The following is a 50,501-nucleotide window of genomic DNA, read 5'->3' as shown; positions in this document are numbered from 1 at the left end:
AACTCAATTGACTTAAAGCTCTTGGCTGAACGTCTGCAAGAAATGGACTCATCCATCCCCAGCAGGCGCCCGCACAAATTTCCTGCGCACACTGTCAAAGATCGTCAAACCCGGCGGCCTTCCGGCCTGCCATCCCAGGGCGTTTCGCTCAAGGGAGCCGCACATTATACGAGAGTTTCGGAGAACGTCAACACCTTCGCGCCGACTTTTTTCCGCCCCCGCCGCCGTGCCGGCCGTCGAGGGCCGCGAACTATAACGACCTATCTCAGGATTGGGAAGAGGGGGTGAAAAAGAAGCCCGCTCCGTTTAGCGGGCGGTCGGCTTGACACCCCCACGACCTTCCCCGAACGTCCCTGTCCATCCCACCGGAGCCACCCATGCGCCTTCCCAGTCTCGCCCTGTTCCTCGCCGCCCTGCTGCCGTTGGCCGGCTGCGCCACCGGCGGTCAGGCCTGGGTGGAGCTCAACGGCCAGCGCTTCACGGTGGAAGTGGCCGACGACGACGCCGAACGCAACCGCGGCCTGATGTTCCGCGAGTCACTCGCCGACGGCACCGGCATGTTGTTCGTGCACGACTCGGAGCGCCCGCTGGCCTACTGGATGAAGAACACGAAGATCCCGCTCGACATCTTCTACTTCGATGCTTCGCGGAAACTGGTGTCGGTGTCGCGCGGCGTGCCGCCGTGCTCGCTTGGCGACCGCTGCCCGCCGTATCCAAGTAGCGGCCCGGCGCTGTACGTGCTCGAGCTCAACGCCGGCCAGGCCAATGCGCTGGGAACGCAGCGCGGCGACAGCATCACCTTCAGCCCGGGCATCCCGCTGCGCGGCCAGCCTTGATTCGTCGCTCCCGCGGGGCCACATTGCAGGCATGGACGCCCCGAACAAACTGCCGGACTGGAATACGCTCGCTGCGCTCGGCGACGATGAACTGCCGCTGCTCGACACCGCGCTGCTGATCGCCCGCGACGAATATCCCGACCTCGATCCCGCCGGTTACACCGCGCAGGTGGACACCTACGCCGATGCGCTGCGCCCGCAGCTCGACGGCGACATCGACCTGCCGGCGCGCCTGACGGCGATCAACCGGTACCTGTTCGAGGAGCTGGGCTTCGCCGGCAACAACCTGCAGTACGACGACCCGCGCAACAGCTACCTCAACGAGGTCGTCGACCGGAAGCTGGGCATTCCGATTTCGCTGGCGGTGATCCAGATCGAAGTGAGCCGGCGCCTCGGCATGCCGCTCGACGGCGTGTCTTTCCCGGGTCATTTCCTGGTGCGGCTGCCGGTGGACGACGGCATCCTGGTGCTCGATCCCTTCAACAAGGGAAGGCCGGTGAGCGCCGACGAACTGCGCGAGCGCGCCTCGCCCCACCTCGGCGGGCACCCGCCCGACGACCAGCAGCTGATGCAGATCCTGGCGCCGGCCTCGCACCGCGCGATCCTGATGCGCATGCTGCGCAACCTGAAAGGCCTGTACCTCGAGCAGCGCGACTGGGAGCGCGTGGCGCGCACCGCCGACCGCCTGCTCAAGCTCTCGCCCGGCACCGCCGAAGCGGTGCGCGACCGCGGCCTGGCCTATCGTGAGCTGGGTTACGCGAAGGGCGCGCGGGAAGACCTGGCGCGCTACCTGCAGATGCTGCCGGAAGCCGACGACGTCGACAGCGTGCGCGCCGCGCTGGTGGACCTGAGCGGCCAGCCCGCGCGACTGAACTGAAGCGCTGGCTTCAGGCCGGCACCATCTCGAAATCGTCCTTGGTGACGCCGCAATCGGGGCAGACCCAGGTATCGGGCACGTCTTCCCAGCGGGTGCCGGGTGCGATGCCCTCTTCCGGCAGGCCGTCGGCTTCGCTGTAGATGAAGCCACAGACGACGCACATCCAGGTGCGGAAAGTGGTGGCGGTGGCGCTGGGCGTAGTCATTGCGGGTCCGGTTCGGCGTTAACGGCTAACATTCTCGCATCTTGACGGTCATGCCGAAATGAACCCCAGCCCATCCGCCAGGCGCCGCGGCGTCTACCTGCTGACGCCCGACGAGGCCGACACCGGCCGCCTGCTGGCGCGGGTCGAGCCCCTGCTGGTGGAGGGCCCCGCCCTGCTCCAGTACCGGAACAAGGCCGCCGGCCCGGCGCTGCGCCGCGAACAGGCGGACGCCCTGGCCCGCGCCTGTGCCGAAGCCGGCGTGCCCTTGATCGTCAACGACGACTGGCGCCTGGCGCTGGAGATCGGCGCGATCGGCGCCCACCTGGGGGAACACGACGGCGACCTGCACCAGGCCCGGCGCGACGCCCCCGGCCTCTGGCTCGGCGCCTCCTGTTACGACGACATGGGGCGCGCCCGCGAGGCCGTCGCCGCCGGCGCCGACTACGTCGCTTTCGGTGCCTTTTTCCCCTCGGGAACCAAACCCGGCGCGCGCCGCGCCGACCCGGCCCTGCTCCGCGACAGCGCCGCGCTGGGCTGCACGCGGGTGGCGATTGGCGGCATCACCCCGGACAATGCCGCATCGCTTGTCACCGCCGGCGCCGACCTGCTGGCCGTGATCGGCGGCGTTTTCGACGCTCCCGACCCGGTCGCGGCCCTGCAGGCCTTCCGCCGCGCCTTTGAACCAAACATCACCGAGACCACCCAGCCATGAACACCGCCACCAGCCACGAACTCTTCACCCGCGCCCTCGACCTGATGCCGGGCGGCGTCAATTCGCCGGTGCGCGCCTTCAAGTCGGTGGGCGGCGAGCCGTTCTTCGCGGCCAGCGCCGAAGGCGCCTACCTCGTGGACGTGGACGGCAACCGCTACGTGGATTACATCGGCAGCTGGGGCCCGATGATCGCCGGCCATGCCCACCCGAAGGTGCTCGACGCGGTCACCAGCACGATGCGCAAGGGCCTGAGCTTCGGCGTGCCCAATGCGCTGGAAGTGACCATGGCCGAAACCGTGCGCAAGCTGGTGCCGTCCATGCAGATGATGCGCATGGTCAACTCCGGCACCGAAGCCACGCTGTCGGCGATCCGCCTGGCCCGCGGCGCCACCGGCCGCACCCGCATCGTGAAGTTCGAGGGCTGCTATCACGGCCACGGCGACAGCTTCCTGGTCAAGGCCGGCTCGGGCGCGCTGACCTTCGGCCTGCCCAATTCGCCGGGCGTGCCCAAGGCCCTGGCCGACCTCACGCTCACCCTGCCCTACAACGATTTCAAAGCCGCGACGAAACTCTTCGCCGAGGTGGGCGAAGAAATCGCCGGCGTCATCGTCGAACCGATCGTCGGCAACGCCAACTGCATCCTGCCGCGCGACGGCTACCTGCAGCACCTGCGCGAGCTGTGCACGCAGTCGGGCGCGATCCTGATCTTCGACGAAGTGATGACCGGCTTCCGCGTCGCGCTCGGCGGCGCCCAGGCCCGTTACGGCGTGACGCCCGACCTGAGCACCTTCGGCAAGATCATCGGCGGCGGCATGCCGGTGGGCGCCTACGGCGGCCGCGCCGACCTGATGCAGCAGGTGGCGCCGGCCGGCCCGGTCTACCAGGCCGGTACGCTGAGCGGCAACCCGGTGGCGATGGCTGCGGGCGTGGCGACGCTGGGCATCATCCAGGGCCCGGGTTTCTATGAACGCCTGGAATCGGCTACCCACGTGCTGTGCGACGGCCTGGAATCGGCCGCCCGCGACGCCGGCGTGCCGGTCACCACCACCCGCAGCTGCGCCATGTTCGGCCTGTTCTTCACCGACAAGAAGGTGGAAACCTTCGCCGACGCGGTGGCCTGCGACACGGCCGCCTTCAACCGCTTTTTCCACGCCATGCTGCGCAGGGGCGTTTATTTCGCGCCCTCGGCCTTCGAGGCCGGCTTCCTGTCCAGCGCCCACGGCGAAGAAGAGCTGGCGTTCACGATCCAGGCGGCGCGCGAAGCGTTCAAAGAGGTCGCCGCCGGGTGAGGCGCCCGGCGCTGGTGCTGTTCGACCTCGACGGCGTGCTCGTGCACTACGAGCACGCCCCGCGGGTCCGGGTGCTGGCCGAACGCTGCGGCGCCCGACCGGAGTCGGTGTCGGCGGCGCTGTTCGATTCCGGCCTCGAGCGCGAGGCCGACCTGGGCCGCATCGACACCGACGGCTTGCTGGCGACCCTGTCCGCGGCGCTTGGCGTGCCGGTGACCTTGGAAGACTGCCTCGCCGCCCGCGCCGCAGCCATGTTACCCATGCCCGGCACGACGGCCCTGCTTGAACAGCTCGCCGGCTCGGTGCAGCTGGCGGTGCTGACCAACAACGGCCTGATGCTGCGCGACCACTTCGCCGCCATCTGTCCGGCGATGGCGCCGTTTTTCGAAGGCCGGGTGTTCTGCTCCGCGCAATTCGCGCTGGCCAAGCCGCAGCCGGACATCTACCGGCGCTGCCTGGCGGAACTGGACGTCGCACCCGCCGACGCCCTTTTCTTCGACGACAAACCCGACAACGCTAAGGGCGCGCGCCGCGCCGGCCTGATGGCGCACACTTACCGCAGCCCGGCCGGACTGCGCGCGCACCTGGCCGACCACCACCTGCTGGAGCCCACGGCATGACCCGCATCGAAACCCTGGCCGTGCACGCCGGCGGCGAACCGGACGAAAGCACCGGCGCCGTTTCACCGCCGATCCACATGGCCACAACCTTCCGGCACGGCCCGGCCGGCGAGCGCCAGGCCGGCTTCGAATACCAGCGCGAAGCCAACCCGACCCAGGACCGCCTGGAAACGGCGCTGGCGGCAATGGAAGGCGGCCAGGCCGCCCTGTGTTTCGGCTCGGGCATGGCGGCGATGGCTGCGGCGCTAGAATCGCTGCCCGCCGGCGCCCACGTGCTGATCCCGTCCGACTGCTACACCGGACTGCGCGTGCTGGGCGCCGAGTTCCTGCCCCAGCGCGGCATCACCACCACGGCCGTGGACATGTCCGACCTTGGCGCCGTGCGCGCCGCGCTGCGTCCCGAGACCCGGATGATCTGGGCCGAAACGCCGTCGAACCCGCGCCTGTGCGTGGCCGACATCGCCGCGCTGGCCGGACTGGCGCACGGCAACGACGCCCTGCTGGCCTGCGACAACACCTTCGCCACGCCGGTGCTGCAGCGGCCGCTGGCCCTGGGCGCCGACCTGGTGATGCATTCGACCACCAAGTACATCGGCGGCCACAGCGACGTGATGGGCGGCGCCCTGGCATTCGCCCGGCGCGATGCCTTCCACGATGCGGTTTTCCACCGCCGCCATCTCACCGGCGGCATCCTCGCGCCCTTCAGCGCCTGGCTGATCCTGCGTGGCCTGCGCTCGCTGCCGGCGCGGATGGCCTGGCACTGCCGGAACGCCGCGACGCTGGCGCAGTTCCTCGCGGGGCACGAAGCGGTCGAAGCCGTGCACTACCCGGGCCTGGCCACGCATCCCGGCCACGACGTCGCCGCGAAACAGATGAGCGACTTCGGCGGCATGCTCAGCCTGCGCATCAAGGGCGGCCGCGACGCCGCCCTGCGCGTGGCGGGCGCGCTGGAGCTGGCGATCAACGCCACCTCGCTGGGCGGTCCGGAAACCCTGGTCGAACACCGCGCCTCGATCGAGGGCGCGAATGCCATCAGCCCGGACAACCTGCTGCGGGTGTCGGTGGGCCTGGAACATCCGGACGACCTGCTGGCCGACTTCGGCCGCGCCCTCGGGGTGGCCCGCGCATGAGCGAGCCGCGCATCGCCGCCGGCAAATTCGAAGCCGCGACCACCGAAGGCTGGCGCGCGCGCTGGTTCGAGATCATCTTCCGGCACGACCCGGGCGCGCCGCGGCGCTTCGACCTGCTGCTGATCGCGGCGATCATCATCAGCGTGGTGGTGGTGATCCTCGACAGCGAAGCCGACCTGCACGAACGCTGGGGCCATTGGTTCTACCTGGCCGAATGGGGTTTCACCCTGCTCTTCACCGCCGAATACATCGTGCGGCTGGCGGTGGTCAGGCGTCCGCTGCGCTACGCCACCAGCTTCTACGGCGTGATCGACCTCCTGTCGGTCCTGCCCACCTACCTGTCGCTCATCCTGCCCGGCAGCCAGGCCCTGCTGGTGGTGCGCGTACTGCGCATCCTGCGCATCTTCCGCGTGCTCAAGCTGATGGAATACACCGAGGCCGGCGGCGTGCTGGTCGGCGCGCTCTACCGTTCACGGCGCAAGATCCTGGTGTTCCTGGTGGCGGTGCTGACGATCGCGGTGATCTTCGGCGCGGCGCTTTACGTCATCGAGGGCCCGGAGAACGGCTACACCAGCATTCCCATTGGCATGTACTGGGCAATTGGCACCATGGCCACCGTGGGATATGGCGACATTACGCCGGTCACGCCCATCGGCCGCTTCGTCGCCTCGGTGCTGATCCTGATCGGCTACGGCATCATCGCCGTACCCACCGGCATCTACACCGCCGAACTGGCGATGGGCCTGCGCGAACGCAGGCAGGACGCCTGCCCGGGCTGCAAGCTGGCCGAACACGACACCGACGCGGACTACTGCCGCCGCTGCGGCACCGCCCTACCGGAACGCTGACTCACCAGGCCCCGGTGTTCGGCATCGAAAGCCAGGGTTCGGCCGGTGCCAGCGCCTCGCCTTTCTGCAGCAGCTCGATCGAAATCGCATCGGGCGACCGCACGAAGGCCATGCGGCCGTCGCGCGGCGGGCGGTTGATCACCACGCCGTGCGCCTGCAGGCGTTCACAGGCGGCGTAGATGTCGTCGACCTCGAAGGCCAGGTGGCCGAAGTTGCGGGCCGAGCCATAGTCCTCGTCGTCGTAGTTGAAGGTGAGCTCGACCTCCGCCTCTGGATTCGCCGGGGCCGCCAGGTACACCAGCGTGAACCGCCCCTGCGGGTAGTCGCGGCGCCGCGTTTCGACCAGGCCCAGGGCATCGCGGAAGAAGTGCAGCGACGCGTCCAGGTCGCGGACACGCACCATCGCATGCAGGTATTTCATCGGCCCAGGGCCTCCTCGAGTTCGGGGTCATCCAGGAACAGGTCCGGCAGCAGGGGCTGCGACGGATCCACGGCGTACTGGCTGAAGTCGGTCACGCCCTTTTCGCGCAGCACCGTCTCGTCGATCAGGAAATTGCCGCTGAAGTGCCAGGAATCGCGCGACAGCACGGCATGCGCGGCGTCGGCCATGATCTCCGGCGTGCGGCACTTCGACGGTTCGGTGCCCGGGATCATCTTCAGCGCGTCGGTGGCGATCACCGTGCGCGGCCACAGCGCGTTCACCGCCACGCCGCGCGGGCCGAATTCAGCCGCCAGGCCCAGCGTGACGAAGCTCATGCCCATCTTGGCCAGTGTGTAGCCGGTGTGCGGACCCCACCACTTGGGATCGAGGTTGGGCGGCGGCGCCAGGGTCAGGATGTGCGGGTTGGCGGAATCAAGCAGGTGCGGCAGGCAGGCCTGGCTGCACAGGAAGGTGCCGCGGGCGTTGACCTGCTGCATCAGGTCGAAACGCTTCATCGGCGTATCGAGCGCACCGCGCAGCCAGATCGCGCTGGCGTTGTTGACCAGGATGTCGATGCCGCCGAAACGCTCGACGGTGGCCGCGACGGCCGCCTTCACCTGGTCCTCCTCGCGGATGTCGCACTGCAGGGCCAGGCCCTTGCCACCCGCGGCGTCCACCTCCGCGGCCGCGCTGTGGATGGTGCCCGGCAGCTTGGGATTGGGCACCGAGGACTTCGCGGCGATGGCCACGTTGGCGCCGTCGCGGGCGGCGCGCAGGGCGATCGCCAGGCCGATGCCGCGCGAGGCGCCGGTGATGAACAGGGTCTTGCCACGAAGGTCGGACATGCATCTCTCCTGAACTTTGGTCGCAGTGTAAACCGGGCCCTGCCACGGCCGGCCTATAATTCCGCCCCATGGATTCAGCCCGCCTGGAGGCCCTCGTCGCGTGGATCGGTGAAAACCCGACCCTGGCGGGCCTCGTCATCTTCCTCATCGCCTTCGGCGACGCCCTGGTCATCGTGGGCGTGGCCATCCCGGCCGTGCCGCTGCTGTTCGCGGTGGGCACGCTGGTGGGCCTGGGCCACGTGGACGGCGCCTACGCGCTGGCCTGCGCCACCCTCGGCGCCTTCGCCGGCGACGGCATCAGCTACTGGGTCGGCCACCGCTTCGGGCCGCAGCTGCGCCAGCGCTGGCCGTTCTACAAGCACCCGCAGTGGCTGGAACGCGGGGAGACCACCTTCCGCCGCCACGGCATGAAGTCGATCATCATGGCCCGCTACATCGGCGCCATCCGGCCCTTCGTGCCCGCGATCGCCGGCATGCTGAAGATGCGGCTGCGCCAGTACGTGCCGGCCAGCGGCATTGCCGCGCTGGTCTGGTCGGCCACTTTCCTGGCACCGGGCTGGCTGTTCGGTACCTCGCTGGACCTGGTGGCGGCGGTGGCCGGCCGCCTGGCGATCGTGCTGGCGGTCGTGCTGGTGCTGGTGGCCGGGATCTGGGCGGCCGTGTTCTACCTCTGGCGCTGGCTCGGCGCGCACACCACCGGCATGCTCGAGCGCGCCCTGGCCTGGTCGCACAAACACCCGGTGCTGGGCCGCTATTCCGAAGCCCTGATCGACCCGAACCGGCCCGAATCGGCCTCCCTGCTGCTGCTGGCCGCGGTGCTGGGCGCGGCCGGCTGGGGCTTCTTCACGATCCTGATCTCGGTCGGCGGCGGCACGGCGCCGTCCGAGCTGGACCTGACTGTGCACCACCTGATGTTCGGCCTGCGCAACCCGCTGGCCGACGTGCCGATGGCCTTCCTTGCCACGCTGGGCGATGCCGTGGTGCTGGCGCCGCCCGTGGTCGGCGTGTTCGCCTGGCTGCTGTGGCGGCGCCGCCACATCGCCGCCTGGCACTGGCTGGCGGCACCGGCCTTCGCGCTGCTGCTGACCTGGTTGCTGGGCTACTTGCTGCACATGCCCAAGCCGCCGGCCTCGACCGCCGTGCCCGGTTTCAGCTTCCCGTCGGCGACGGTGACCCTGGCGACCGTGGTGTACGGCTTCTTCGCCGTGCTGATCGCGCGTGAACTGCCCGGCCGCAACCGCGCCTGGCCCTACGTGGTGGCGGCGCTGATGGTCGGGCTGCTCGGTTTCGCGCGCCTCTACCTGGGTGCGCACTGGCTCAGCGACGTGCTGGCCGGCATCCTGCTGGGCCTGCTCTGGGTCGCCGCGCTGGGCATTGCCTACCGGCGCCGCGTGGTGCGCTCGTTCTGGGTGCGGCCGATCGCCACCGTGTTCTTCGTCGCGGTGCTGGGCGTGGCGGCCTGGCACGGCAGCCGAAAGGCCGACGACATGCTGGTGAAGTTCGACCCGCCGCATGCCCCGGCCGCGCTGGCCGCGGACGCCTGGTGGCGCGGCGAACAGCAGGCCGAGCTGCCTTCGCGGCGCAATGAACTGCATGGCCGCGACGCCTGGCCGCTCAACGTGCAAGTGGCCGGACCGCTGGCCGCGCTGCGCACGCGCCTGGCACTGGCCGGCTGGCAGGATTATTCGGTCGGCGGCTGGTACGGCCTGCTGCAAACGCTGGACAAGGACGCGACGCCGCTGGACCTGCCGGTGCTTCCGGCCACCCACAACGGCCGCGCGGAAGTGCTGGTGATGGTGCGGCGCGAACCGGGCGGCGGCCGCATGCAGGTGCTGCGCCTGTGGACCAGCCCGGTGGTGCTGCAGCCCGGCGACCAGCCGCTGTGGATCGGCACCGTGCACGCGCTCGAGTTCACCCGCCGGCTGGACTTCTTCAGCTACTGGCGCGCGCTGCCCGGCGAGGACGCCCTGCTGGGCCCGCTGCGCGAGGACGCCGGCGACATGGAATCGGCCCTGGACGTGCGCCGCGACGACGGCCTGCCGGTGCTGCGCCTGCGGCCACCCGCAAGGGGCTGAACTATTCGGCCTGGAAGTCCGGCAGGCGCAGGACCAGCTGCTGCAGGCGCTCGTGCGGGTCGGCCAGCTGCAGCAGCGCCAGGCGTTCGGTGGCTTCCAGCGGCAGCCATTCGGCCAGCCGCCAGCCCACCCAGGCGGCGTCGGCCAGGTCGCCCTTGCCGGGGCCTTCGTGTTCAAGGCCGGCCTTGTCCATGATGCGGGCGAGCAGCACCGACAGCAGCGCGTGTTCGTCGCGCAGGGTTTCCGGCGGCGGCTCTTCCAGCCACAGCACGTCGCCCAGCAGCAGGCCGTCGTCGCGCACGCGGGTGCGTTCGACGTGGAAGCGCCGGCGGCCTTCGACGGTGAGCCCGAGCAGGCCGTCGTCGGTCATCGAGAAGTCGACGATCACCGCCTCGGTGCCGTGGGCCGCCGGCGTGGCGGGATCTCCCACCTCGCGCCCGTCGAGGATCAGGCAGATGCCGAAGCCTTCGCCGCTGCGGCCGCAGCGTTTCACCAGGTCGAGGTAGCGCGGCTCGAAGATGCGCAGCGACACCCGCCCGCCGGGGAAGAGTACGGTGGAGAGCGGGAACAGCGGCAGTTCCGACACCGCCACGCTCAGCCGTCCAGCTGGGCCAGGAAGCGGCGCGGCGCGCCGTCGAAACCACCGTTGGACATGAACACCACGTGGTCGCCGGCGCGGCAGCGTTTTCCCAGGGCCGCGAGAAGCCCTTCCACGTCGGCGACGGTTTCACCCTCACCGCGCAGCGCGGACACCACCCTGCCGCCGTCCCAGGCCAGTTCCGGCCGGTGCAGGAACATCACGGCGTCGGCGCCGTCGAGCGAAGGCGCGATCTGGTCGGCATGCGCACCCAGGCGCATCGAATTGCTGCGCGGTTCCATGGCGACAACGATTCGCGCGCTGCCGACGCGGGCGCGCAGGCCTTCGAGCGTGGTGCGGATGGCGGTCGGATGGTGGGCGAAATCGTCGTAAACGGTGATGCCGGCGCGTTCGCCCAGCACTTCCAGCCGGCGCTTGACCGACACGAAGTCGCGCAGCGCCGGGATGGCCCTGGCGATGTCGGCGCCAACGGCCTGCGCGGCGGCGATCGCCGCCAGTCCGTTCATCACGTTGTGCCGGCCGACCAGCGACCAGTCCACCGTGCCAACGACGGCGCCGCGGTGCAGGACATCGAAGCGGGTGCCGTCGGCGGCTTGCAGGCGCGCGGTCCAGTCGAAGTCGCCGTCCAGGCCGAAGGTCTCCACCGGCGTCCAGCAGCCCATGGCCAGCACCTCGGCCAGCGCCGCTTCCTCGCCGTTGACGATCAGCCGGCCGCGGCGCGGCACGGTGCGCACCAGGTGGTGGAACTGGCGCTGGATCGCGGCCAGGTCCGGGAAGATGTCGGCGTGGTCGAACTCGAGGTTATTGAGGATCGCCACCACCGGCCGGTAGTGCACGAACTTGCTGCGCTTGTCGAAGAACGCGGTGTCGTATTCGTCGGCCTCGACCACGAATTCGCGGCCGCTGCCAATACGAGCGGAAACGCCGAAGTTTTCCGGCACGCCGCCGACCAGGAAACCGGGGTCGCGGCCCGCGGCTTCCAGCAGCCAGGCCAGGATGGACGTGGTGGTGGTCTTGCCGTGGGTGCCGGCGACGGCGAGGGTTTCGCGTCCCGGCAGCACGCGCTCGCTCAGCCACTGCGCGCCCGAGATGTAGCGCAGGCCGGCATCGAGCACGTGTTCGACCGAATCATTGCCGCGCGAGAGCGCATTGCCGACCACCACTTCGTCGGTGTCGGGCGCGATGTTCGCGGGGTCGTAGCCCTTCGAGAGCCGGATGCCCAGCTGCTCGAGCTGGGTGGACATCGGCGGGTAGACGTTCTGGTCGCTGCCGTCGACGGCGTGGCCGAGCTCGCGCGCCAGCGCCGCCACGCCACCCATGAAGGTGCCGCAGATGCCGAGGATGTGCAGTTTCACGACGGCGCCGCGATCAGCCGACTTCGGGCGTGGGCGCCAGGGTCTCCAGGATGCGCTGGAACACCTCGTCCACGCTGCCGACGCCGTTGACGCAGGCCAGGCGGCCGGTGTTGCGGTAGAAGTCCACGACCGGGGCGGTGGCCTCGTTGTAGATCTTCAGGCGGTTGCGCACCGCTTCGGGCGTGTCGTCGGCGCGGCCTTCGACCTGGGCGCGGCCGGCAATGCGTTCGACCAGCAGCTCGGCCTCGACGTCGAGTTGCACGGCGATGTCCACCGGCTGGTCGAGCTTGCGAAGCAGCGCATCGAGCGCATTGGCCTGGGCCAGGTTGCGCGGGTAGCCGTCGAGGATGAAACCATTGCCGGTGTCGCCGGCGGTCAGGCGTTCTTCGAGCATGCCCAGCACGATCTCGTCGGACACCAGGGCGCCGGACTCCATCACCGCCTTGGCCTGCAGCCCCAGCGGGGTGCCGGCCTTGACCGCGGCGCGCAGCAGGTCGCCGGTGGAGACATGCGGCACCTGCAGGTGTTCACGCAGCCGCGCGGCCTGCGTGCCCTTGCCCGAGCCGGGCGCGCCGAGAAGTACCAGTCGCATCGTTTCAAACCCCTATAAACAAGGACGCACGACGCCGTCTTAACCCCTGTTTTCTTCAGTGGGGCCGCCGACAGGCCGTGCGGACTTGGAAACGCTACTGGCCGGGCGGTCGCAAGTCAATGAAACCGCGGCCCCCCGAGGGTGGCCGCGAGCGCCGCGGCCACCGCCAAGTCATTGCCCTGCTTACAGATTCACCCGCAGGCCCAGCGCATAGCTGCGGCCGTACTCTTCCAGCTGCAGGGTGCGCGCGGCATTGCCCTGGTAGAGCTCCAGCGGCTCGTCGAGCAGGTTGGACGCCTCGAAGTAAACGCTCCAGGTCTGGCTGAAGTCGTAGCTCAGGCTCAGGTCGAGCTGGGTGTTTTCGGCCACGTAGATGTCGTAGGCCGGGCTGTCGCCGATCTCCTCGAGGTACTCGCTGCGGTTGGCCAGGCTCAGGCGCGCGCTGAGGCCCGCCTTCTCGTAGCCCAGAAAGGCGCTGTAGATGTTCTCGGAGGCCCGCGGCAGGGTGAAGGTTTCGCCCGGACGCTGCGGCAGGCTGAACTCGGTGTCGAGCCAGGTGGCGCCGACGCCGAACAGCAGGCCGCTCCAGGCGCCCGGCAGCTGGTCGAGCGACTGCTGCCAGTTCAGCTCGAGGCCGAACACGGTGGCCTCGTCGCCGTTGACCGGGCGGGTGACCTCGAAGCCCGGGAAGTCCGGGTCGGCATTGGTGGTGACCTCGGCGATGTAGCCGTCGATGTCCTTGTGGAACACGCCCACCGAGAACACGCCGGTGCTGCCCAGGTAGTGCTCGGCCGAGAAGTCCAGGTTGGATGACTCGTAGGGATCGAGTTCGGGATTGCCGGCGTCGATTTCTCCGTCTTCGCGGTTGATCGTCTGCCGCGGCGACAGGTCGCCGAAGGACGGCCGCGCGATGGTGTTGGTCCAGGCGCCGCGGAAGACCCAGTCGTTGCTGCCGTCGTAGCGCAGGTGCAGGCCCGGCAGGATGTTGCTGTAGCTGGCCGAGACCTCGCGCGCGGTCACCGGCAGCACCAGGTCGCCGCTGTCGTCGAGTTCGACCACGTTGCCGACGGCATCGAAGTCGGTGCGCTCGAAGCGCGCGCCGGCGATCACCCGCAGGGCATCGAAGTCGAAGGTGCCCATGGCGTAGGCGGCCAGGATGTCTTCGTCGGCGCTGTAGTCCTGGGCCAGGGACAGGATCAGGTTTTCCGCCACGTCGCGCGGACGCTCGCCGAACTCACCGGCGTTGGCGCGCAGGTACCCGATCATCTCGCGGGTGCTGATGCCGTCGCCCAGGTCGCCGAAGCGGTGCTCCGGCGAGCCGGTGGTCCAGGCGCCCAGGCTCAGGTCCGGGGTGATGCGCAGCTCGGCTTCGTTGACGTCGGCCGAACGGCTGCGCCAGCGGCCCGAGACGCCGGCCTTCCAGGTCACGGCGCCGGAGCCGAACTCGAGGTTGAACTTGGCCTGGGTCTCTTCGTCATCCACGAATTTCGGCTCGCGCACCAGGCGGTCGAGCACGTAGTTGTCGTTGCGCAGCCAGGCGCCGTCGCCGCCCGGGTCGGTCAGCGAGAAGGTCGGCACCGGGCTGGACATGTCCACGATCGCCGAGAGGTCGCCGACGCCGTCGTATTCGAAGCGCGACTCCACTTCGTCGGGCACGCGCTCGCGGGTGACGGTGTAGCCGACCTGGTAGTCGATCCTCGCCGCATCGAAGCGGTTCTCGCCGCCGGCGCTGATCGCCAGCGTGCTTTGTTCCTTGGTGCGGAAGCGCAGGCGCCGGCGCAGCGCGTCGGGCGGGATGTCGGTGAACTCGCGGGTCTCGCCGCTGGCGCCGGTCAGTTCACCGTCGTCGAACACGTAGATGCTGCGCTGGCGGGACTCGGCGTCGGTGAAATCGCTGTAGAGCGTGCGCAGGTAATAACGGCCGCCACCCTCGGGGCGCCAGTCCAGGTTGAGGTTGGCGCCCAGGCGTTCGCGGTTGATGAAGTACTTGCGGTACTGCAGCTCGACCGGGATCAGCACGTCGTCGCCGAGGCTGTCGTTGAAGTCGTATTCGACCTCGACGTTGTCCGACTCGAAGTCGCGCTCGGAGCGGTTGATGCCGAAGGCCACGCCGAAGTCGCCGTTGCCGAAGACCTCGCTGTAGTTGAGGGCCATCTTGTTGTTGAGGTCGCCGCTGAGCTGCGGGTAGCTGGCCTCGATGCGTCCGCGCAGGCTGCGGCCGTCGCGGTCGAAGGCCGAGGCCGATTCGATCTCGATGCTGCCGCCGATCGCGTCGCCGCTCATGTCGGGCGTCGGCGCCTTGATCACGGTCAGGCGCTCGGTGGAGTCCGAAGGGATCACGTCCAGCGTCGCCTGGCGGCTCGAATCCTCGGGCGTACCGATCGGCATGCCGTTCACCGAGACGCTGTTGAGCGCGGCGTCCAGGCCGCGGATCACCACGAATCGGCCTTCGCCCTGGTCGCGGGTGATGCTGACGCCCGGCAGGCGCTGCAGCGACTCGGCGACGTTCTTGTCCGGGTACACGCCCAGCGAGTCCGACGACACCACGCCGATGATCGCGTCCGAGTCACGCTGCAGGTCGAGCGCGCGCAGCTGCGATTCAAGCTGCGAACGCACTTCCACCGTGGCCAGGGTCGCGGTGTCGGGGGCCTTTTCTTCTTCGGCCGGGACCGGGGCGGGGGCCTGCGCCAGGGCCAGCGAGGGCAGCAGGGCCAGGCTCATGGCGCTGGCGAGCAGGGTGAACCGGGGGCGGGCGCCGTGGCGGCGGGCGATGGGCATGTGGGTCGTCCTTTGGGCGAAAGGCGACAAATTGCGGCAGCCCGGTTGCACTGCCGTGACACCGCCGGGACGCGCAGATGACACCCGGCCCTGCGCTACAATCGCGCCATGAAAAAAGGCAGCCTGCTCTACGCACAATCCGGCGGCGTCACCGCCGTCATCAACGCCACCGCCGGCGCGGTCATCGAGGCCGCGCGGGCCAAAAAGATCAAGGTCCTGGCCGCCCGCAACGGCATCCTCGGTGCGCTGCGCGAGGACCTGGTGGACACCTCGAAGGAAACGCCGGCGGCCATCCGGGCGCTGGCCCACACCCCGGGCGGCGCCTTCGGCAGCTGCCGCTACAAGCTCAAGTCGCTCGAAGAAGACGCGGCGAAGTACGAACGCCTGCTCGCCGTCATCAAGGCCCACGACGTTCGCTGGTTCCTCTACAACGGCGGCAACGACTCGGCCGACACCGCGCTCAAGCTCTCGAAGCTGGCCGAATCCTCCGGCTACCCGCTCACCTGCATCGGCGTGCCCAAGACCGTCGACAACGACCTGGTGGTGACCGACTGCTGCCCCGGCTTCGGCTCCGCTGCCAAATACACGGCGGTTTCCGTGGCCGAAGCCGCGCTCGACGTCGCCGCGATGGCCGACACCTCCACCAAGGTCTTCGTTTATGAAGTGATGGGTCGCCACGCCGGCTGGCTGGCCGCCGCCGCGGGCCTGGCCGGCCAGGGCAAGGACTCGGCGCCGCACATCATCCTGTTCCCGGAAGTCGCTTACGACGAGGCGAAGTTCCTGGCCCGCGTGCAGGCCGTGGTCAAGCGCGTGGGCTACTGCGTGGTGGTTGTGTCCGAAGGACTGCGCCACGCAGACGGCGGCTTCGTCGCCGATGCCGGCGGCGGCAAGGACGCCTTCGGCCACAGCCAGCTGGGCGGCGTGGGTCCGCTGCTGGCAGCCACGGTCAAGGACAAGCTGGGCCTGAAGGTGCACTGGACGGTGCCCGACTACCTGCAGCGTTCGGCCCGGCACCTGGCCTCGAAAACCGACCTCGCCCACGCCCAGGCGGTCGGGAAGAAGGCGGTGGAGTACGCGCTCAAGGGCTTGAACGGCGTCATGCCGGTGATCGTGCGCACCTCGGACAAACCCTACCGCTGGAAGATCGAACCGGCCCCGCTGGCCGGCATCGCCAATCACGAAAAGACCATGCCCAAGGCCTTCATCGACGCCTCGGGGTACGGCATCACCGCCGCCTGCCGGCGTTACCTCACGCCGCTGGTCAAGGGCGAGGCGCCGCCGCCCTACGGGCCGGACGGGCTGCCGAAATACGTTCGTCTCAAACTGCAGGCCGTGGCGAAGAAGCTTCCGGCATTCGACTGAACCCTGACCAAGGAGAACCGCATGAAGATCCGCAACCTGGCCTCCCTCACCGCGATCGCGCTGGGCCTGGCGTCCGGCGGCAGCGTGCTGGCCCAAACCCAGGAAGGCAGCCTCTACCGCGTGACCACCCAGGTCGAAATGGTCGGCCTGCCGTTCAAGATGCCCGACCAGACCGTTGAAGTCTGCGGACCCAAGGACCACAGCAGCGAAAAGATGGTGCCGCACGACGAGAACTGCTCGATCACGAACTTCGAGGTCGAGGGCAAGACCGCGCGCTACACGCTCGTGTGCACCGGCGAGGCCGACCTCACCGCGAAGGGCGAGTTCGAGCAGCTCGACTCCGGCGGCTATCGCGGCAAGATGAACATGGTCGGCACCAGCCAGGGCCAGTCCATGGAAATGAACATGCGCTTCCAGGGTGAACGCATCGGCGCCTGCGAATACACGCCGCCGGCCGCGCCCGGCGGCGCCGGCTAGCCTCCCTCCGAGGCCCCGCCGGCCCGTCCGGCGGGCCTTGTGGCTTCACCCCTCCCCTTCGGCCATACTCGGACGGGGCGGCCAGTCGGCCGCTTACGTTTGTTCGCTGTTTGACTCTGGGGAGGGTTGGCATGTTTGAGCAGTACGGATTACACCTTGCGATCGCCTGTGCGGTGGTCGCCATTCTTTACGGCATCTTCGTGGCGCGCTGGATCGTCGCCCAGCCTGCCGGCAATGAAAAAATGCAGGGCATCGCCGCGGCGATCCAGGAAGGCGCGGGCGCCTACCTGAGCCGCCAGTACCGCACCATCGCCATCGTCGGCGTCGTGCTGTTCCTGGTCATCGCCTTCGTGCCGGGCCTCGGCTGGCCCACCGCGATCGGCTTCGCGATCGGCGCCATCCTGTCGGGCGCGGCCGGCTTCATCGGCATGTTCGTCTCAGTGCGCGCCAACGTGCGCACGGCGCAGGCGGCCACGGTCAGCCTCAATACCGCGCTCAACGTCAGCTTCAAGGGCGGCGCCATCACCGGCATGCTGGTGGTCGGCCTGGGCCTGCTCGGCGTCGCCGGCTACTTTTGGTACACGATCGGTTCGGGCGTGCAGACCGCCGAAACGGTGCAGGCGGCGATGCAGCCGATGATCGGCCTGGCCTTCGGCAGCTCGCTGATCTCGATCTTCGCGCGCCTGGGCGGCGGCATCTTCACCAAGGGCGCCGACGTCGGCGCCGACCTGGTGGGCAAGGTCGAAGCCGGCATCCCGGAAGACGACCCGCGCAACCCGGCCGTCATCGCCGACAACGTCGGTGACAACGTCGGCGACTGCGCTGGCATGGCCGCCGACCTGTTCGAGACCTACGCCGTCACCGTCATCGCCGCGATGCTGATCGCCGGCATCGCCTTCACCACCTACGGCTGGGCGGGCGTGCTGTACCCGATGGTGCTGGGCGCGGTGTCGATCCTGGCCTCGATCGTCGGCACCTTCTTCGTGAAGGTGAAGGACGGCGGCAAGATCATGAACGCGCTCTACCGCGGCCTGGCCGTGTCGGGCGTGCTGGCGGCGATCGGATTCTGGTTCGTCACAAGCAGCATGTTCGCGCCGGCCCTGGGCCTGCCGCTGTTCTACTGCGCGCTGGTCGGCCTGGCCCTGACCGCGGCGATGGTGGTGATCACCGAGTACTACACCGCCACCGAATACGCGCCGGTGCAGGACGTCGCCAAGGCCTCGGAAACCGGCCACGGCACCAACGTCATCGCCGGCCTGGCCGTGTCGATGAAGTCCACCGCCGCGCCGGTGCTGGCCGTGGCCGCCGCCATCTGGTGCTGCTACGAGATCGCCGGCCTGATGGGCATCGCGATCGCCGCCACGTCGATGCTGTCGATGGCGGGCATGATCGTCGCGCTCGACGCCTACGGCCCGATCACCGACAACGCCGGCGGCATCGCCGAAATGTCGGGCATGGACAAGGACATCCGCGTCACCACCGACGCCCTGGACGCCGTCGGCAACACCACCAAGGCGGTGACCAAGGGTTACGCCATCGGTTCGGCCGGCCTGGCCGCGCTGGTGCTGTTCGCCGACTACGCGCACAAGCTGCAGGAAACCGGCACCGAGGTGAACTTCTCGATCGACAACCCGGACGTGGTGATCGGCCTGCTGATCGGCGGCATGATTCCCTACCTGTTCGGCGCCATGGCCATGCAGGCCGTGGGCCGCGCGGCCGGTGCCGTGGTCGAGGAAGTGCGCCGCCAGTTCCGCGAGATCAAGGGCATCATGGAAGGCACCGGCAAGCCCGAGTACGACAAGGCCGTGGACCTGCTGACCAAGTCGGCGATCCGCGAAATGATCGTGCCCTCGATGCTGCCGCTGTTCATCCCGATCATCGTCGGCCTGGTGCTGGGCGCCGATGCCCTGGGCGGCCTGCTGATGGGCACCATCGTGACCGGCCTGTTCGTGGCCATCTCGATGTGCACCGGCGGCGGCGCCTGGGACAACGCCAAGAAGTACATCGAGGAAGGCCACCACGGCGGCAAGGGCAGCGAAGCCCACAAGGCCGCGGTCACCGGCGACACCGTCGGCGACCCGTACAAGGACACCGCCGGCCCGGCCATCAACCCGCTGATCAAGATCATCAACATCGTGGCGCTGCTGCTGATCCCGATGCTCTGATCCGCGCCCTCGCCTGCAAGGTCGAAGCCCCGGGAAACCGGGGCTTCTTTTTTGCCGCTCTCACGCCTGTTTCACGGGTGGCCGGCCATAGTCCGCGCCCCTCATGTTCCCGGAAGAAGGTAAGCGTATGTCCACCCGTCACAGGATGCTCCAGGTTGCCGCCGCCCTCGCGCTCGGCGCGCCGCTGGCCGCCGGGGCGCAGGAGCCCGACTTCACCTACCTCGAGGCCGGCATCATCGGCGGCTTCGTCAACGACGTGGAGGATTCGGGGACGATCACGGGCGGCGGCGGCTCGACCCAGCTCGAGACCGACGCCGGCGGCGGCGGCTTCATCGGCGGCGCGTGGCAGTTCAGCGAGAACCTGCACGTGTTCGGCGAGTATTCGTCGGCCGGCCAGGACCTCGAGGTCAGCGACGGCGTGACCACCGTCGAAGGGGACTTCAGCGTGGTGCGCTGGCGTGTCGGCGTCGGCTATGCCTACCCGGTCTCGTCCACCGTCGGTTTCTACGGGCGCCTCAGCTATGACGGCATCGAGCTCAAGGACGTGGAGGTCAGCGGCTTCGACCTCTCCGCCGACATCGACGAGGACGGCATCGGCGGCGAAGTCGGCATGACCTGGGAAGCGACGCCCGCGGTCCAGCTCCAGGGCCACCTGCGCTACACCTCGGTGGGCGAGATCGCCAGCGAAGGCCAGGACGCCTTCGACGCCGATGTCCTCGTAGGCGTGACCGGGCGCTGGAATGTCCGGCCCGACATCGCCCTGTTCACCGGCTACGAGTACGGCAAGATCACCACCTTCAACGTGGGTGTGCGCTTCTCGTTCTGAGCCGGTCCGGCGCGCGCCGGGTTCAGATCTGCGGCACTTCCTGCAGCAGCAGGATCAGGGCATCGCGGGTGCGCCGGCGCAGCTGGACGAAGCGGGCGCTGGTGGCCTCGTCCATCAGCTCGTCGTTGGCCAGGTGCTCGAGCTCCTGGCAGACGGCCACCAGGTCGGTGGCGCCCATCGCCAGCGCCGCCGAACGCAGGTAGTGGGCGGCCTTGCCCAGGCCGTCGGCGTCGCCGGCCACCTGGGCGTGTTCCATCTTGCGCACCAGGTCCGGGGCCTCGTGCACGAACATGCGGACGAATTCGCTGAAGGCGCCCGGCCGGTCGCGGTCGAGCATGCGCAGCAGTTCGAGCGCCTTGGGGTCGAGCAGGGACTGATGGGCCATCGAACGGGCTCCGGCGGGGGACCGAGGTCATTCTCGCCGCTGGATATGGCGCTGCCTAGCCCCTGCGCCCTCTTGGGTGCGGGCTCGGGCCCTTTCCCGTATCCTTGCGCCCCCCACGCATGCCCTCCCCTGGGCGGATTCAGGAGTGTTTTCCCATGGCCCTAGACCTGGTGCCCACCGGCCGCGACGTGCCGAACGAAATCAACGTCGTCATCGAAATCCCCAAGGACGCCGAGCCGGTCAAGTACGAGGTTGACAAGGAAACCGGCGCCATCTTCGTGGACCGCATCCTGTCCACGCCGATGCGCTACCCCTGCAACTACGGCTACGTGCCGCACACCCTGTGCGGCGACGGCGACCCGGTCGACGTGATGGTGATCCTGCCGCTGACCCTGATCCCGGGTTCGGTCATCCGCTGCCGCCCGGTCGGCATGCTCAAGATGAAGGACGAAGCCGGCGAGGACACCAAGCTGGTCGCCGTGCCGGTGGACAAGGTCTTCTCGGGTTACACCCACATCCAGGACATCAGCCAGGTCAGCCAGCACTGGCTGGACCGCATCGGCCACTTCTTCGAGCACTACAAGGACCTGGAGAAGGGCAAGTGGGTCAAGCTCGACGGCTGGGAAGGCGCCGAGGCCGCGCGCCAGGAAGTGCTGGACTCCGTGCAGCGTTTCGAAGCCAGCCCGGTCAAGCTCAACTACTGAGCCCCGGCCCCGCGTCCGACCCCCGAAGCCGCCGGCCTTGCCCGGCGGCTTCGTTTTTGCGGCTCAGTCGCGCCGATATACCTGGGCCCCCTGGGCCCGGAACTCGGCGGCCTTTTCGGCCATGCCCTGCTCCAGCGCGCGGGCCTCGTCGGCCACGCCCTTGCCGGCGGCGTACTCACGCACGTCCTGGGTGATCTTCATCGAGCAGAAGTGCGGGCCGCACATCGAGCAGAAGTGGGCGACCTTGTGGGCGTCCTTGGGCAGGGTTTCGTCGTGGTATTCCCGCGCCCGCTCCGGGTCCAGGCCCAGGTTGAACTGGTCTTCCCAGCGGAACTCGAAGCGCGCCTTGGACAGCGCGTTGTCGCGGGCCTGGGCCGCCGGGTGGCCCTTGGCCAGGTCGGCGGCGTGGGCGGCGATGCGGTAGGCCATCAGGCCTTCGCGCACGTCGGCCTTGTTGGGCAGGCCCAGGTGCTCCTTGGGCGTCACGTAACAAAGCATGGCGGTGCCGAACCAGCCGATCATCGCGGCGCCGATGGCCGAAGTGATGTGGTCGTAACCCGGCGCGATGTCGGTGGTCAGCGGGCCGAGCGTGTAGAACGGCGCCTCGCCGCACTCGCGCAGCTGCTTGTCCATGTTTTCCTTGATCAGCTGCATCGGCACGTGGCCGGGGCCTTCGATCATGGTCTGCACGTCGTGCTTCCAGGCGATCTTGGTCAGCTCGCCCAGGGTTTCGAGCTCGCCGAACTGGGCGGCGTCGTTGGCGTCGGCGATCGAGCCCGGGCGCAGGCCGTCGCCCAGCGAGAAGCTGACGTCGTAGGCCTTCATGATTTCGCAGATTTCCTCGAAGTGCGTGTAGAGGAAATTCTCCTTGTGGTGGGCCAGGCACCACTTGGCCATGATCGAGCCGCCGCGGCTGACGATGCCGGTGACGCGCTTCGCGGTGAGCGGCACGTAGCGCAGCAACACGCCGGCGTGGATGGTGAAGTAGTCCACGCCCTGCTCGGCCTGCTCGATCAGGGTGTCGCGGAAGATTTCCCAGGTCAGCTCCTCGGCCTTGCCGTCCACCTTCTCCAGCGCCTGGTAAATGGGCACCGTGCCGATGGGCACCGGCGAGTTGCGGATGATCCACTCGCGGGTTTCGTGGATGTGCTTGCCGGTGGACAGGTCCATCACCGTGTCGGCGCCCCAGCGGATGGCGTAGACCAGCTTCTCCACTTCCTCGGCGATGCCCGAGGACACCGCGGAGTTGCCGATGTTGGCGTTGACCTTGGTGAGGAAATTGCGGCCGATGATCATCGGCTCGATTTCCGGGTGGTTGATGTTGGCGGGGATGATGGCGCGGCCGCGGGCCACTTCGTCGCGCACGAATTCGGGCGTGATCAGGCCCGGCAGGCTGGCGCCGAAGGATTCGCCCGGGTGGCGCTGCAGCAGGTGGGCTTCGGTGATGGCCTCGATGCGCTGGTTCTCGCGGATGGCGATGTATTCCATTTCCGGCGTCACGATGCCGCGGCGCGCGTAGTGCATCTGGCTGACGTTGCGGCCGGCCAGGGCGCGGCGCGGCGGGCGCAGGGCCGGGAAACGCACGGCGTCGAGCCTGGCGTCGTCGGCGCGGGAGCGGCCGAACTCGCTGCTCAGGCCGTCCAGCGGCGCGCAGTCGCCGCGGTCGGCGATCCACTGCGCGCGCAGGGCTTTCAGGCCCGCAGCAAGGTCGATGTTCGCGTCCGGGTCGGTGTAGGGGCCGGAGGTGTCGTAGGTGCAGAACGGCGCGTTCGGCTCCTGGATGCCGTACATGCGCGGCGTCGGCGACAGCGCGATCTCGCGCATCGGCACCTGCAGGTCGGGCCGCGAGCCTTCGACGTGGATCTTGCGCGAGCCGGGGATCGGCCGGGTCACTTCTTCGGAAAGCTGCTGGGCCTGGCGCAGCAGTTCGGTGGGCAGGGCATTCATGCGTTCGTCCTTCAATGCCCCGGTCGGGGCGGGAACGAAGCGGCGGCGCCGGGCGCAGGCACGGGGCCGGCACCACGAAGCTTCCCTACGCCGGTCTTAACCGGATCAGGTTCGAAGGGTATGTCTCAGCCCGCATCCCGCCGGGCACCCCCGCTTCCGGCCGCCATTGAACCACCAAAAATGGGGTCAGAGAACATTAACGATTCAAGCGAACGCTTCAATCGCTAATGTTCTCTGACCCCATTTGCTGGCTGCCACGCGCCGTTCCGGCTTGAACTTCGGCGCGAAACCGGCCAGCTTCCCATCGCAACCGCGCGGAGTTTTTCCATGGGAACGACCAGATTCACCGCCTGCCTGTTCATGATGCTGGGCTTGTGTTTGCCGGTGTGGTCGGGGCCCGCCTTCGGCGCTGATTCGCTGCAACAGCGCCTCGACAGGTTCATGGAGCTCGAAGAGGCGACTTTCGGCCGGCTCTCGTCGACGGAGCGTGCCGCGAAGATGGCCGCCGGGTTTGACCGGGACTTCGGCGACCTGCGCGAATCCGACCTTGCCGATCTCGAACTGCCGGAACTGCAGGCCTACTACCGCGCCGCCAATCTCGCGCAGTTCCATGCGCATCGGGATCAAGACCTCGAGGCCATGGAAGCCGCCCTGGCGGAACTGGCCAGGCGCAAGCAGGCGAGCCCCGAAGACCTTCAGGACATGTTCGGCGCGTACATGGCGGTGCGCGCCTTCGACGAGGCTGGCCGGCTCGCGACGACCCACAAACTGCAGGCGCCCGAACCGGTACCGGAGGTCGTCAGCCAGTTGCCTGCCGGCTTCGCCGGTGCGTCCCTGCTCAAGCCGATGGCCAGCGAAGACGGGGTCGCCCGGCTTCCGTTCGCACCCACCACCGACGCCTACATCGTTGCCGTCTCGCATCCCCTGTGCCGGCCCTCCCAGCGCGCCATGGCCGCCATCGAAGCGGATGCCGGACTGATGCGGATTTTCCGCGGCAATGCCCATTGGGTTGCCCCGGCGGACAGGCGCCTCCAACTCGACGTCCTGCGCACCTGGAACGCGGCTCATCCGCTGACGCAGTTCTCCCTCGCCTGGCGCCGGGACGAGTGGCCGCAGATCGATCACTGGGCGACCCCGACGTTCTACTTCTTCGCCGGCGGCGAACTGGTCGCCAAAGTGAGCGGCTGGCCGGAGGAAGGGCGCCGCGAAGAACTGGTCGCAGCCGCAAGGAAGGCAGGCCTGGACTGAACGGCCAGCCCTGAAAAGCCTTATCCGTGTCTATCGGCTCTTATCCGTTTCCATCCGTGGTCAGAAACGTCCCTACACCCGGGCGGGGTTCGGCACCCGGAACCACGCCGCGTACAGCGCCGGCAGGAACAGCAGTGTCAGCGCCGTGGCGACGATCAGGCCACCCATGATCGCCACGGCCATTGGCCCGAAGAAGACGCTGCGCGAGAGCGGGATCATTGCCAGTACCGCCGCCAGGGCCGTCAGCACGATCGGGCGGAAACGGCGCACGGTGGCATCCACAACGGCGCGTGCCGGCGGATGGCCGGCGGCGATGTCCTGGTCGATCTGGTCCACCAGGATGATCGAGTTGCGCATGATCATGCCGCTGAGCGCGATCGTGCCCAGCATCGCCACGAAGCCGAACGGCACGCGGAACACCAGCAGGAACAGCACCACGCCGATCAGCCCCAGCGGCGCCGTCAGCAGCACCATCAGCGTGCGCGGGAAGCTGCGCAGCTGGATCATCAGCAGGGTCAGCACCACGCCGACGAACAGCGGCACGCCCGCGGCGACCGAGCGCGAGCCGCGGCCGGAATCCTCGACGGTGCCGCCGGTTTCCAGCAGGTAACCCGGCGGCAGCGAGGCGCGGATGCCTTCGAGCCGCGGCAGGATCTCCGCGGTGACCGACGGCGGCGTCACCTCGCCATAGACGTCGGCGCGAACGGTGACGGTCGGCAGCCGGTTGCGGTGCCAGATGATGCCGTCCTCGAAGCCGTGCTCGAGCGTGGCGATCTGCGACAGCGCCACCGGCTGGCCCGTGGGCGACGGCACCGACAGGCTGCCCAGCAGCGACAGGCGCTCGCGCTCTTCGGCCGGGCCGCGCAGCAGGATCTCGATCTGCTCGTTGCCTTCGCGATAGGTGCTGACCGTGGTGCCCGACAGCGAGCCGCGCAGGAAGGCCGCCACCTGCGCCGAACTGACGCCCAGCACGCGCGCGCGCTCCTGGTCGATGACCAGGCGCACGACCTTGCTCGGCTCGTCCCAGTCCAGGTTGACGTTGGTGACGTGCGGATTCTCGCGCACCTGCGTCGCGACCTCGCGCGCCAGGCGTCGCACCTCGTCCACGTGTTCACCCGAGACCCGGAACTGGACCGGGAAGCCCACCGGCGGCCCGTTCTCGAGCCGCGACACGCGCGCCTGCACGTCGCTGAACTCGCGTTCGAACAGGCCGATCAGCCAGGCGCGCACGTCTTCGCGTGCCTCGATGTCCGGCGACAGGATCACGAACTGGGCGAAGTTGGCCTGCGGCAGCTTCTGGTCCAGCGGCAGGTAGAAACGCGGCGTGCCGCTGCCGACGTAGGCGACGTAGCTTTCAATGTCCTCGCGCTTGGCCAGCGCCTTCTCCAGCCGCCGGGCCACTTCTTCGGTGTGGCGCAGGGAGCTGCCCTCGGCCAGCTCCAGGTCCACCATCAGCTCCAGCCGCGTCGAGTCGGGGAAGAACTGCTGTGGCACGAAACGGAACATCGCCAGTGACACCACGAAGGCCGCCACCGTCACCGCGATCACCAGCCAGCGATGGTGCACGCACCAGATGACCCAGCCGCGGAAGCGCCGGTAGAAACGCGTCTCATAGGGATCGTGGCCGGCCTGTCCTTCCGCTGCCTGCCGGGGCGCCGGCAGCAGCTTGTCGCCCAGGTAGGGAATGAACACCACCGCCGCGATCCACGACAGCAGCAGCGCGATCGTCACCACCTGGAAGATCGAGCGCGTGTACTCGCCGGTGCTCGAGGCGGCCGTGGCGATGGGCAGGAAACCCGCGGCGGTGACCAGCGTGCCGGTGAGCATCGGGAAGGCCGTGGATTTCCACATGAAGGCCGCCGCCTTGACCCGGCTGTAGCCCTGCTCCATCTTCACCGCCATCATCTCGACCGCGATGATGGCGTCGTCCACCAGCAGGCCCAGCGCCAGCACCAGGGCGCCGAGCGAGATCTTGTGCAGGCCGATGTCGAAATAGTTCATTGCCGCGAAAGTCATCGCCAGCACCAGCGGGATCGACAGTGCCACCACCAGGCCGGTGCGGAAACCCAGCGAGAAGAAGCTGACCAGCAGCACGATCACCACGGCCTCGGTGAGCACCCGCACGAACTCGGAAACGCCGCTGCGCACCGCCGCCGGCTGGTCGGAGACCTTGGCCAGGGTCATGCCCACGGGCAGGGTTTCCTGCAGGCGCGCAAACTCGGCGTCCAGCACCTCGCCCAGCTTCAGGATGTCGCCGCCGCTGCGCATGGACACGGCGATGCCGATGGCGTTTTCGCCCATGAAGCGCATGCGCGGCGCCGCCGGGTCGGCGAAACCGCGGCGCACGTCGGCCACGTCCGCCAGCCGGAAGCTGCGGTCGCCGATGCGGATCGGGAAATCGCGGATCTGCTGCACGCTGTCGAAGCGACCCGACACCCGCAGCTGCACCCGGTCGGTCGGGGTTTCGAAGAAGCTGGCCGGCGCCACCGCGTTCTGTTCGTCGATCGCGCGCTGCACCTGGTCCAGCGGCAGGCCGAGCGTGGCGAGCTTGGTGTTCGACAGTTCGATCCAGATCTTCTCGTCCTGCAGGCCGACCAGCTCGATCTTGCCGACGTCGGGCAGGCGGTGCAGCACCAGCTCGATGCGCTCGGCGTAGTCCTTCATCGTGGCGTAATCGAAGCCTTCGCCCGACAGCGCGTAGATGTTGCCGAAGGTGTCGCCGAACTCGTCGTTGAAATACGGGCCGACCACGCCCTGCGGCAGGGTGTGGCGAACGTCGCCCACCTTCTTGCGCACGTCGTACCACAGCGCCGGCAGCTCGCTCGAGCGCATCGAGTCCTTCGACATCAGCATCACCAGCGACTCGCCGGCGCGCGAGTACGAACGCACGAATTCGTAGCGCCCGGTTTCCATCACCTCTTTTTCAATCTTGTCGGTGACCTGCTTCGCCACCTCCTCGGCGGTCGCGCCGGGCCAGAAGGTGCGCACCACCATGATCTTGAAGGTGAAGGGCGGATCCTCGGACTGGCCCAGGCCCTGGTAGCTGGCCACGCCCAGGAAGGCCAGCACCAGCATCGCGTACAGCACCAGGGCCCGGTTGTTCAGGGCCCACTCGGAGAGATTGAAGCGGCTGTCCATGCCCCGGGCTCAGCGCGGGTCGGCGGCGGGCGACGGCGGCGCGAGTTCCACCGGCCGGTTCTGGTCGTCAATCGGCGTGATGCGCTGGCCTTCCAGCAGCAGGTGCACGCCGGCGGCCACGACCCACTCGCCCGAGGCCAGCCCCTTGAGCACCGGCACGCGCTCCTCGCCGTAGGCGCCCAGCGTCACCGGCCGCAGGTGCACGGTGGAACCGGCGGGCTCGACCACCCACAGCGCCGCGCCGCCGTCCTTTTCGTGCACCGCCGACAGCGGCACCGTCACCACCGGCTGGTCGCCGCCGTTGGCGTAGACGCGCGCGCTCTGGCCCAGGTCCACCGGGGTGTCGCCCGGCTCGAAGCTCACGCGCGCGGCGAAGGTGCGGGCCTGGGGGTCGGCCGAGGGCGAGATTTCGCGCAGCGAACCGGGGAAGCGTTCGCCCGGCCGCGACCACAGCTCCACCGCCAGCGGCCGGCCGACGCTGAAGTCGCGGGCGTCGCGCTCGGGCACGCTGATCGCCACCTCGCGCTCGCCGTCCTCGGCCAGCACGAACACGGTCTGCCCGGCCGCCACCACCTGCCCCGCCTCGGCCAGGCGCTGCGCGATGACCCCGTTCGCCGGCGCGCGCAGGACCGCGTAACCCGCCTGGTTCACCGACACGGTCGCCTGCGCGCGGGCCTGGCGCACGCGCGCCTGGGCGGCTTCATGCTGCGACACGCGGGCGTCGTAAAGCGAGCGGCTGACCAGCTGCTGGTCGACCAGGTCCCGGTAGCGTTCGAGTTCGGACGTGGCCAGCGCGAGATCGGCTTCGGCCGAGGCCAGCTGCGCCTGCGCGGCGTCGCGCTGCAGGGCGACGTCGGAGGCGTCGAGTTCGGCCAGCGGCTGGTCCTTGTCCACGCGCGCGCCGACGTCGACCAGGCGCCGGCTGATCTTGCCGCCGATGCGGAACGACAGCGCCGGCTCGTGGCGCGCCCGCACCTCGCCGGCATACGCCGTGGGCGCGGCACCCTGGGTCGTCGCCTGCACCACCCAGGCCGGACGGGCGGCGCCTTCCGGTTCGCCTTCCTCGCCGCAGCCGGCCAGCAGCGCCAGCAGGCCGGCCGACAGGGCGAGGCGCAGGCCAGCGATCGGGAACGGTCGTCGCAGGGTGACAGCGGTCATGGCAGCGCCAGCGGATTGATTGAAGTGCAGGGATAGTAGCTTTACCATACTCACCAGTTCAATAATCCCCGGAAGCCCCTGCGCATGGCCCTCGCCGCCCGTCCCGCCTCCCCCGGCCGCCCCAAGGACCCGGAGAAGCGCGCCGCCATCCTCGAAGCCGCCAAGGCCCTGTTCCTTGCCCGCGGTTACGAGGGCACGGCCATGGACGCGGTCGCCCAGGGCGCCGGGGTGTCCAAGCTGACCGTCTACAGCCACTTCCAGGACAAGGAGAGCCTGTTCGTGGAGGCGGTGAAGTCCAGCTGCGAGGACCTGCTGCCGGCCGACCTGTTCGTCGCCCGCTTCGAGGGGCCGATGCGTGCGCAGCTGCTGCGCATCGCCCGGGCGCTGTTCCGCCTGGTCACCTCGGACGAGGCGATCGCGGTGCACCGGATCATGTCGCAGCCGCTTCCCGAGGGCTCGCCGCTGCCGCACCTGTTCTGGGAGGCGGGCCCCGAGCGTATCCAGGGCGCCTTCGCCGAATTCCTGCGCGCCGAAGTCGAGGCGGGCGAACTGACGGTGCCCGACTGCACGCTGGCCGCGGCGCAGTTTTTCGCCCTGCTCAAGGGCGAACACCACGCCCGGCTGGTCTGCAGCTGCCCCGCGCCGCTGGCCGGCCCGCAGCTCGAGGCGCACCTGGAAGCGACGGTGGACATGTTCCTGCGCGCCTACGGCCCCGGTCGCCGGTGAAGCATGAACGGCGCCCCTGCCCGCGTGAAGTCCCGGTGACCAATGGCACTACAGGGGGTCGCGGGCTCGCCAGCATGCTTGTCGCGAGCCTCGCCAACCCCCTTTCCCGCTTCCGTGGCCCCGGGCCGCGGCGTAGAATAAGCACCCTTGTGATTCAAGGATTTAGCCGCAATGACGATTGACTTCCAGCAGGCCCGATTCGCCATGGTCGAACAGCAGGTTCGGCCCTGGGAGGTGCTCGACCCGCGCGTGCTCGAGACCCTGATGAGCGTGCGCCGCGAGGACTTCGTGCCGCCGCGCCACCGCAAGCTGGCCTTCGCCGACCTGCCGCTGCCGCTCGAGCACGGCGAGGTGATGATGAAGCCGGTGGTCGAGGGCCGCATGCTCCAGGCCATGGCCATCAGCCCGGGCGACGAGGTGCTGGAAGTCGGCACCGGTTCGGGCTTCATCACCGCCTGCCTGGCCGCGCTGGCGCGCGATGTCACCAGCATCGACCTGCATGCCGACTTCGTCGAACGCACCCGCGCCCGCCTCGTTGCCGAAAGCATCACCAACGTGCGTGTAGAAGCGGCGGATGTTTTCGCCTGGACCCCCGGCCGCCAGTTCGATGCCATCTGCATCACCGGCGCCGTTTCCAGCGATCCCGACCGCTTCGGCGCCTGGCTCAAGCCCGGTGGCCGCCTGTTCGTGATCCACGGCCAGTCGCCGGTGCAGGAAGCCCTGCTGGTGACCCGCCATGGCGACAGCTTCCACCGCGAGAGCCTGTTCGAAACCGACGTGCCCTACCTGCACGGCGCCGAACCGGCCCCGCAGTTCACCCTTTGATACCAGGACCCTCCCCATGCGCCTGAGCCTTCGCCCCCTCGTTTCCGCCATCGTGCTTGCCGGCGCCGCCGGCAGCGTCTCGGCCGCGGACCTCATGGATGCCTTCCAGATGGCCCGTGAATCCGACCCGGTGCTCGCGGCCGCCGAGGCCCAGCGCCTGGCCACCGGCGAGAACGTGGTGCAGAGCCGCGCCCGCCTGCTGCCGCAGATCAGCGCCAGCGCCAGCCTCACCGACACCCGCACCCGCGGCCAGGACGAGTACGGCCGCAGCCGCAGCTACGGCGCCAGCCTCAGCCAGTCGATCTACGACCACGGCAACTACACCTCGCTCAGCGCGACCAAGCTGCGCGACGAGCAGGCCGCGTTCCAGCTGCGCGCCCAGGCCGACAACCTGATCGTCCGCGTCGCCGATGCCTACTTCAACGTGCTCACCGCGATCGAGACCCTGGTGTCCTCGCGCGCCGAGGAGCGTTCGGTGAAGCGCCAGCTCGACCAGGCCGACAAGCGCCTGGAAGTGGGCCTGGCCCCGATCACCGACGTGCACGAGGCCCGCGCCCGCTACGACAGCGCCCGCGCCAACGCCATCGCCGCCGCCACCGCGCTCGAGGACGCCCACGAGGCCCTGGCCGAGATCACCGGCGTGCGCCTGGACAACCTGCAGGGCCTGGAGCCGGGCTTCGTGCCCAAGAACAACATCGAGGGCGACGCCGCGGAATGGGTCTCCATCGCCACCGAGTCCAACCCGAACCTGCTCGCCGCCGAACTGGCCCTGGCCGCGGCCGAGCGCGACATCGCCACCGCCCGTTCCGGCCACCTGCCGACCCTGGCGGCCAGCGCGTCCATCGGTGACAACGCCGGCTGGCAGAACACCTACCCCGGTGGCCCGAACACCTCCGGCGGCGGCAGCACCGTCGGCATCTCGCTCAGCGTGCCGCTGTACGCCGGCGGCGCCATCCAGTCCGGCGTGCGCCAGGCCGTGCACGGCCGCGACATCGCCGCCGAGCTGCTGGAACAGGAACGCCGCGCGGTCGTGCGCTACACCCGCAACGCCCAGCGTTCGCTGGTGGCCGGCGAAGCCGAGGTCGAGGCCCGCCGCCTGTCGGTGGTATCGGCCCAGGCCGCCTACGAGGCCAGCGAAGCCGGCCTGGAAGTCGGCACCCGCACCATCGTCGACGTGCTGATCGGGCAGCAGGCGCTGTTCCAGGCCCAGCGTGAATACGCGCGCGCCCGCCACGCCTTCCTGGTCAACACCCTGCGCCTGCGCCAGGCCGCCGGCACCATCACCGTCGAAGACCTGCAGGCGGTGAACAGCGTGCTGACCGCCGACGCCGAAGCGCCGCTGGTCCAGTCCGACGCCGAGGCCGACGCCGGCCAGTAAGCGGGCTTTTCAGTCCCGCGCGGGACCGGCGCCGAAGCTGCGCCGGCCCGCCAGGACCTGGTCGGCCAGGTCCAGCGTCCGTCCCACCGCCCCGCCCAGCGCGTGCACTTCCGCACGCGCCTTGGCGCCCATGTCCCGGCAGCGCGCCGGATCGCCGAGCAGCGTGAGCACGGCGCGGGCCATCGCGGCGGCGCCGTCCACCTGCATCAGCCCCCCGGCCTGCTCAAGGCGGCGGGTGACATCGGCGAAATTGAAGGTGTGCGGGCCCACGACGCTGGGCACGCCCAGCGCCGCGGGTTCAAGCACGTTGTGGCCGCCCACCGGGCACAGGCTGCCGCCGACGAAGGCCAGGTCGGCCGCGGCGAAGAACCACAGCAGTTCGCCGATCGTGTCGACGATGAACACCTGGGTGTCCGCCACCGGCAGGCGCTGGCCGCGGCGCGTGCGCACAGACAGCCCGGCCTCCTGGGCCAGCGCCGTCGCCGGCCCGAAGCGTTCGGGATGGCGCGGCGCCCACAGCAGCAGCGCATCGGGGTGCTGCTCCAGCACGGATTGGTGCGCGGCGAGCACGTCGGCCTCTTCGGGGCCGTGGGTGCTGGCCGCCATCCAGACCGGACGCTCCTCGCCCCAGCCGCGGCGCCAGAGCAGGCCCTGTTCCTGCACGCCCTCGGGCAGGGCGAGGTCGTACTTGAGGTTACCGGTGACGACGATGCGGTCGCCGTGCGCACCGATCTGCGCCAGGCGGCCGGCATCGGCGCGCGACTGCGCCGCAACCAGGTCCACCGACTGCATCGCCAGCCGCGCCAGCGAACGCACCGGCAGGTAACCGCGCAGCGAACGCTCCGACAGGCGCGCGTTGACCATCATCAGCGGGATGCCCCGGCGTTCGCACTCGACGTAGAGGTTGAGCCAGATTTCGGTTTCCACGATCACCGCCAGCGCCGGCCGCGCGCGGTCGAGGAAACGCTGCACCATCGCGCGCAGGTCGTAGGGCAGGTAGACGTGGTGGACGCGGTCGCCCCAGAGCGCGCGCACGCGTTCGGAACCGGTGGGCGTGATCGTGGTGACCAGCAGCGGGCGCTCCGGATGGCGCGCGAGCAAGCCGTCGACCAGCGGCCGCGCCGCGATCACTTCGCCGACCGACACCGCGTGCACCCAGATTGCGTCGTGCAGGTCGAGCTTGCCCTCGAGCCAGCCGTAGCGCTCGGTCCACCGGCGCAGGTAGTCGCGCTGGCGCATGCCGCGCCAGACCAGGTGGTAGAGCGTGATGGGGAACGCAAGATGCAGGACCAGCGCGTACAGGCCCAGCAGGACGCGCTGTCCGAAGGTGGGGTGCATGGCGCGCAGGATACCCCGGCTAGAATGTCCGACGCATGGGTCCTTCCGACTTCCCGCCACCGCCGCTTTCGCCCCGCACCTGGCCCACCTGGCTGGGCGTGGCACTGGGCTGGACGCTCGCGCGCTGGCCCTGGTGGCTGCAGCGGCGTGCCGGGCCCCTGCTGGGGCGGCTGATGCTGCAACTGCTGCCGTCGCGGCGGCGCGTGGCGGCAACCAACCTGGCGCTGTGTTTCCCGGAGATGGACGCGGCGAGCCGCGAGCGCCTGCTGCGGGAGAACTTCGCCTCGCTGGGCCTGGGCGTGTTCGAATTCCTGCGCGCCTGGTGGGGCCGGCTGGCGCCGGTGGACCGCGGTTATGAACTGACCGGGCTCGAACACCTGCGCGCCGCCCAGGCCGGCGGCCGCGGCGTGATCCTGGTGTCGGCGCACTTCACCACGCTGGAAGTCTGCCTGCGCCTGCTGTGCCAGCAGGTGGAACTGGGCGCGATGTACCGCCCGCACGAACAGGCGGCGATGGAATGGGCGGTCAAGCGCGGACGCCTGCGCCATGCCAAGGCGATGTTCGCGCGCGACGAGCTGCGGCCGGCGATCCGGCACCTGAAACAGGGCGGCGTGCTGTGGTTCGCGCCCGACCAGGAAACGCGGCGCGGCGACAGCGTGTTCGTGCCCTTTTTCGGCATGCCGGCCTGGAGCCTCACGTCCACCCACCAGCTGGCGCGGCTTGGCGGCGCCGCGGTGCTGCCGCTGTTCCACGAGCGCCTGGACGACGGCCGCTACCGCATCGAGATCCTGCCGGCGCTGCAGGATTTCCCGACCCGCGACGCCACCGCCGACACCGCCCGCATCATGGCCACGCTCGAAGGCCTGATCCGCCGGCAGCCCGCGCAGTACCTGTGGCTGCACCAGCGATTCAAGCGCCAGCCCGACGGCAGTCGCCGGAAATATTGACCCTCCCGCCGTAGGAGCGCCTTCAGGCGCGAATCCTTTCTTTGCCAAAGGCAAAGTCAAAAGATTCGCGCCTGAAGGCGCTGCTACGGGTAGACGGGTGGTTCGCCCGGTGGCCGGGTCTTGAAGCGGCGGTGCGCCCAGAGGTATTGCTCCGGACACTCGCGTACGACGGTTTCGAGTTCGCGCATGTAACGCGCGGCGTCTTCCACCGGATCGTCCGAGGGCCAGCCCGGCCAGCCGGCTTCGATGCGGATGCGGTAGCGCCCGTCGTCACAGCGCCGGTACCAGAACGGCAGCAGCACGGCGCGGCCGCGGCGCACCAGCTCCGGTGTCGCCGTCAGCGTCGCGGCGGGCACGCCGAAGAACGGCACGAAGGCGTTCTGGTAGGTGAAGTTCTGGTCTGCCGAATACACCACCGGCTCGCCCGCCTGCAGCGCACGGATCAGGCCGCGCACGTCCTTCTTGCCGATGCTGGGACCGTAGACCGCGGCGCGCGAGCGCTCGAACCAGCGCTCCAGGCAGGCATTGTTGTGCCGCCTCACCACCACCCGCACCGGCCGGCCCAGGGCCTCGCCCAGCAGGCGCACGGCGAGTTCGGTGTGGGTGAAGTGGCCGCACATCAGCAGCACGCCCTGGCCGCGGTCGAGCGCCGAGCGCAGATGGTGCAGACCCTCGATGTCGGCAAGCCCGGCCAGTGCGGACGGCGGCGCGTGCCAGGCGCGCAGCAGCTCCAGCGCGCCGGTCACGGTGTTGACGACGCTGGCATCGGCGAGCCGGCGTCGCGCCGACGCGTCGAGCGACGGGAAACACAGCTCGACGTTGATGCGCGCGATGCGTCGGCGCGAAACCAGCGCCGGCCACAGCAGCCAGGCCAGGGCCTTGCCCAGCCCCGACACGAATCGCTGCGGCAACCGCCCCGCCAGCCACGCCACGCCCTGCAGCAGCGGCAGGAAAAAACAGCGCACCGGGCTCAGGCCCCGTCGGCGGCGTGGCCGCCCGGCCGGTCCGCCAGCAGGCTGCCGGCGTACAGCGCGGCCATCAGCAGGGTCAGGCCCCCCCAGAAGGTCGAATAGAAAGCCAGGTGGGTATTGAGCGGAAAGACGGTCACCGCCAGCGCCATCGCCGGCGCCCTCGCCCGCCGGCGCGCGCCGGGCCCCGCGAAGCGCCAGGCCCGCCAGGCCAGGGCGGCCCCGCCCAGCCAGAAGAACGCACCCACCAGGCCGGTTTCGCTCAGCACCTCGAGCACGATCTGGTGCGCGTGGTAGCCGGCACCGTGGTCGGCGTCCTCCAGCCAGGGGTCGGTGGCGTCGGCGTAGTCCGGGTAGGCGTCGCGGAAGCCACGCACGCCGACGCCGTTGACCGGATGCGCCAGCGCCATCGTCAGCGCCGTCTTCCAGATCGGCAGGCGACCGGACAGGGCGTGGTCGACGCCTTCGGAACTTCCGTCGAGCAGGGCGCCGGTGCGCTCGACGCGTTCGAGCAGCTTGTCGGAAAACGCAGTCGCCAGCACCAGCACCAGCGCCGCGCCGCCCGCCAGGCCAAGCAGCAGCCGGCGGTTGCGGAACTGCACCCAGGCGCTGGCGAACAGCACCAGCGCCAGGGTCAGCCAGGCGGCGCGCGCACCGGCCAGCAGCACGACGACGACCAGCGCCAGCGCCACCAGCAACCAGCCCGGCAGCCCGAAGCGATCGTGGGCAGCCACCAGCGGGAACGGCGCCAGGCTGGCCAGCACCAGGCCGAGCTTGAGGTTACCGGCGCCGAACACGCCGCTGAGCCGGTCGGCCGTGGCCGCCCCGCCCAGGCTCCAGCCGGTCGCGGCCTGCACCAGCGCGTCGAGCAGCCACAAGCCGCAGATCACCGCGATGCCGGCGAAGGTCAGCCGGCGCCCGCGGTCATTGGCCACGGCGATCGCCACCAGCCACAGGAAGGGCAGGTAGCGCAGGTCCAGCAGCGACTCGCGCACGGCGCGGCGGGCGTTGATCGCATCGGGCGAGGACAGCAGCTCGGGCAGCCAGTAGCTCAGGAACAGCACCGTCGTCAGCGCCCAGGCCTCGTGGCTGAGCAGGGCCATGCCGCCGCGGAAGCGCTGGATGGCCAGCACCGCCAGCGCGACCAGCGCGCCCAGCGACAGCACGGCCTCGGCGGGGCCCGGCAGCGGCCACAGCGCCACCGAAGCCAATACCCACCACGGGGCCCAGCGCAGCCGGTTTTCAGCGGTGGACGAGCCCTGCATACGTCTCCAGCGTGGCCGACTGCATCGCGGCCAGGGTGTGGGGGATGGTAACCGGCATCGGCGGCGGCCCGGACAGCATCGCGCGTGCCGTTTCCAGCAGCGCGGCCGGATCACCGGGACGAACGGCGCCGCGCGGGTACAGCGCACGCAGCAGTTCGCCGACGCCGCCATGGTCCCAGCCCAGCACCGGGCGACCGACCGACAGGGCCTCGATGACCGTGCGGCCGAAGGCTTCGGGTTTCTTCGACAGCTGCAGCACCAGGTCGGCGACGGCGTAGGCCTCGACGATGTCGTGGCGCGGCGGGCTGATCACCAGGTGGTCGAGCACGGCGCGTTCGCGGGCCAGGGCTTCGAGTTCGGCGACGTAGGCTTCGCGGCCGGGTTCGCGCGTGCCGGGCAACCACAGGCGGGCGTCCTCGCCAGCTTCGCGCAGGCTGGCCAGCAGCGCGATGGCATCGGCGTGGCCTTTCAGTCGGGTGCCGCGGCCGGGCATCAGCAGCAGGCGGCCGCCCTGCAGCGCCGGGAATTCCCTGGCGAAAGCGATGCGCCAGCTTTCCGGGGCCTGGTGGCCGCGCGGGAACTGGTCTGGATCGATGCCGCGCGGGATGACCCGCAGCGCGGCCGGGTCGGTATCGGGCCAATGCCGGAGCACGTGCTCGCGCACGGTGTCGGACACGCAGATCACGCACTCGCCGCGGCGCATGATGCCGCTGTAGCGACCCGGCGAATTCAGCCCGTGCACGGTGGTCACGAAGTGCGGGCGTGGCGCCGGCAGGCCGCGCAGCGCGAACCAGGCCAGCCAGGCCGGCAGGCGCGAGCGCGCGTGCACGATGTCGGGCCGGATCCGGGCCAGTTCGGCGCGCAGGCGGCGCATCGTGCCCGGGGCCGCCAGCAGCGACTTGCTGCCCACCGGCAGTTCGATATGTTCGCTGCCCGTCGCAAGAAGCCGCCCGAGCAGACGCCCGCCCGCGGAAATCACGATCGAGCGATGACCGGCCGCGACCAGGGCGCCGGCGATCTCGAGGGTGGAACGTTCGACGCCGCCGCTGTGCAGGGCCGGCAGCAGCTGGACGACGGTCAGTCGGCGCACGGCCGGGAAGCCCGACCCGGGCTCAGCCCTTGAGGACGAAGTGGGCGCCGCAGTACGGGCAGGTGGCCTCGCCGGTGGCCTCGACCGGCAGGTAGACCCGCGGATGCGAGTTCCACAGCGCCATGGCCGGCGTCGGGCAGGACAGCGGCAGCTCGGAGCGCTGCACCTCGTAGCGGCGCTCGGCGTTGGCCGGCGCGCGGGCGGTGGCGGTGTCGGTACGCGACATGGGGAAGGTCCTTCGGGGTCCGGGCGGCATTTTACATCGCTTCGGGCCTGGGGACGGCCAGCCGTGCCCGTAAAGGGGCCCGAAATGGGGTCAGGAGCAATTTCCTAAGGAAATTGCACCTGACCCCGGTTTACGACTATTCGGCCTTCTGCGCTTCGACGGTGATCTCGATGCGCACTTCGTCGCTGACGGCCGGGGCATAGCCGCCGACGCCGAACTCGCTGCGCTTGATGTCGAAGCTGGCGTCGAAGCCGGCCGCGGGCTTCTTGGACATCGGGTGGTCGCCGACCTTGTTGATGGTGACGTCCATCACCACCGGCTTGGTGACGCCGTGGATCGTAAGGTCGCCGGCCACGGCCAGCTTGCCCTCGCCGGCGGCGGTGACGCCGGTGCTGGTGAAGGTGGCGGTCGGGTATTTCTCCGCGTCGAAGAAGTCGGCGCCCAACAGATGCTGGTCGAGCTTCTCCACGCCGGTGCTGATGCTGTCCACCGGAATCGTGACCTTGACGCTGGATTGCGTCGGGTCGGCGGCATCGAAGGCGAACTCGGACTCGACCTTGTCGAAGCGGCCGGTGATGTTCGAGAAGCCGAAGTGGCTGTAGGTGAACTCGACCTGGGTGTGGGTCGGGTCGATAGCGTAGGTGTCGGCGGCCAGGGCCGGCAGGGTGGCCAGGGCGAACAGCCCGGCCAGGGCGAATTGCTTGAGCTTCATTCCGTTTCTCCGGGGTGGGGCTGGTGGAGGCACAGCGTATTGCGCTTGCGGCTGCAACGCATCCTCGCCCTGTGAACGTATCGTTTCAGCCATTGCGGTCCCGGGCGCCTGGCGTGCCCTGCTCCCTTTCTGCGTGGAAGGCCTGAGCACCCGCGCCCGTGGCGCCGCTCCCTCGTCCTCCCTCGGGGACGAAGGTAACCAACACGGAGCAATGGCATGAAACACATCCCCCTTGGCCTGGCCCTCGCGGCCGCCCTGGCCGTGCCGGCGGCCCACGCCGACGATCTTCTCCCGTCCCCCCCGGCTGAATCGGCCCTGCGGGCGGCCTTTGATGCCGACCTGAACGCCGCAGCGGGCTCCACCGCAAAGAAGGGCAAGGTCACCAATGCCCTGGTCGGAGATGCCGACAGTTTCGGTCGCGAAGTCCAGTGGCTGGGCCTGCTTTCGGCGGCGCTGGACCTGCAGCCGAACTGTTCACCGTCCGCGCCCGGCTGCGTCCCGCTTGCCCCGTCGCCGAACCTCACCCAGTTCGACCTGCCCGACCTGGCCGTGCTTACCCTGCCGGCGGGCAGCAGCCATTCCCTGGTGTGCCACCTGCAGACGCCGGCGGGCGGCGTCAATTTCGCCAACCCGACGACGGCCCGGGTTCGCTACGAATTCGAAGCCTTCGCGGTGTATCGGATCGAAAGCCGCGTCCTGCGCGGACTAAGCCACCCCGGCACCGGACAGCCCTACAACGGCGTCATCGAAATTCCGATCGCCGCGGCCCTGGCCGAGGGTTACGCCGAGCCCGGCGACTACCTCACCCAATCCTTCGGCGGCACGCGCGCCTGCATCGGCGGACTGGTCAGCCGTCAGGTCCTGATGAGCAACTTCGGCCTGAGCGAGCGCGAGGCCACGCAGTTCTTCCGCGAGCCGATCCAGGTGCGGATGGGAATTCGCGGCCAGGCACGATTCGCGGACATGGCCTACCTGCGCATCGGAACCCGGCTCACCGGCGACTGATCGGCCGACGGCAATGCCGGCGCCCTCGCGGCGCCGGCACCGTTCCGGCTAGGCTTGGCCGATGGCCGCGCCTGCCCTCTCCTGCTGGGTCCTGCACGACGGAGCCGCCGGGCACCGGCGGCAGGCGCTTGCCCTCGCGCAGGCGCTGGCGCCGGACGCGCGCGAATTCGGGCTTCATGCCGCGATGCCCTGGAGCTGGCTGGCGCCCCGGCGCCTGCCCGGGGCGGAGAAGGCATTCGGCGCTGGATTCCTTGCGGCCCTGGACACACCGCCCACGCTGGCCATCGGCGCCGGCCGGCGCGCGGCGCTGGCCACCCGGCTGCTGCGCGAGCGCGGCGTGCGCGTCGTGCAGGTGCTGCATCCCCGGATGACGACCGCGCACTGGGACCTGGTGGTCGCCCCGGAACACGACGGCCGCACCGGCGCCAATGTCATCACCCTCTGCGGCAGCCTCAATCCCGTGGACGATGACTGGCTGGCCCGGGGCCGTCGCGATTTCCCGACGCCGGGCGACCTGCCGGGCCCGCGCACGGTGCTGCTGATGGGCGGCCCGACGGCGGCCGTTCGCTTCGACCGCGGCGCGTTCGAGGTGATGGCGGCGAAGCTGGAACACTGGCTGGCCATGGACGGCGGCAGCCTGGTGGTGATCGGTTCGCGCCGCACGCCGGCCGGGCTGGCGACGCTGGCGCGCACGTATTGGGCCGACGTACCTGGGATCCGCTGGTTCGATGCCACCGACGGCGAAAACCCCTACGCCGGCGCCCTGGCCTGGGCCGACCGCATCGTGGTCACGCCCGACTCGGTGAACATGGTGTCCGAAGCCTGCGCGACGGCCTGCCCGGTGTACGTGCCCGAACCAGGGCGCGCCAGTGGCCGCGTCCGCCGCTACCTGGACACGATGCTGGCGCGCGGCCGCATCCAGGTCCTGGGCAAGTTGCCCGAAGACCGCGCCGCGGAACCGCTGCGCGAAACGCCGCGCATCGCGGCGCTGGTGCGGGACAGGCTTTCGCTGTAGAAAACGGGCTTTCGCCGGAGCCCCTTTCTTGGACCATTACGAAAAAGTCGACGCGATGCAGCGCCACCTGGTGCCGCTGGGTCTTTCCCCCTACACGCTGGCGCCGCCGGCCTGGCGCCTGATGTGGAAGGCCGGGCTGCAGACGCCGCCGCCGCTTTTCCTCGGTTTCCTGCCGCTGGCGCTGGGGATGGGCCTGTTCTTCGCGATCGGCTGGGGCCTGATGATGTGGGTCCTGATGTGGTGGCGCGAGGGCATGACGATCGCCGCCACGGTGGCCGTCGCCTTGCTGGCCGGCGTGGTCTTCGGCGTGGTCATGGCCGGCTACTACCGCCACCACGCCAAGAAACACCGCCTCCCGACCTGGTCCACCTACCGCGGCCCCATTTAAGGGAAGGAGAGGTCGCTGGCGCGGCAGGCCTGGCGGACGCTGTGCCGGGCGGTGTCGAGGGCCTCGTCCGGTGGGACAAGGCGGGGGCGCTGGTCGAGCGTGCAGTCCAGGCCCATGTCCAGCATCAGCGCGTGCGCATCCAGCAGCGGCTGCAGGCTGTCCGGGGGCAGCAGGCCGGCGGCGTCGACGGCGCGGAGCAGCCCCGGGGTGTCGCGCGGCTCGCACAGCGCCGGATGCTCGCCGGCGTGCAGAAGCACCAGCGCCTGCAGCAGGAACTCCAGGTCGACCAGGCCGCCCTCGCCCTGCTTGAGGTCGAAGCGCGCGGCGCTGCTGCGGTCGAGTTCGGTGCGCATGCGCCGGCGCATCTTCAGCACGTCCTCGCGAAGCGCATCGGGGTCCCGCGCGGCCTGAAGGGTGTCGCGACGGATGCGGTTGAAGGCCGCCAGCACCGCCGGCGAGCCCGCGATCGGCCGCGCACGCACCAGGGCCTGGCGTTCCCAGGTCCAGGCGCGCTGGCGCTGGTAGTCGGCAAAACTCTCCAGGCTGGAAACCAGCATGCCCTGGGCACCATCGGGCCGCAGGCGCACGTCCACTTCATAGAGCTTGCCGGCCGCGGTGACCGTGCCCAGCAGGCTGACCAGGCGCTGGGCGAGACGGCCGAAATAGCGGTTGGCATCGAGCGGGCGCAGTCCGTCGGAACTCGCGTCCGGCGGCGCGTCGTGCAGGAACACCAGGTCCAGGTCGGAACCAAAACCGAGTTCGCGGCCGCCCAGGCTGCCGTAGCCCAGCACCGCCAGGCCCGCACCGGGAATGCGGCCGTGCTGGCGGGCCAGGTCGTCTTCGGCCAGGCGCAGCAGCACCGCCAGCAGCGACTCGGCCAGCGTCGCCAGCCGTGAGGCCGACTGCACCGGCGGCAGGCGCAGGCCCATCGTCGCCAGCGCCAGCCGGAAGCTGATGGCCTGGCGCATTTCATTGAGCGCGTTGAGCCCCGCCTCGATGTCGCCGGGCGGCAGGCGCGAGGCGGCATCGGCCACGACCTCGGCGATCTCGGCGTCGTCGGGCACCGGGCCGGCGGCGCGGGTGTCGAGCAGTTCGTCGAGCAGCAGCGGGTGCGCAGCCAAACGCTCGGAAAGAAGTGCGCTGCGTGCGGTCACGTCCACCAGGCGCGCCAGCGCGGCCGGCTGTTCGTCCAGCAGCGCCAGGTAGCTGGTGCGCCGGGTGATCGCCTGCAGCAGGGCCAGGCCACGCGGCAGGGCGGCATCGGGTGCCTGCGAACGCGCGGCGGCGGCCAGCAGTTCCGGCAGCACGTTGTCCAGCCGCTGACGGCCGCGGGTGGACAGCGAACGGACGGCCGGCGTGCGGGCGAAGTCGCGCAGGTGGGCGTCCTGCACTTCGGCGTTCTCGAAGCCGGCGTCGGCCAGCACGGCCAGGTCGCCGCCATCGGGCAGCGCGCGCCAGTACTGCACCAGCGAACTGACCGGCGCCTTGCGGCGACGGCGGGCCTCGAGCAGGCCCGAGAATTCTTCGGCCACCACCGACCGGTGGCCGTCGAGCTCGGCCAGCAGTTCGCCCTCGCCGGCATGGCCCAGGCCGCGGGCGATGCGGTGGCGCGCGAGCGGGTCTTCGGGCAATGCGTGCACCTGCTGGTCGGCCAGCATCTGCACGCGGTTCTCGAGGCGGCGCAGGTAGCGGTAGGCGATGGCCAGGCGTTCGGCGGTGGCCGGTTTGACGTGTCCCGCGTCGGCCAGCGCGGCCAGCACCGGCAGCAGCGAACGCCCCCGCAGCTCCGGCTCGCGGCCTGCGCGGATCAGCTGCAGCGCCTGCACCAGGAACTCGACTTCGCGGATGCCGCCCGGACCGAGCTTGAGGTCCTCGGCCAGTTCGCGCCGCTGCACCTCGGCGCTGATCAGCGCCTTCATTTCGCGCAGCCCGTCGAGCGCGCTGTAGTCCAGGTATCGCCGGTAAACGAAGGGCCGCAGCGTATCGAGCAAACGCTGGCCGGCGGCCAGGTCGCCGGCCACCGGGCGCGCCTTGATCCAGGCGTAGCGCTCCCAGTCGCGTCCTTCGCGCTGGTAGTACTGCTCCATCGCGCCGAAGCTCAGGACCAGCCGGCCACTGGCGCCGAAGGGACGCAGGCGCAGGTCGACGCGGTGGCAGAAGCCGTCGGCGGTGACGTCGCCCAGCAGCTGGGCCAGGCGCTGGCCCAGCCGGGTGAACCAGGCCTCGGCCTCCAGCGGCCGCGGGCCGTCGGAGACGCCGTGCTCGGGGAAGGCGAAGACCAGGTCGACGTCGGAGCTGAAGTTCAGCTCATGCCCGCCCAGCTTGCCCAGGCCGAACACCACCATCGACTGCACTAGCCCGGCATCGTTGCGCACAAGCCCGTGCGCCTGTTCCAAGGGGCCGATGAGCGCCTGGACGCCGGCCTGCAATGCCTGGTCGGCGATGCGGCTGGCGCCGGCCAGCGTGGCATCGACGTCGTCGATACCCATGACGTCGCGCCACACCAGCCGCGTGGACTGCCGGGCCCGCCAGCGCCGCAGCAGCGACGGCCAGTCGGCCGCCGCGTCGGCGCCCAGGTCGGGCACGGTGACCAGCGGCTCGTCCAGGGTTTCCAGCAACGCCGGCTGGCGCACCAGCGTGTCGATCGCGAAGTCGCTGGCCACCGCCAGCTTCGCCAGCGCCTCGCGCCGGGCCGCCAGCGACTCGGCCGGCGCCCGCTCTTCAAGCCGCGCAAGCGCGCGCTCTACCAGCCTGCCGGTCGCATCATCCAAGGAAGGAGTGGAAGCCATGACCGGATTCTGTCACGCGCCGATCAAACCCTGTAGGAGCGCCTTCAGGCGCGAAGTCCTTCTTGGCCACCGGCAAAGTCAAAAGATTCGCGCCTGAAGGCGCTCCTACACGCGGGCGCCGGAAAGCGGGCAAAAAGAAAGCCCGCAGCGCTTGAGCAGCTGCGGGCTTTCAGCTCCCTCCCCCACGTCGGAAGCGAAAGCATCGTGGCGTGGGGGGCGGAATGTTGCACGTTGCAGTGCAACATCGCGCCGGCTTCAGAGCACCAGCCAGGTCACCAGGCCCAGGAAAGCGCCCATGCTGACGACGTCGGTCAGGGTTGTGAGGAAGATGCTCGAGGCCGTGGCCGGGTCGGCGCCCAGGCGCTTGAGCGCCAGCGGGATCGTGGACCCCGCCAGGCCGGCGATCATGCAGCTGAAGGCCATCGCGGCCAGGGTGATCAGGCCCAGCGCCAGCGCGTCGCCGCCGCCGTCGCGCGCCACCACCCAGTACATGGCCGCGCCGGCGATCGCGCCGGTCACGGCGCCGTTGACCAGGCCCAGCACGCCTTCCTTGGCGATGATGCCGGCGATGCGGGTGGACTTGAGCTCGCCGAGGGTCATGCCACGTAGCATCACCGCCAGCGACTGGCAGCCCAGGTTGCCGGCCTGCCCGCCCAGCACCGGCAGGAACACCGCCAGCACCACCACGCGATTGATGGTGTCCTCGAAGTAACCCACCACCGCCGCCGCCACGAACACGGTCAGCAGGTTGATCAGCAGCCAGGGATTGCGGAACTTGAAGGCGCGCCACAGCGGCGTCGCCAGGCGTTCCTCCTTCTCGACGCCGACCATGGAACCGGCCTGCGCGGAAATCTCGAAGGCCTGCTGCTCGAACAGCACCTGCCCGCGCACCTGCCCGACCAGGTGGCCGTCGTCCTCGCAGACCGGATAGACCGGATAGTGGCGCGTGACCACCTCCCGCATCGCATCCACCAGGTCCATGCCCGGACGCAGGCAGAAGGGCGAGCGGATCATGATCTCGTCCAGCGGCCGGTCGCGGTCGGCGTAGAGCAGGTCGCGGAAGGCCACCACGCCGACCAGGCGCTGGCTGCCGTCCACCACCCACAGGTAGGTGACCAGCCGCTGCTTGACCACTTCACGCAGCGCGTCGATGGCGGCACTGACCGCGGTGCCGGCCGGGAACACCGCCGGCGGATCCTCGATGAGCCGGCCCACCGAGCCTTCCGGATAACGCTGGCTGTCGGCCCAGTCGGTGCCCACGGGCGCCGCGGCCATCACCGCCGTGCGTTCGCCCATCGGCATCGCCGCCAGCAGGTCGTTGGCCCGCGCCGGCGGCAGGCTGGCCAGCAGTCGCGCCACTTCCGGCGCCGGCACGCCCTGGAGGCGCTTGATCGCCGAATCGGTGTCGAGCGCGGCAATGCGCTTGGCCAGGTCCTGGCCGGGCGCGGTATTCGAATTGCTCACGAATTTCTCCCCTGGGAAAGCCTTCGAAAACGCCTTAAGCCTAGCCGAACGGACAGGACTGCGGCCATGCGCGCCCCGCGCGGTTCTGGGACAATTGCCGCCTCGCACTCCCACGGCGAACAAATCCGATGACGGCGTCCTCCCTGCGAGCCCTGCTCGCGCTTTCGTGCGGCCTCGTGCTCGCCGCCTGCGGTGCCGACGACGCCGCCACGCCCGCCACCCCCTCGCTGAGCGTCAGCGTCGCCGAACCGGCGATGCAGTCCCTGCCCCGCCGCATCCCGGCCTCGGGTTCGATCGCGGCCTGGGAAGAGGTGGTGCTGGGCGTTGAACTGTCCGGCCAGCGCGTGGCCTCGGTGGCGGTGGAGGTCGGCGACGAAGTGCGCGAAGGCCAGCCGCTGCTGCAGCTCGACACCCGCACGCTGGCGATGGAACTACGCCAGGCCGAAGCCGCCCTGGCGCAGGCCGAAGCCAACCTCACCGTCGCCAGCGCCAACGCCCGCCGCGGCGAGATGCTCAAGCGCGAGCAGCTGGTGGCCGCCAGCGAAGCCGACCAGCTGATCGCCGGCGAACTCACCGCCAAAGCCCAGCGCGACACCGCCCGCGCCCAGGTCGACAGTGCCCGCCTACGCCTTGGCTTCGCGACGCTGCGGGCGCCGCATGACGGCGTCATCTCGGCGCGCAGCGTGCAGCCCGGCCAGGTGGTCACCGCCGGCGCCGAACTGCTGCGCCTGATCCGCGACCGTCGCCTGGAATGGCGCGCCGAGCTGCCCGAGGACGCCCTGGTCCAGATCGAAGAAGGCATGCCCGTGCGCCTGCAGGCGCCCGATGGCCAGCCGGTGACCGGCACCGTGCGCACCCTTTCCCCGGGCCTGGACAGCCGCAGCCGCACCGGCACCGTGTTCGCCGACCTGCCGGCGCCCGGCGGCCTGCGCGCCGGCATGTACGCGCCGGGCGAGATCCTGCTGGCCGAGCGCGAAGTGCGCACCGTGCCCGCCGCCGCGATCGTCGAACGCGACGGCTACCGCTACCTGTTCGTGCTTGGCGAAGGCGATGTCGTGGCCCAGCGCCGGGTTGAACTGGGCGCCCGCAGCGGCGACGTGGTCGAGGTCCGCGAGGGACTGGAAGGCGACGAACGCGTGGTGGTCGAAGGCGCCGGCTTCCTGGCCGACGGCGACCTGGTGCGCGTCGTGCCGACGCAGGACTGAGCCATGGCGATCAACTTCTCCGCCTGGTCCATCAACCGGCCGCTGCCGGCGATCCTGCTCTTCATCCTGCTCACACTGGTGGGCCTGTTCGGGTTCCAGCAGCTGGCCGTGTCGCGCTTCCCGGACGTCTCCTACCCGGGCATCACGGTAACCGTGGTTCTGCCGGGCGCGACGCCCAGCCAGCTCGAAACCGAGGTGACACGCAAGGTCGAAGACTCGGTGGCCAGCCTGGCCGACATCAACAAGCTGGTCAGCACCGTCACCGAAGGTTCGTCCACGACCTTCGTGGAGTTCCGGATCGGCAAGGACATCTCCGACGCGCTCGACGAGGTGCGCGACGCCGTCGCGCGCATCCGTGCCGACCTGCCGGCCGACATCGAGGACCCGGTGGTCGCGAAGATCGAGATCGTCGGCGGCACGCTGGTCACCTACGCGGTGGCTTCGGACAGCCTGGGCGAGGACGAGCTGAGCTGGTTCGTCGACAACGAAGTCACCAAGAAGCTGTTCTCGGTGCGCGGTGTCGGCACCGTGGTGCGCAGCGGCGGCATCGACCGCGAGGTGCAGGTGGACCTGCGGCCGGGCGTGCTGGCCGCCTACGGCATCACCGCCGGCGAGATTTCGGCGCAGCTGGCGCGTTCGCAGCTCGAACGCTCCGGCGGCCGCGCCACCCAGGGCAGCAGCGAACAGGCGATCCGCGCCGTCGGCACGGTGGACAGCGCGCAGACCCTGGAACAGTTCCCGATCGTGCTGCCCGACGGCAGCCAGGTGCCGCTGGTGGCGCTGGCGACGGTCACCGACGGCCACGCCGAACGCCGGCAGCTGGCGCTGATCGACGGCCAGCCGGTGGTCAGCTTCGGCATCAGCCGCACCCGCGGCTCCAGCGAGATCGACGTCGGCGAAGGCATCGAAAAGGCCATCCGCGAACTCGGGGAGCAGCACCCGCGCGTGCAGTTCAAGCTCGTCAGCACCGCCATCGACGAAGTGCGGGCCTCCTTCAAGTCCTCGATGACGATGCTCTGGGAGGGCGCCCTGCTGGCGGTGCTGGTGGTCTGGTGGTTCCTGCGCGACTGGCGCGCGACCTGGATTTCGGCGCTGGCGCTGCCGCTGTCGATCATCCCCACCTTCGGCGTCATCTGGCTGCTGGGTTTCAGCCTGAACATGATCACGCTGCTGGCGCTGGCGGTGGTCGTGGGCATCCTGGTGGACGATGCCATCGTCGAAGTCGAGAACATCGACCGCCACCTGGCCATGGGCAAGCCGCCCAAGCAGGCCGCGACCGAAGCCGCCGATGAAATCGGCCTGGCCGTCATCGCCACCTCGGCGACGCTGGCCGCGGTGTTCATCCCGGTGGCCTTCATGCCCGGCATCGCCGGCAAATTCTTCCTGGAGTTCGGCTGGACCGCGGCGACGGCGGTGATCTTCTCGCTGATGGTCGCGCGACTGCTGACGCCGATGATGGCGGCCTACCAGCTCAAGCCCAAGCCGCACGTGGAAAAGCAATCGAAGCTGATGGCGCGCTACCTGCGCCTGGTCGAGTGGGCGCTGGCCAACCGCTTCAAGACCCTGGGGCTGGCGCTGCTGATGTTCATCGGCTCGCTGATGCTGCTGCCCTTCATCCCGGCCACCTTCATCCCCGGATCGGACCTGGGCCGCAGCAACCTGAGCCTGGAGCTGCCGCCCGGCGCCCGCCTGGAGCAAACCGCGGAAATGAGCGAATCCGCGCGCGCGCTGATCAGCGACATCCCGGAGCTTCGCCAGGCCTACGCCACCGTCGGCGGCGTGCTCGACCTGGGCGACCCCGCGGTGAGCGGCTTCGGCGAGGTGCGCAAGGTCACGATGGTGCTGGACTGGGGCCCCGAGGGCGAACGCGAGCGCTCGCAGAAGGAGCTCGAGCGCGAAGTACGCGAGCGGCTGACCGCGCTGCCCGGCGTGCGCCAGCGTTTCCTGAGCAGCGAACCGGGCGAGCAGCTGATGCTGGTGCTCAGCGGCGACGATCCCGAGCGCCTGTACCGCGCCGCCGACGAGTTCGAGCGTGACCTGCGTTCGCTGCCGGGCCTGGGCACGGTCAGCTCGACTGCCTCGCTGCTGCGCCCGGAGCTGGTGATCGTGCCCGACGCCCGCCGCGCCGCCGACCTGGGCGTGTCCACCGTGGACATCGCCGAAGCCGCGCGCATCGCGACCAGCGGCGACTTCCGCCAGCGCCTGGCCAAGCTCAACCTGCCCGACCGCCAGGTGCCGATCCGCGTACGCCTGGCCGAGGAAAACCTCTCCGACCAGGACCTGCTGACGCTGATGCGCGTGCCCAGCGCCAAGGGCGGCACGGTACCGCTGTCGGCGGTGGCCGATATCCGCCGGGGCAGCGGACCCTCACAGGTCAACCGCTACGGCCGCCAGCGCAACATCACCTTCACCGCCGAACTCAACGGCCGTCCGCTGGGCGAGGTGATGGCCGAAGTCGAAAAGCTGCCCTCGCTGCAGCGCCTGCCGCCCGGCGTGCAGGTGCAGAACACCGGCGATTCGGAAATCTTCGTCGAACTCTTCGTCGGCTTCGCCCTGGCAATGGGCGCCGGCCTGTTCTGCGTGTACGCGGTGCTGCTCTTGCTGTTCAACCACGCCAGCCACCCGCTGATCATCCTGATGGCGGTGCCGCTGTCGGCCGGCGGCGCCTTCGGCGCGATGCTGCTCACCGGGACCCTGCTGTCGCTGCCGGCGCTGATCGGCCTGCTGATGCTGATCGGCATCGCCACCAAGAACTCGATCCTGCTGGTGGACTACGCTGTCATCGCCGAAGACGAAAAGGGCATGAACATGCACGACGCCCTGGTGGACGCCTGCCACAAGCGCGCCCGCCCCGTCATCATGACCACCATCGCGATGACCGCCGGCATGACCCCGATTGCCCTCGGTCTGGGCGCCGACGCCGCCTTCCGCCAGCCGATGGCGATCGCCGTGATCGGCGGCCTGGCCACCTCGACGCTGCTGAGCCTGGTGGTGATCCCGGCAGCCTTCGCGGCCATGGAAACCTTCACCCGGCGCTTCACCCGCAAGACCTAAGAAGGGGGTCAGGTTCACTTTCCCTCGCGGGAGCGTGTTTCCGAGGCGCGGGCGGGCATTCTGATGATGGCCGGCCGCCCTGTGCGGCCGGAGAACGGATCCACTGCTGACGCTGCATGCCGCGCAGGTCGCACTCCAATCTTCGTCGGCGCTTGCGGGAAGTGCCTACGAGAAATTGCTCCGTGAAGCCACGCCTTCCGATGAACTCGATCAGATCCGCGACTACCTTCGCCAGCAGCGCGCGTGGGGCCGGGACGACTTCCAGGCCATGGTTCAGGCCAAGACCCAACGTTTCGCCGCGACCCGGCCGGCACACCGGCCGGCACGCGCACCGCAGAAGTGAACCTGACCCCGTTCTAGTCGTTGGGAGGCGGGGGCACCCCGGCGCAGCGGGGCAGATCCAGGGCCCGTGCGCGAGCGCAGATGTGTGAGCGCTGGATTGAAATCATCCGGGCCAACTCCTCCGGCACGGGTTCCAGCCCAGCCAGCCGCGCCTCGGCTTGGGCCAGCGTGTCCTCGGCGGCCTCCAGCTCGCCGGCGTCGCGAAGGATGCGGGCCAGCATGCCTTCGTAAATCACAGTGTCGGGGCTGGGTTGTGGCTGTTCGGCCCGGCTGAGCTCCACGGTGGCGCGCATGTGCTTGGTAGCTGTTTCCAGGTCGCCCTGCTGGAGCGCCCCGAGCGCCAGGCTGCTCATCGTCTTTAGCAGGAAGGGATGGTCGGGACCCAGCTGCCGGCGCTGTTCCTCCAGCACGGCCTCCCGAAGCGCCAGCGCCTCCTGCTGGCGCCCCATTTCATCAAGCATGAAGGCCCGGTTGCTTTGCAGGATCCAAAGGTCCGGACTGCCGGCGGGGTGGACACGACGATGCATGGCGTCGGCCTGGTCGAACAGTGCCTCCGCTTCTTCGTAACGACCGCGGTTGTAGGCGACATACGCCTCGTTCGATACCAGCACCGCCATCGTGTTGGCAGGCACCATCTCCAGTATTTCCGCAGGCATCGCCCGGGCCTCGGCGAACAGCGCGGCCGCCGCCTCGTGGTCATCCTGCCCCAGCTTGAGTTCGCCAAGGTTGGCAAGCACGGTGAAGTACAGGTCACTCTGTTCCAGGCCCGCGAGGCGCATGTCCGAGCGCAGCGCTTCCATCGCGTCGACCGCTTCACCCGTGCGCTGCTCGGCGCTCAGGACCTGCACGAGGGCCTGCCGGATCTCCATCACCGGCATCGAATCCTTTCCGGCTATCGCGACCGCGTCCTTCAGCGCCAGCTCCAGCAGCTCCCGTGCCTCCGCCGTGCGGCCACGCCCCAGCAGGGTACTGCCCAGGGTTTGGCGGATGCGGTAGAGCAGATCCGGCCGATCCGCAAAGAAGGCGTCGACCGTGGCCAGCGACGAGTCCACCGCTTCGGCCAACGTCATCTCACCGCCCGACACGTACGGATCGGAGTAGGTGAGGATGCCGGTGAGGAACTTGTTGATGCGGTTCGCGTCGCTTTCCGCACGGCGGGCCTCCCCGGCCTGC

The 50,501-nt window shown here is 69.7% G+C and carries 43 protein-coding genes and 1 riboswitch (1 of these 44 only partly in view); of the genes, 23 read left to right on the top strand and 20 right to left on the bottom strand.

What is annotated here, in order from left to right:
* Positions 1–377 precede the first annotated feature (377 nt).
* Positions 378–836, top strand: a complete 459-nt coding sequence (locus ACE3TE_RS06140) for a DUF192 domain-containing protein (protein ID WP_374603171.1) — start codon at positions 378–380, stop codon at positions 834–836.
* Positions 837–867: 31 nt separating this feature from the next.
* Complete coding sequence (locus tag ACE3TE_RS06135) at positions 868–1,713, top strand: SirB1 family protein (protein ID WP_374603169.1); 846 nt, start codon at positions 868–870, stop codon at positions 1,711–1,713.
* A 10-nt stretch (positions 1,714–1,723) separates the two neighbouring features.
* Here the strand turns inward: ACE3TE_RS06135 and ACE3TE_RS06130 are convergent, their stop codons facing one another.
* On the bottom strand, positions 1,724–1,918 hold the full coding sequence (locus ACE3TE_RS06130) for a rubredoxin (protein WP_374603167.1): 195 nt from the start codon (positions 1,916–1,918) through the stop codon (positions 1,724–1,726).
* 58 nt (positions 1,919–1,976) lie between these two features.
* On the opposite strand from ACE3TE_RS06130, the gene thiE reads away from it, so the two are divergent.
* From thiE to ACE3TE_RS06105, 5 genes are read left to right on the top strand one after another with little or no spacing between them, the layout of a single operon-like run.
* Positions 1,977–2,630: a thiamine phosphate synthase gene (gene thiE, locus ACE3TE_RS06125; protein ID WP_374603166.1), complete on the top strand. Its 654-nt coding sequence runs from the start codon at positions 1,977–1,979 to the stop codon at positions 2,628–2,630.
* Positions 2,627–3,919, top strand: coding sequence for a glutamate-1-semialdehyde 2,1-aminomutase (gene hemL, locus ACE3TE_RS06120; protein WP_374603164.1), 1,293 nt, complete (start codon positions 2,627–2,629; stop codon positions 3,917–3,919). The genes thiE and hemL overlap by 4 nt, the downstream gene beginning before the upstream one ends.
* Complete coding sequence (locus ACE3TE_RS06115) at positions 3,916–4,539, top strand: HAD family hydrolase (protein ID WP_374603162.1); 624 nt, start codon at positions 3,916–3,918, stop codon at positions 4,537–4,539. The genes hemL and ACE3TE_RS06115 overlap by 4 nt, the downstream gene beginning before the upstream one ends.
* On the top strand, positions 4,536–5,669 hold the full coding sequence (locus ACE3TE_RS06110) for a PLP-dependent aspartate aminotransferase family protein (protein ID WP_374603160.1): 1,134 nt from the start codon (positions 4,536–4,538) through the stop codon (positions 5,667–5,669). The genes ACE3TE_RS06115 and ACE3TE_RS06110 overlap by 4 nt, the downstream gene beginning before the upstream one ends.
* Positions 5,666–6,517 carry an ion transporter gene (locus ACE3TE_RS06105; protein WP_374603158.1) on the top strand — a complete coding sequence of 284 codons (852 nt, stop codon included), beginning with the start codon at positions 5,666–5,668 and terminating at the stop codon, positions 6,515–6,517. Before ACE3TE_RS06110 ends, ACE3TE_RS06105 begins: the two co-directional genes overlap by 4 nt.
* Before the next feature lies 1 nt (position 6,518).
* On the opposite strand, the gene ACE3TE_RS06100 is transcribed toward ACE3TE_RS06105, so the two are convergent.
* On the bottom strand, positions 6,519–6,938 hold the full coding sequence (locus tag ACE3TE_RS06100; RefSeq protein WP_374603156.1) for a VOC family protein: 420 nt from the start codon (positions 6,936–6,938) through the stop codon (positions 6,519–6,521).
* Entirely contained in the window at positions 6,935–7,783 is an 849-nt protein-coding gene (locus ACE3TE_RS06095; RefSeq protein WP_374603154.1) for an SDR family oxidoreductase, read from the bottom strand. Before ACE3TE_RS06095 ends, ACE3TE_RS06100 begins: the two co-directional genes overlap by 4 nt.
* Before the next feature lie 68 nt (positions 7,784–7,851).
* On the opposite strand from ACE3TE_RS06095, the gene ACE3TE_RS06090 reads away from it, so the two are divergent.
* Positions 7,852–9,858 (top strand): VTT domain-containing protein, encoded by a 2,007-nt coding sequence (locus ACE3TE_RS06090; RefSeq protein ID WP_374603153.1) that lies wholly within the window; start codon positions 7,852–7,854, stop codon positions 9,856–9,858.
* A gap of 1 nt (position 9,859) precedes the next feature.
* Here ACE3TE_RS06090 and ACE3TE_RS06085 read toward each other — a convergent pair whose 3' ends face one another.
* From ACE3TE_RS06085 to ACE3TE_RS06070, 4 genes are all read right to left on the bottom strand, one after another.
* Positions 9,860–10,456 (bottom strand): LON peptidase substrate-binding domain-containing protein, encoded by a 597-nt coding sequence (locus tag ACE3TE_RS06085; protein WP_374603176.1) that lies wholly within the window; start codon positions 10,454–10,456, stop codon positions 9,860–9,862.
* Positions 10,453–11,811 (bottom strand): UDP-N-acetylmuramate:L-alanyl-gamma-D-glutamyl-meso-diaminopimelate ligase, encoded by a 1,359-nt coding sequence (mpl, locus tag ACE3TE_RS06080; RefSeq protein ID WP_374603151.1) that lies wholly within the window; start codon positions 11,809–11,811, stop codon positions 10,453–10,455. Before mpl ends, ACE3TE_RS06085 begins: the two co-directional genes overlap by 4 nt.
* Before the next feature lie 13 nt (positions 11,812–11,824).
* Entirely contained in the window at positions 11,825–12,403 is a 579-nt protein-coding gene (locus tag ACE3TE_RS06075; protein ID WP_374603149.1) for an adenylate kinase, read from the bottom strand.
* 183 nt (positions 12,404–12,586) lie between these two features.
* A complete protein-coding gene (locus ACE3TE_RS06070) occupies positions 12,587–15,181 on the bottom strand; it encodes a TonB-dependent receptor (protein WP_374603147.1) in 2,595 nt (864 codons plus the stop codon).
* Positions 15,182–15,289: 108 nt separating this feature from the next.
* Between ACE3TE_RS06070 and ACE3TE_RS06065 the strand changes: the two genes are divergently transcribed.
* The 4 genes from ACE3TE_RS06065 to ACE3TE_RS06050 all read left to right on the top strand — a co-directional run bounded on the left by ACE3TE_RS06065 (position 15,290) and on the right by ACE3TE_RS06050 (position 20,011).
* Positions 15,290–16,543: a 6-phosphofructokinase gene (locus ACE3TE_RS06065; protein ID WP_374603145.1), complete on the top strand. Its 1,254-nt coding sequence runs from the start codon at positions 15,290–15,292 to the stop codon at positions 16,541–16,543.
* Between the two features lie 21 nt (positions 16,544–16,564).
* On the top strand, positions 16,565–17,020 hold the full coding sequence (locus ACE3TE_RS06060) for a DUF3617 domain-containing protein (RefSeq protein ID WP_374603143.1): 456 nt from the start codon (positions 16,565–16,567) through the stop codon (positions 17,018–17,020).
* 131 nt (positions 17,021–17,151) lie between these two features.
* Complete coding sequence (locus tag ACE3TE_RS06055; protein ID WP_374603141.1) at positions 17,152–19,185, top strand: sodium-translocating pyrophosphatase; 2,034 nt, start codon at positions 17,152–17,154, stop codon at positions 19,183–19,185.
* A 145-nt stretch (positions 19,186–19,330) separates the two neighbouring features.
* The gene (locus ACE3TE_RS06050; RefSeq protein ID WP_374603139.1) at positions 19,331–20,011 is read left to right on the top strand and encodes an outer membrane beta-barrel protein; all 681 of its coding nucleotides are present in this window, start codon (positions 19,331–19,333) and stop codon (positions 20,009–20,011) included.
* Positions 20,012–20,033: 22 nt separating this feature from the next.
* Here the strand turns inward: ACE3TE_RS06050 and ACE3TE_RS06045 are convergent, their stop codons facing one another.
* Complete coding sequence (locus tag ACE3TE_RS06045; protein ID WP_374603137.1) at positions 20,034–20,396, bottom strand: Hpt domain-containing protein; 363 nt, start codon at positions 20,394–20,396, stop codon at positions 20,034–20,036.
* Positions 20,397–20,551: 155 nt separating this feature from the next.
* On the opposite strand from ACE3TE_RS06045, the gene ppa reads away from it, so the two are divergent.
* A complete protein-coding gene (gene ppa, locus ACE3TE_RS06040; RefSeq protein WP_374603135.1) occupies positions 20,552–21,100 on the top strand; it encodes an inorganic diphosphatase in 549 nt (182 codons plus the stop codon).
* 63 nt (positions 21,101–21,163) lie between these two features.
* Here the strand turns inward: ppa and thiC are convergent, their stop codons facing one another.
* Positions 21,164–23,047: a phosphomethylpyrimidine synthase ThiC gene (gene thiC / locus ACE3TE_RS06035; RefSeq protein ID WP_374603133.1), complete on the bottom strand. Its 1,884-nt coding sequence runs from the start codon at positions 23,045–23,047 to the stop codon at positions 21,164–21,166.
* Between the two features lie 64 nt (positions 23,048–23,111).
* Positions 23,112–23,209: riboswitch (TPP riboswitch) on the bottom strand.
* A gap of 165 nt (positions 23,210–23,374) precedes the next feature.
* Here thiC and ACE3TE_RS06030 point away from each other — a divergent pair.
* Positions 23,375–24,295: a hypothetical protein gene (locus ACE3TE_RS06030; RefSeq protein ID WP_374603131.1), complete on the top strand. Its 921-nt coding sequence runs from the start codon at positions 23,375–23,377 to the stop codon at positions 24,293–24,295.
* 72 nt (positions 24,296–24,367) lie between these two features.
* Here ACE3TE_RS06030 and ACE3TE_RS06025 read toward each other — a convergent pair whose 3' ends face one another.
* Both ACE3TE_RS06025 and ACE3TE_RS06020 read right to left on the bottom strand, forming a co-directional pair.
* Complete coding sequence (locus tag ACE3TE_RS06025; protein WP_374603129.1) at positions 24,368–27,433, bottom strand: efflux RND transporter permease subunit; 3,066 nt, start codon at positions 27,431–27,433, stop codon at positions 24,368–24,370.
* 9 nt (positions 27,434–27,442) lie between these two features.
* Complete coding sequence (locus ACE3TE_RS06020; protein WP_374603127.1) at positions 27,443–28,591, bottom strand: efflux RND transporter periplasmic adaptor subunit; 1,149 nt, start codon at positions 28,589–28,591, stop codon at positions 27,443–27,445.
* Between the two features lie 84 nt (positions 28,592–28,675).
* On the opposite strand from ACE3TE_RS06020, the gene ACE3TE_RS06015 reads away from it, so the two are divergent.
* The 3 genes from ACE3TE_RS06015 (at position 28,676) to ACE3TE_RS06005 (ending at position 31,520) form a co-directional block, all read left to right on the top strand.
* Positions 28,676–29,317 carry a TetR/AcrR family transcriptional regulator gene (locus ACE3TE_RS06015; RefSeq protein ID WP_374603125.1) on the top strand — a complete coding sequence of 214 codons (642 nt, stop codon included), beginning with the start codon at positions 28,676–28,678 and terminating at the stop codon, positions 29,315–29,317.
* 171 nt (positions 29,318–29,488) lie between these two features.
* Positions 29,489–30,142: a protein-L-isoaspartate O-methyltransferase gene (locus ACE3TE_RS06010; protein WP_374603123.1), complete on the top strand. Its 654-nt coding sequence runs from the start codon at positions 29,489–29,491 to the stop codon at positions 30,140–30,142.
* 16 nt (positions 30,143–30,158) lie between these two features.
* Positions 30,159–31,520, top strand: coding sequence for a TolC family outer membrane protein (locus ACE3TE_RS06005; RefSeq protein ID WP_374603121.1), 1,362 nt, complete (start codon positions 30,159–30,161; stop codon positions 31,518–31,520).
* 9 nt (positions 31,521–31,529) lie between these two features.
* Here the strand turns inward: ACE3TE_RS06005 and waaA are convergent, their stop codons facing one another.
* On the bottom strand, positions 31,530–32,858 hold the full coding sequence (waaA, locus tag ACE3TE_RS06000) for a lipid IV(A) 3-deoxy-D-manno-octulosonic acid transferase (protein WP_374603119.1): 1,329 nt from the start codon (positions 32,856–32,858) through the stop codon (positions 31,530–31,532).
* Between the two features lie 35 nt (positions 32,859–32,893).
* On the opposite strand from waaA, the gene lpxL reads away from it, so the two are divergent.
* Positions 32,894–33,805, top strand: coding sequence for an LpxL/LpxP family Kdo(2)-lipid IV(A) lauroyl/palmitoleoyl acyltransferase (gene lpxL, locus ACE3TE_RS05995; protein ID WP_374603117.1), 912 nt, complete (start codon positions 32,894–32,896; stop codon positions 33,803–33,805).
* A gap of 83 nt (positions 33,806–33,888) precedes the next feature.
* Here lpxL and ACE3TE_RS05990 read toward each other — a convergent pair whose 3' ends face one another.
* The 5 genes from ACE3TE_RS05990 to ACE3TE_RS05970 all read right to left on the bottom strand — a co-directional run bounded on the left by ACE3TE_RS05990 (position 33,889) and on the right by ACE3TE_RS05970 (position 38,066).
* Complete coding sequence (locus ACE3TE_RS05990) at positions 33,889–34,770, bottom strand: lysophospholipid acyltransferase family protein (protein WP_374603116.1); 882 nt, start codon at positions 34,768–34,770, stop codon at positions 33,889–33,891.
* A 5-nt stretch (positions 34,771–34,775) separates the two neighbouring features.
* Positions 34,776–36,038: an O-antigen ligase family protein gene (locus ACE3TE_RS05985; protein WP_374603114.1), complete on the bottom strand. Its 1,263-nt coding sequence runs from the start codon at positions 36,036–36,038 to the stop codon at positions 34,776–34,778.
* Positions 36,016–37,128, bottom strand: coding sequence for a glycosyltransferase (locus tag ACE3TE_RS05980; protein ID WP_374603112.1), 1,113 nt, complete (start codon positions 37,126–37,128; stop codon positions 36,016–36,018). Before ACE3TE_RS05980 ends, ACE3TE_RS05985 begins: the two co-directional genes overlap by 23 nt.
* A gap of 22 nt (positions 37,129–37,150) precedes the next feature.
* Positions 37,151–37,354 (bottom strand): zinc-finger domain-containing protein, encoded by a 204-nt coding sequence (locus tag ACE3TE_RS05975; protein WP_374603110.1) that lies wholly within the window; start codon positions 37,352–37,354, stop codon positions 37,151–37,153.
* Positions 37,355–37,490: 136 nt separating this feature from the next.
* Positions 37,491–38,066, bottom strand: a complete 576-nt coding sequence (locus tag ACE3TE_RS05970; RefSeq protein ID WP_374603108.1) for a YceI family protein — start codon at positions 38,064–38,066, stop codon at positions 37,491–37,493.
* Positions 38,067–38,282: 216 nt separating this feature from the next.
* Here ACE3TE_RS05970 and ACE3TE_RS05965 point away from each other — a divergent pair, with 216 nt between their 5' ends.
* From ACE3TE_RS05965 to ACE3TE_RS05955, 3 genes are all read left to right on the top strand, one after another.
* The gene (locus ACE3TE_RS05965) at positions 38,283–39,071 is read left to right on the top strand and encodes a hypothetical protein (RefSeq protein ID WP_374603106.1); all 789 of its coding nucleotides are present in this window, start codon (positions 38,283–38,285) and stop codon (positions 39,069–39,071) included.
* Between the two features lie 61 nt (positions 39,072–39,132).
* Positions 39,133–40,086, top strand: a complete 954-nt coding sequence (locus tag ACE3TE_RS05960; RefSeq protein WP_374603104.1) for a mitochondrial fission ELM1 family protein — start codon at positions 39,133–39,135, stop codon at positions 40,084–40,086.
* Between the two features lie 28 nt (positions 40,087–40,114).
* Positions 40,115–40,474 carry a DUF6404 family protein gene (locus ACE3TE_RS05955; RefSeq protein ID WP_374603102.1) on the top strand — a complete coding sequence of 120 codons (360 nt, stop codon included), beginning with the start codon at positions 40,115–40,117 and terminating at the stop codon, positions 40,472–40,474.
* On the opposite strand, the gene glnE is transcribed toward ACE3TE_RS05955, so the two are convergent.
* Together glnE and ACE3TE_RS05945 are read right to left on the bottom strand one after the other, a co-directional pair.
* A complete protein-coding gene (gene glnE / locus ACE3TE_RS05950) occupies positions 40,471–43,263 on the bottom strand; it encodes a bifunctional [glutamate--ammonia ligase]-adenylyl-L-tyrosine phosphorylase/[glutamate--ammonia-ligase] adenylyltransferase (RefSeq protein WP_374603100.1) in 2,793 nt (930 codons plus the stop codon). The genes ACE3TE_RS05955 and glnE overlap by 4 nt on opposite strands.
* Before the next feature lie 255 nt (positions 43,264–43,518).
* Positions 43,519–44,727: a magnesium transporter gene (locus ACE3TE_RS05945; protein ID WP_374603098.1), complete on the bottom strand. Its 1,209-nt coding sequence runs from the start codon at positions 44,725–44,727 to the stop codon at positions 43,519–43,521.
* 128 nt (positions 44,728–44,855) lie between these two features.
* Between ACE3TE_RS05945 and ACE3TE_RS05940 the strand changes: the two genes are divergently transcribed.
* Together ACE3TE_RS05940 and ACE3TE_RS05935 are read left to right on the top strand one after the other, a co-directional pair.
* Complete coding sequence (locus ACE3TE_RS05940; protein WP_374603096.1) at positions 44,856–45,932, top strand: efflux RND transporter periplasmic adaptor subunit; 1,077 nt, start codon at positions 44,856–44,858, stop codon at positions 45,930–45,932.
* Between the two features lie 3 nt (positions 45,933–45,935).
* Entirely contained in the window at positions 45,936–48,986 is a 3,051-nt protein-coding gene (locus ACE3TE_RS05935; protein ID WP_374603094.1) for an efflux RND transporter permease subunit, read from the top strand.
* A gap of 356 nt (positions 48,987–49,342) precedes the next feature.
* Here ACE3TE_RS05935 and ACE3TE_RS05930 read toward each other — a convergent pair whose 3' ends face one another.
* Positions 49,343–50,501, bottom strand: the final stretch of a protein-coding gene (locus ACE3TE_RS05930) for a protein kinase (RefSeq protein ID WP_374603093.1). The gene runs 1,238 nt beyond the window's last position; 1,159 of the gene's 2,397 nt are visible here — the last part of the coding sequence; its start codon lies beyond the right edge, outside the window; it ends in the stop codon at positions 49,343–49,345.

It is taken from the genome of Arenimonas sp., from assembly GCF_041919775.1.
In the GTDB taxonomy this organism is placed as follows: Bacteria; Pseudomonadota; Gammaproteobacteria; order Xanthomonadales; family Xanthomonadaceae; genus Arenimonas.
This window is presented reverse-complemented; position numbering and strand designations above follow the sequence as displayed.

Bases quoted from the DNA above. Each gene is read 5' to 3' on its own strand.
- ACE3TE_RS06045 (WP_374603137.1), bottom strand. From the start codon at position 20,396: ATGGCCCATCAGTCCCTGCTCGACCCCAAGGCGCTCGAACTGCTGCGC.
- ACE3TE_RS06005 (WP_374603121.1), top strand. From the start codon at position 30,159: ATGCGCCTGAGCCTTCGCCCCCTCGTTTCCGCCATCGTGCTTGCCGGC.
- ACE3TE_RS06055 (WP_374603141.1), top strand. From the start codon at position 17,152: ATGTTTGAGCAGTACGGATTACACCTTGCGATCGCCTGTGCGGTGGTC.
- ACE3TE_RS06025 (WP_374603129.1), bottom strand. From the start codon at position 27,433: ATGGACAGCCGCTTCAATCTCTCCGAGTGGGCCCTGAACAACCGGGCC.
- ppa (WP_374603135.1), top strand. From the start codon at position 20,552: ATGGCCCTAGACCTGGTGCCCACCGGCCGCGACGTGCCGAACGAAATC.
- thiC (WP_374603133.1), bottom strand. From the start codon at position 23,047: ATGAATGCCCTGCCCACCGAACTGCTGCGCCAGGCCCAGCAGCTTTCC.
- ACE3TE_RS06070 (WP_374603147.1), bottom strand. From the start codon at position 15,181: ATGCCCATCGCCCGCCGCCACGGCGCCCGCCCCCGGTTCACCCTGCTC.
- waaA (WP_374603119.1), bottom strand. From the start codon at position 32,858: ATGCACCCCACCTTCGGACAGCGCGTCCTGCTGGGCCTGTACGCGCTG.
- ACE3TE_RS06140 (WP_374603171.1), top strand. From the start codon at position 378: ATGCGCCTTCCCAGTCTCGCCCTGTTCCTCGCCGCCCTGCTGCCGTTG.
- ACE3TE_RS06135 (WP_374603169.1), top strand. From the start codon at position 868: ATGGACGCCCCGAACAAACTGCCGGACTGGAATACGCTCGCTGCGCTC.
- ACE3TE_RS06075 (WP_374603149.1), bottom strand. From the start codon at position 12,403: ATGCGACTGGTACTTCTCGGCGCGCCCGGCTCGGGCAAGGGCACGCAG.
- ACE3TE_RS06030 (WP_374603131.1), top strand. From the start codon at position 23,375: ATGGGAACGACCAGATTCACCGCCTGCCTGTTCATGATGCTGGGCTTG.
- ACE3TE_RS06100 (WP_374603156.1), bottom strand. From the start codon at position 6,938: ATGAAATACCTGCATGCGATGGTGCGTGTCCGCGACCTGGACGCGTCG.
- ACE3TE_RS06010 (WP_374603123.1), top strand. From the start codon at position 29,489: ATGACGATTGACTTCCAGCAGGCCCGATTCGCCATGGTCGAACAGCAG.
- ACE3TE_RS06105 (WP_374603158.1), top strand. From the start codon at position 5,666: ATGAGCGAGCCGCGCATCGCCGCCGGCAAATTCGAAGCCGCGACCACC.
- ACE3TE_RS06060 (WP_374603143.1), top strand. From the start codon at position 16,565: ATGAAGATCCGCAACCTGGCCTCCCTCACCGCGATCGCGCTGGGCCTG.
- ACE3TE_RS05975 (WP_374603110.1), bottom strand. From the start codon at position 37,354: ATGTCGCGTACCGACACCGCCACCGCCCGCGCGCCGGCCAACGCCGAG.
- ACE3TE_RS06095 (WP_374603154.1), bottom strand. From the start codon at position 7,783: ATGTCCGACCTTCGTGGCAAGACCCTGTTCATCACCGGCGCCTCGCGC.
- ACE3TE_RS05970 (WP_374603108.1), bottom strand. From the start codon at position 38,066: ATGAAGCTCAAGCAATTCGCCCTGGCCGGGCTGTTCGCCCTGGCCACC.
- ACE3TE_RS05960 (WP_374603104.1), top strand. From the start codon at position 39,133: ATGGCCGCGCCTGCCCTCTCCTGCTGGGTCCTGCACGACGGAGCCGCC.
- ACE3TE_RS06110 (WP_374603160.1), top strand. From the start codon at position 4,536: ATGACCCGCATCGAAACCCTGGCCGTGCACGCCGGCGGCGAACCGGAC.
- lpxL (WP_374603117.1), top strand. From the start codon at position 32,894: ATGGGTCCTTCCGACTTCCCGCCACCGCCGCTTTCGCCCCGCACCTGG.
- ACE3TE_RS06130 (WP_374603167.1), bottom strand. From the start codon at position 1,918: ATGACTACGCCCAGCGCCACCGCCACCACTTTCCGCACCTGGATGTGC.
- ACE3TE_RS06015 (WP_374603125.1), top strand. From the start codon at position 28,676: ATGGCCCTCGCCGCCCGTCCCGCCTCCCCCGGCCGCCCCAAGGACCCG.
- hemL (WP_374603164.1), top strand. From the start codon at position 2,627: ATGAACACCGCCACCAGCCACGAACTCTTCACCCGCGCCCTCGACCTG.
- ACE3TE_RS05940 (WP_374603096.1), top strand. From the start codon at position 44,856: ATGACGGCGTCCTCCCTGCGAGCCCTGCTCGCGCTTTCGTGCGGCCTC.
- ACE3TE_RS06065 (WP_374603145.1), top strand. From the start codon at position 15,290: ATGAAAAAAGGCAGCCTGCTCTACGCACAATCCGGCGGCGTCACCGCC.
- glnE (WP_374603100.1), bottom strand. From the start codon at position 43,263: ATGGCTTCCACTCCTTCCTTGGATGATGCGACCGGCAGGCTGGTAGAG.
- ACE3TE_RS05985 (WP_374603114.1), bottom strand. From the start codon at position 36,038: ATGCAGGGCTCGTCCACCGCTGAAAACCGGCTGCGCTGGGCCCCGTGG.
- ACE3TE_RS06020 (WP_374603127.1), bottom strand. From the start codon at position 28,591: ATGACCGCTGTCACCCTGCGACGACCGTTCCCGATCGCTGGCCTGCGC.
- ACE3TE_RS05935 (WP_374603094.1), top strand. From the start codon at position 45,936: ATGGCGATCAACTTCTCCGCCTGGTCCATCAACCGGCCGCTGCCGGCG.
- thiE (WP_374603166.1), top strand. From the start codon at position 1,977: ATGAACCCCAGCCCATCCGCCAGGCGCCGCGGCGTCTACCTGCTGACG.
- ACE3TE_RS06050 (WP_374603139.1), top strand. From the start codon at position 19,331: ATGCTCCAGGTTGCCGCCGCCCTCGCGCTCGGCGCGCCGCTGGCCGCC.
- ACE3TE_RS05965 (WP_374603106.1), top strand. From the start codon at position 38,283: ATGAAACACATCCCCCTTGGCCTGGCCCTCGCGGCCGCCCTGGCCGTG.
- ACE3TE_RS06090 (WP_374603153.1), top strand. From the start codon at position 7,852: ATGGATTCAGCCCGCCTGGAGGCCCTCGTCGCGTGGATCGGTGAAAAC.